The organism is Actinomadura meyerae (assembly GCF_900188445.1).
Classification (GTDB): Bacteria; Actinomycetota; Actinomycetes; order Streptosporangiales; family Streptosporangiaceae; genus Spirillospora; species Spirillospora meyerae.
In genome coordinates this window covers 1-57,671 of record NZ_FZOR01000029.1, presented here as the reverse complement: position 1 = coordinate 57,671, position 57,671 = coordinate 1, and the positions used below count along the sequence as shown (strand labels likewise).

43 protein-coding genes, 2 tRNA genes, 1 pseudogene and 1 riboswitch (1 of these 47 running past the window's edge) are annotated in these 57,671 nt (G+C 73.4%); of the genes and pseudogenes, 29 read left to right on the top strand and 17 right to left on the bottom strand.

Annotation, left to right across the window (positions count from 1 at the left end):
• Nucleotides 1–422: the final stretch of a transglycosylase domain-containing protein gene (locus CHF16_RS26255; protein WP_245869237.1), read on the top strand. 2,278 nt of this gene lie to the left of the window's left edge; 422 of the gene's 2,700 nt are visible here — the last part of the coding sequence; the start codon falls outside the window, past its left edge; its stop codon occupies nt 420–422.
• A gap of 4 nt (nt 423–426) precedes the next feature.
• Here CHF16_RS26255 and CHF16_RS26250 read toward each other — a convergent pair whose 3' ends face one another.
• A complete protein-coding gene (locus tag CHF16_RS26250) occupies nt 427–798 on the bottom strand; it encodes a hypothetical protein (RefSeq protein WP_089328811.1) in 372 nt (123 codons plus the stop codon).
• 52 nt (nt 799–850) lie between these two features.
• Nucleotides 851–967: riboswitch (SAM riboswitch) on the top strand.
• A 42-nt stretch (nt 968–1,009) separates the two neighbouring features.
• Here CHF16_RS26250 and CHF16_RS26245 point away from each other — a divergent pair.
• From CHF16_RS26245 to CHF16_RS26230, 4 genes are all read left to right on the top strand, one after another.
• On the top strand, nt 1,010–2,284 hold the full coding sequence (locus tag CHF16_RS26245) for an aminotransferase class V-fold PLP-dependent enzyme (protein ID WP_089328810.1): 1,275 nt from the start codon (nt 1,010–1,012) through the stop codon (nt 2,282–2,284).
• A 101-nt stretch (nt 2,285–2,385) separates the two neighbouring features.
• The gene (locus CHF16_RS26240) at nt 2,386–5,904 is read left to right on the top strand and encodes an SseB family protein (protein ID WP_089328809.1); all 3,519 of its coding nucleotides are present in this window, start codon (nt 2,386–2,388) and stop codon (nt 5,902–5,904) included.
• A complete protein-coding gene (locus CHF16_RS26235; protein ID WP_089328808.1) occupies nt 5,901–6,269 on the top strand; it encodes a hypothetical protein in 369 nt (122 codons plus the stop codon). The genes CHF16_RS26240 and CHF16_RS26235 overlap by 4 nt, the downstream gene beginning before the upstream one ends.
• Nucleotides 6,270–6,397: 128 nt before the next feature.
• The gene (locus CHF16_RS26230) at nt 6,398–7,417 is read left to right on the top strand and encodes a hypothetical protein (protein WP_143228123.1); all 1,020 of its coding nucleotides are present in this window, start codon (nt 6,398–6,400) and stop codon (nt 7,415–7,417) included.
• Nucleotides 7,418–7,709: 292 nt separating this feature from the next.
• On the opposite strand, the gene CHF16_RS26225 is transcribed toward CHF16_RS26230, so the two are convergent.
• Complete coding sequence (locus CHF16_RS26225; RefSeq protein ID WP_089328806.1) at nt 7,710–8,525, bottom strand: TrmH family RNA methyltransferase; 816 nt, start codon at nt 8,523–8,525, stop codon at nt 7,710–7,712.
• Nucleotides 8,526–8,756: 231 nt separating this feature from the next.
• Here CHF16_RS26225 and CHF16_RS26220 point away from each other — a divergent pair, with 231 nt between their 5' ends.
• The 3 genes from CHF16_RS26220 (at nt 8,757) to CHF16_RS26210 (ending at nt 14,636) form a co-directional block, all read left to right on the top strand.
• Nucleotides 8,757–11,123 carry a substrate-binding and VWA domain-containing protein gene (locus tag CHF16_RS26220; protein ID WP_089328805.1) on the top strand — a complete coding sequence of 789 codons (2,367 nt, stop codon included), beginning with the start codon at nt 8,757–8,759 and terminating at the stop codon, nt 11,121–11,123.
• 278 nt (nt 11,124–11,401) lie between these two features.
• On the top strand, nt 11,402–12,931 hold the full coding sequence (locus CHF16_RS26215; RefSeq protein WP_089328804.1) for an RNA polymerase sigma factor: 1,530 nt from the start codon (nt 11,402–11,404) through the stop codon (nt 12,929–12,931).
• 229 nt (nt 12,932–13,160) lie between these two features.
• Nucleotides 13,161–14,636 (top strand): RNA polymerase sigma factor, encoded by a 1,476-nt coding sequence (locus CHF16_RS26210; protein ID WP_089328803.1) that lies wholly within the window; start codon nt 13,161–13,163, stop codon nt 14,634–14,636.
• A gap of 70 nt (nt 14,637–14,706) precedes the next feature.
• On the opposite strand, the gene CHF16_RS26205 is transcribed toward CHF16_RS26210, so the two are convergent.
• Entirely contained in the window at nt 14,707–15,828 is a 1,122-nt protein-coding gene (locus CHF16_RS26205; RefSeq protein ID WP_089328802.1) for a phosphotransferase family protein, read from the bottom strand.
• Nucleotides 15,829–16,373: 545 nt separating this feature from the next.
• Between CHF16_RS26205 and CHF16_RS26200 the strand changes: the two genes are divergently transcribed.
• Entirely contained in the window at nt 16,374–16,970 is a 597-nt protein-coding gene (locus tag CHF16_RS26200; protein ID WP_179271702.1) for a hypothetical protein, read from the top strand.
• A 21-nt stretch (nt 16,971–16,991) separates the two neighbouring features.
• On the opposite strand, the gene pdxR is transcribed toward CHF16_RS26200, so the two are convergent.
• Nucleotides 16,992–18,398, bottom strand: a complete 1,407-nt coding sequence (gene pdxR / locus CHF16_RS26195) for a MocR-like pyridoxine biosynthesis transcription factor PdxR (RefSeq protein ID WP_342750127.1) — start codon at nt 18,396–18,398, stop codon at nt 16,992–16,994.
• 69 nt (nt 18,399–18,467) lie between these two features.
• On the opposite strand from pdxR, the gene CHF16_RS26190 reads away from it, so the two are divergent.
• The 5 genes from CHF16_RS26190 (at nt 18,468) to CHF16_RS26170 (ending at nt 20,786) form a co-directional block, all read left to right on the top strand.
• Complete coding sequence (locus CHF16_RS26190) at nt 18,468–19,118, top strand: pyridoxamine 5'-phosphate oxidase family protein (RefSeq protein ID WP_089328800.1); 651 nt, start codon at nt 18,468–18,470, stop codon at nt 19,116–19,118.
• Nucleotides 19,119–19,170: 52 nt separating this feature from the next.
• Nucleotides 19,171–19,767, top strand: coding sequence for an oligoribonuclease (gene orn, locus CHF16_RS26185; protein ID WP_089328799.1), 597 nt, complete (start codon nt 19,171–19,173; stop codon nt 19,765–19,767).
• A gap of 54 nt (nt 19,768–19,821) precedes the next feature.
• Nucleotides 19,822–19,897, top strand: a tRNA-His gene (locus CHF16_RS26180).
• 166 nt (nt 19,898–20,063) lie between these two features.
• Nucleotides 20,064–20,630 carry a response regulator transcription factor gene (locus CHF16_RS26175; protein WP_089328798.1) on the top strand — a complete coding sequence of 189 codons (567 nt, stop codon included), beginning with the start codon at nt 20,064–20,066 and terminating at the stop codon, nt 20,628–20,630.
• 83 nt (nt 20,631–20,713) lie between these two features.
• Nucleotides 20,714–20,786 (top strand) — tRNA-Lys (locus CHF16_RS26170).
• Nucleotides 20,787–20,921: 135 nt separating this feature from the next.
• On the opposite strand, the gene CHF16_RS26165 is transcribed toward CHF16_RS26170, so the two are convergent.
• Nucleotides 20,922–21,917, bottom strand: coding sequence for an aldo/keto reductase (locus CHF16_RS26165; protein WP_089328797.1), 996 nt, complete (start codon nt 21,915–21,917; stop codon nt 20,922–20,924).
• Nucleotides 21,918–22,053: 136 nt separating this feature from the next.
• Between CHF16_RS26165 and CHF16_RS26160 the strand changes: the two genes are divergently transcribed.
• Entirely contained in the window at nt 22,054–22,914 is an 861-nt protein-coding gene (locus CHF16_RS26160) for a helix-turn-helix transcriptional regulator (RefSeq protein WP_089328796.1), read from the top strand.
• Between the two features lie 40 nt (nt 22,915–22,954).
• Here CHF16_RS26160 and CHF16_RS26155 read toward each other — a convergent pair whose 3' ends face one another.
• Together CHF16_RS26155 and CHF16_RS26150 are read right to left on the bottom strand one after the other, a co-directional pair.
• Nucleotides 22,955–23,671 (bottom strand): sigma-70 family RNA polymerase sigma factor, encoded by a 717-nt coding sequence (locus tag CHF16_RS26155; RefSeq protein WP_089328795.1) that lies wholly within the window; start codon nt 23,669–23,671, stop codon nt 22,955–22,957.
• 148 nt (nt 23,672–23,819) lie between these two features.
• Nucleotides 23,820–26,621 (bottom strand): helix-turn-helix transcriptional regulator, encoded by a 2,802-nt coding sequence (locus CHF16_RS26150; RefSeq protein ID WP_089328794.1) that lies wholly within the window; start codon nt 26,619–26,621, stop codon nt 23,820–23,822.
• A gap of 627 nt (nt 26,622–27,248) precedes the next feature.
• Here CHF16_RS26150 and CHF16_RS26145 point away from each other — a divergent pair.
• Nucleotides 27,249–28,979 carry an FAD-binding protein gene (locus CHF16_RS26145; protein ID WP_089328793.1) on the top strand — a complete coding sequence of 577 codons (1,731 nt, stop codon included), beginning with the start codon at nt 27,249–27,251 and terminating at the stop codon, nt 28,977–28,979.
• Between the two features lie 134 nt (nt 28,980–29,113).
• Complete coding sequence (locus CHF16_RS26140; RefSeq protein ID WP_179271701.1) at nt 29,114–29,560, top strand: MarR family winged helix-turn-helix transcriptional regulator; 447 nt, start codon at nt 29,114–29,116, stop codon at nt 29,558–29,560.
• Nucleotides 29,561–29,584: 24 nt separating this feature from the next.
• Here the strand turns inward: CHF16_RS26140 and CHF16_RS26135 are convergent, their stop codons facing one another.
• The gene (locus CHF16_RS26135) at nt 29,585–30,448 is read right to left on the bottom strand and encodes an LLM class flavin-dependent oxidoreductase (RefSeq protein WP_089328791.1); all 864 of its coding nucleotides are present in this window, start codon (nt 30,446–30,448) and stop codon (nt 29,585–29,587) included.
• A 251-nt stretch (nt 30,449–30,699) separates the two neighbouring features.
• Between CHF16_RS26135 and CHF16_RS26130 the strand changes: the two genes are divergently transcribed.
• The 3 genes from CHF16_RS26130 (at nt 30,700) to CHF16_RS26120 (ending at nt 34,054) form a co-directional block, all read left to right on the top strand.
• The gene (locus CHF16_RS26130) at nt 30,700–32,196 is read left to right on the top strand and encodes an SAM-dependent methyltransferase (protein ID WP_143228122.1); all 1,497 of its coding nucleotides are present in this window, start codon (nt 30,700–30,702) and stop codon (nt 32,194–32,196) included.
• Nucleotides 32,197–32,306: 110 nt separating this feature from the next.
• Nucleotides 32,307–33,368, top strand: a complete 1,062-nt coding sequence (locus CHF16_RS26125) for an LLM class flavin-dependent oxidoreductase (RefSeq protein WP_089328789.1) — start codon at nt 32,307–32,309, stop codon at nt 33,366–33,368.
• Nucleotides 33,365–34,054 carry an NAD(P)H-dependent oxidoreductase gene (locus CHF16_RS26120; RefSeq protein WP_089328788.1) on the top strand — a complete coding sequence of 230 codons (690 nt, stop codon included), beginning with the start codon at nt 33,365–33,367 and terminating at the stop codon, nt 34,052–34,054. Before CHF16_RS26125 ends, CHF16_RS26120 begins: the two co-directional genes overlap by 4 nt.
• Nucleotides 34,055–34,095: 41 nt before the next feature.
• Here the strand turns inward: CHF16_RS26120 and CHF16_RS26115 are convergent, their stop codons facing one another.
• The 5 genes from CHF16_RS26115 to CHF16_RS26095 all read right to left on the bottom strand — a co-directional run bounded on the left by CHF16_RS26115 (nt 34,096) and on the right by CHF16_RS26095 (nt 38,884).
• On the bottom strand, nt 34,096–35,307 hold the full coding sequence (locus CHF16_RS26115) for a hypothetical protein (protein WP_089328787.1): 1,212 nt from the start codon (nt 35,305–35,307) through the stop codon (nt 34,096–34,098).
• Nucleotides 35,304–36,146: a phosphate/phosphite/phosphonate ABC transporter substrate-binding protein gene (locus CHF16_RS26110; RefSeq protein ID WP_089328786.1), complete on the bottom strand. Its 843-nt coding sequence runs from the start codon at nt 36,144–36,146 to the stop codon at nt 35,304–35,306. Before CHF16_RS26110 ends, CHF16_RS26115 begins: the two co-directional genes overlap by 4 nt.
• Complete coding sequence (locus tag CHF16_RS26105; RefSeq protein ID WP_245869234.1) at nt 36,143–37,243, bottom strand: acyl-CoA dehydrogenase family protein; 1,101 nt, start codon at nt 37,241–37,243, stop codon at nt 36,143–36,145. Before CHF16_RS26105 ends, CHF16_RS26110 begins: the two co-directional genes overlap by 4 nt.
• A gap of 269 nt (nt 37,244–37,512) precedes the next feature.
• A complete protein-coding gene (locus CHF16_RS26100) occupies nt 37,513–38,358 on the bottom strand; it encodes a M23 family metallopeptidase (protein ID WP_089328784.1) in 846 nt (281 codons plus the stop codon).
• Nucleotides 38,359–38,374: 16 nt separating this feature from the next.
• Nucleotides 38,375–38,884, bottom strand: coding sequence for an ArsR/SmtB family transcription factor (locus CHF16_RS26095; protein WP_089328783.1), 510 nt, complete (start codon nt 38,882–38,884; stop codon nt 38,375–38,377).
• Between the two features lie 258 nt (nt 38,885–39,142).
• Here CHF16_RS26095 and CHF16_RS26090 point away from each other — a divergent pair, with 258 nt between their 5' ends.
• From CHF16_RS26090 to CHF16_RS26070, 6 genes are all read left to right on the top strand, one after another.
• The gene (locus CHF16_RS26090; protein ID WP_089328782.1) at nt 39,143–42,358 is read left to right on the top strand and encodes a glycosyl hydrolase 115 family protein; all 3,216 of its coding nucleotides are present in this window, start codon (nt 39,143–39,145) and stop codon (nt 42,356–42,358) included.
• Nucleotides 42,355–43,746 (top strand): glycoside hydrolase family 10 protein, encoded by a 1,392-nt coding sequence (locus tag CHF16_RS26085; protein ID WP_089328781.1) that lies wholly within the window; start codon nt 42,355–42,357, stop codon nt 43,744–43,746. Before CHF16_RS26090 ends, CHF16_RS26085 begins: the two co-directional genes overlap by 4 nt.
• 258 nt (nt 43,747–44,004) lie before the next feature.
• Entirely contained in the window at nt 44,005–45,789 is a 1,785-nt protein-coding gene (locus tag CHF16_RS26080) for a glycoside hydrolase family 15 protein (RefSeq protein ID WP_089328780.1), read from the top strand.
• A 52-nt stretch (nt 45,790–45,841) separates the two neighbouring features.
• Nucleotides 45,842–46,258, top strand: coding sequence for an alcohol dehydrogenase catalytic domain-containing protein (locus CHF16_RS42080; RefSeq protein ID WP_342750126.1), 417 nt, complete (start codon nt 45,842–45,844; stop codon nt 46,256–46,258).
• The gene (locus tag CHF16_RS26075) at nt 46,159–46,893 is read left to right on the top strand and encodes an MDR/zinc-dependent alcohol dehydrogenase-like family protein (protein WP_342750125.1); all 735 of its coding nucleotides are present in this window, start codon (nt 46,159–46,161) and stop codon (nt 46,891–46,893) included. The genes CHF16_RS42080 and CHF16_RS26075 overlap by 100 nt, the downstream gene beginning before the upstream one ends.
• 117 nt (nt 46,894–47,010) lie before the next feature.
• Nucleotides 47,011–47,967 carry a DUF5954 family protein gene (locus tag CHF16_RS26070; RefSeq protein ID WP_143228121.1) on the top strand — a complete coding sequence of 319 codons (957 nt, stop codon included), beginning with the start codon at nt 47,011–47,013 and terminating at the stop codon, nt 47,965–47,967.
• A 42-nt stretch (nt 47,968–48,009) separates the two neighbouring features.
• Here CHF16_RS26070 and CHF16_RS26065 read toward each other — a convergent pair whose 3' ends face one another.
• Nucleotides 48,010–48,387, bottom strand: a complete 378-nt coding sequence (locus CHF16_RS26065) for a hypothetical protein (protein WP_143228120.1) — start codon at nt 48,385–48,387, stop codon at nt 48,010–48,012.
• Between the two features lie 177 nt (nt 48,388–48,564).
• On the opposite strand from CHF16_RS26065, the gene CHF16_RS26060 reads away from it, so the two are divergent.
• The gene (locus CHF16_RS26060; protein ID WP_089328777.1) at nt 48,565–50,700 is read left to right on the top strand and encodes an ATP-binding protein; all 2,136 of its coding nucleotides are present in this window, start codon (nt 48,565–48,567) and stop codon (nt 50,698–50,700) included.
• Here CHF16_RS26060 and CHF16_RS26055 read toward each other — a convergent pair.
• Genes CHF16_RS26055 through CHF16_RS26045 form a run of 3 tightly spaced genes read right to left on the bottom strand, consistent with a single transcriptional unit; the run spans nt 50,651 to nt 53,519 of the window.
• Nucleotides 50,651–51,148, bottom strand: a complete 498-nt coding sequence (locus CHF16_RS26055) for a hypothetical protein (protein ID WP_089328776.1) — start codon at nt 51,146–51,148, stop codon at nt 50,651–50,653. The genes CHF16_RS26060 and CHF16_RS26055 overlap by 50 nt on opposite strands.
• On the bottom strand, nt 51,148–52,383 hold the full coding sequence (locus CHF16_RS26050) for a hypothetical protein (protein WP_089328775.1): 1,236 nt from the start codon (nt 52,381–52,383) through the stop codon (nt 51,148–51,150). The genes CHF16_RS26055 and CHF16_RS26050 overlap by 1 nt, the downstream gene beginning before the upstream one ends.
• On the bottom strand, nt 52,380–53,519 hold the full coding sequence (locus tag CHF16_RS26045) for a hypothetical protein (protein ID WP_143228119.1): 1,140 nt from the start codon (nt 53,517–53,519) through the stop codon (nt 52,380–52,382). The genes CHF16_RS26050 and CHF16_RS26045 overlap by 4 nt, the downstream gene beginning before the upstream one ends.
• A 230-nt stretch (nt 53,520–53,749) precedes the next feature.
• On the opposite strand from CHF16_RS26045, the gene CHF16_RS26040 reads away from it, so the two are divergent.
• Nucleotides 53,750–56,878, top strand: a complete 3,129-nt coding sequence (locus CHF16_RS26040; protein ID WP_089328773.1) for an AfsR/SARP family transcriptional regulator — start codon at nt 53,750–53,752, stop codon at nt 56,876–56,878.
• 548 nt (nt 56,879–57,426) lie between these two features.
• Nucleotides 57,427–57,671: pseudogene (locus tag CHF16_RS26035) on the top strand (IS1380 family transposase); the annotation flags it as partial.

The following is a 57,671-nucleotide window of genomic DNA, read 5'->3' as shown; positions in this document are numbered from 1 at the left end:
GCAAGCCGCTGAACATCCCCGGCTACGGGGCGTACGGCGGGCAACTGCCCGCGCAGATCTGGCGCACGTACATGACCGACGCCGTCGACATCAAGGACTACGAGCCCGAGTCGTTCGGGTCGCCGTCAATGCGGCCCGGCACCGGCGGCGGCCTGCCGTCGCGGCCGACCGGACCGGGCGAGGGGCGGCCGCCCCGCACCTCCGGTCCGTCCGACTCGAGGCCGCCGACGGAAGAGCCCGAGCGCCCGACGCCGCCGACCGGTCTGCCGACCATCATCCAGCCCCCGGACGGCGGGGGCGGCGGAGACGGCGGCGGTCCCGGCGACGGCGACGGAGGTGACGGAGGCGGCGACGGCGGCGGCGGGAACGACGGAGGCGGCGGCGGTCCCGGCGACGGCGGCGGAGGCGGCGGGCGCGGCTGAGCCGTCAGTCGCAGGCTTTGCCGATCCTGGCGGGCGTCTCCCGCATCACGGCGTCGAGCCGGGAGACGTCGCCGGTGCCGACGGCGGGGGCCGCGGCGCGCAACTCGCCCGCCTCCGCCTTCAGCGCCTTGCGCAGCGCGTCGTCGTCGGCCTGCTTCGCCAGGCCGTCCACGCGTCCGGCGAGCTGCTCGGTCGCCTGCCGCCAGCGCGCGGGCTCGGCGGCCGGAACGCTCCGCACCTGGGTGATGTACTGCTGGAACGCCTTCTTCGTCTCGGCGCACACCTGGTCGGAGTTGCCGCCCAGCATCCCGCACCCGCCCAGGGTGCCGAGCACCATCACGCCCCCGGCCAGCGCCCGCGCCACCCCGTACCGCATCGCATCCCCTCCCGCTTGATCCCCGAACGGACCCGCATATAATTCCGCATTAGGTCATGAGCGCCAGCGTCAAGCCCCGGCTTGCTGGCCGGCAACCCTTCGTCCGCGATGGGGTGCCCCGGGTGAGGACCTGGCCGGACGCACTACCGCGTTCCGGCAAGCGCGGATCCCGACCTTTGTACCGGGGTCCCTGACTCCGGAAGGTCCCGGCATGCCCACGCTGCTCTCCCGCTCCCCCATCACGCACGCCCCCATCACGCACGATGAGACGCCCGCGGAAGGTGTCCGGGTTCGCCGGATCCCGCGCGTGATCGGGGCGGACGTCCCGGTGCCGCTGCGCGACGGCCGGCGCGTCCCCTACGCCAACCTCGACTACGCCGCCAGCGCGCCCTGCCTGGAGGCGGTGCAGGACGCGGTCACCCGCGCGCTGCCGTACTACAGCAGCGTGCACCGCGGCGCGGGCTACGCGTCCCAGGTCACGACGGGCGCGTACGAGGAGGCGCGCGAGACCGTCCGCTCGTTCCTCGGCGCGTGGCGCCGCTCCGCCGTCGTGTTCACCCGCAACACCACCGACTCCATGAACCTGCTGGCGCACGCCGTCCCCACCGGGACGAGCGTCGTGGTCTTCGAGTCCGAGCACCACGCCTCGCTACTGCCGTGGCGGCGCGCCGTGCGGCTCCCCGCGCCCGCGACCCCGGCCGAGGCCATCACCGCCGCCGACCGCGCGCTGCGGTCGTGCCCGGTCGGGCCGCGGCTGCTCGTCGTCACCGCCGCGTCCAACGTCACCGGCGAGCTGTGGCCGGTCGAGGAGCTGGCGCGGGTCGCGCACCGCAACGGCGCCCGCATCGCGGTGGACGCGGCGCAGCTCGTCCCGCACCGGCCGCTCGACATGACCGCGCTCGGCCTGGACTACGCCGCGTTCTCCGGCCACAAGCTGTACGCGCCGTTCGGCGCCGGCGTGCTCGCCGGGCGCGCCGACTGGCTGCGCGCCGCCGACCCCTACCTGAAGGGCGGCGGCGCGAGCGCGTCGGTCGGCGCGACGACCCGGTGGGCGCCGTCGGCCGAGCAGCGGCACGAGGCGGGGTCGCCGAACGTCCTCGGCGCGATCGCGCTGGCCGCCGCGTGCGAGGCGCTCACCGCGTCCTTCCCCGACCTCGCCGCGCGGGAGGAGGCCCTCGTCGGACGGCTCCGGGCGGGGCTCGCGGCGATCCCGTCCGTCCGGGAGCTGAGCCTGTGGGGCGGCCGGGCGCCGCGCGTCGGGATCGTGTCGTTCACCGTGGACGGCTGGAACGCGCGCGACGTGGCGCTTACGCTGTCGGAGGAGCACGGCATCGGCGTCCGGGACGGGAAGTTCTGCGCCCACCCCTTCGTCCGGCACCTCGCCGGCGGGGACGCCGCGGCCGTGCGCGCCAGTATCGGCATCGGGACGAGCGAGGAGCACATCGACCGGCTCCTCGGCGCCCTCGCCGCGCTGGCGGTGCGCTGACCTGCACGGACCCGCGGACGGTCAGGCGAATATGCTCTTACGTCCTGTTCGCCCATGTAGCGTAGGCAGTCGCGCGGGGACGAGCACGGAGGAAACAGGGGGTGGCGACCGTGGCCGACGCGTGGCGACCCACGTCGGAGCTTGAACACCGGCTTCAGGAGACCGTCCGGGCCGGAGACCAGGAGGGCTACTTCCGCCTCCTCGCGGACAGCGAGCTCGTCGTCCCCGTCCCGCCCGAGCTGGTGGACGGCGTCCTCGCCAACGAGACGCAGCCCTCGTGGCCGACCCAGGAGGAGGACGGCCGCGTCCACGTGCTGGCCTACACCTCGGCGTCGGCGATGCGCGCCTGCCTCGGGCCGTCCTACCGGCACTTCATGACGGTCCGGTTCGGCGACATCGCCGAGACCTGGCCGGACGCGCGCTGGTGGCTCGCCATCGACGCGCCCGCCCACGGCGTCGGCACCGCGCTGCCGATCGAGGCGCGGATGCCGGCCTGGTTCGTGCGCCAGGTCGCCGAGGGCGACGGGCGCCCGCCGCGGGTCGGCCGCGCGCCCGCCGCCTGGGAGGAGCTGCGCGACCAGCACCGCGAGCTGCCCCGGCAGTCCCCGCGGCCCGAGTTCCAGCCCGCGAACGACGTCGAGCGCGAGCTGCTGCGCGCCGCCGCGAACAACGACCACGACCTGTTCCTGCAGACCCTCGCGGCCACCGACGTCCTGCTGCCCGTCCCGCCCGACCTCGACTTCGCGCTGCGCCCGGGGCGGCCCGGCTTCCCCTGGCAGACCCGCGAGGTGGACGGCTCCACGGTGGTGCCCGTGTTCACCTCGCCCGAGCGCCTCACGGAGGCGTCGCCGCCGGGCACCGAGTACATCACGCTGCCGTTCACCGTCGTGCTGCGCTACTGGCCGAACCACGACTGGCTCCTCGCCATCAACTCCGGCTCCCCCGCCGGCGGCACCGTCCTCGCGCAGCAGCTCCCCGGCCTCGCCACCTGGGCCGACCAGCGCGCCGCGCAGCGCATGACCGACCGCTTCGAGCCGCAGAACGACATCGAGCAGCGCCTGTTCGACACCGCCCGGCGCCGCGACACCGAGTCCTTCTACAAGATCCTGCTGGGCGCGCAGGTGCTGGTGCCGGCCGACGCGGACACCCCGTGGGGCATCGTCCCCGGCGACCCCGAGTTCCCGTGGCGGCCGATCCCCGTCCACGGCCGGACGTCCATCCAGGTGTTCACGTCGCTGAAGTGGATGAACGAGGCCATCGGGTCGTCCCGCTTCATCATGCCGAGCCTGCACGAGATGGTCGCCGCCTGGCCCGACACCGAGTGGACGCTCGTCCTCAACCCGGGGACGCCCATCGACGCGTCGATGCCGGGTGAGCAGCTCCGCACCCTGCGCCTCCCGGCGTCCCCGCCCTCGGCCCCGTCGGCGGCCCCGCCCTCGTCCCCGCCGTCCTCTCCGCCGTCCTCTCCGCCATCGGCTTCGACGCCCCCGCCGCCGGACGCCCCGGCGGTGCCGGTAGCGCCCGCCGTCCCGCCGGACGCGGCCGCCGACCGCGGCCGCCACGCCGGCCCCGCGCACGAGGACGCCCCCGCCCCCGAACCGGTCACCCCTCCGGAGCCGGTCGCCCCTCCGGAACCGGTCGCCCCTCCGGAGCCGGTCGCAGCCTCCGAGCCCGTCTCAGCGCCCGAACCGGCCTCCGCTCCGGAACCGGTCCCGGCCCCCGAACCGGCGCGCGCTCCCGAACCGGCCCGAGCCGCGGACGCCGGTCACCACGCGGGCTCCCCGCCCCAGGCGGTTCCCGGTGGCCCGACGCCCGCACCCGCCCCCGCGCCAGCCCCTGAGCAGGCGGGCGCGCCCGGCACGGACCTTCCCCGCCGGAGGCCCAGGCGGTCCGAGAGCCCTCTGAGCCTGCCCGGCGGCACCGCGCCGTCGCAGCCTCTGGCCGGCCAGGCCGATGCGCCCGTCCCGCCCGGCGGAGAGGGCGGCGGCCTCGCGTCCCCGCCTCCCGGCTCGCCCGCCCCGCCTCCCGCCGAAGCCGCGCGGCCGGCGCCCGCGCCGCACGACGTTCCGGGCCGTCCGGCCGACGCGCCCGGCCTGCCCTTCGCCGACACCGGCGGTCACGTCGCCCCGCCGCCGGAGGCTCCTCCGGCCGGTCCGGCCGACGCGCCCGGCCTGCCCTTCGCCGGGGGCCCCGGCACGACCGACCACGACGTTCCTCCTCCGCCGCCGGAGCAGCCGCCGGCCGTCCCGCCCGCGCCTCCCGCCGCGGACGCGCCCGGCATGGCGGTGCCGCCCGCAGCCGCTCCGAGCGGGTTCGGAGAGCCCGCCCCGAGCGAGGCGGGCGCCCACCGCGCGGTCGCCGGTGCGGCACTCGGCGGCGTTCCGGCACCGGCCGAGCCGTCCACCGGACGCGACGCGGGCGCCGAATCCCCGTACGGCGACTTCGGCTCGCACGACGCGCCCGGCGCGCGACCCGCCGAGCCCGTGCCGCCTGTTGAGCCCGTACCACCCGCCGAGCCCGTACCGCCCGCTGTGCCCCATGCGGGCGAGGCGGCCCCGCCGGCGGCGCGCGGCCTGCGTGCCGTCGCCGAACCCGAGCCGCCCTTCGAGCCCGGCAACCGCATCGACCAGGAGCTCTACGAGGCCGCGTCCAGCGGCGACTCGGACGCCTTCCTGCGGGTGCTGCTGAACGCCAACGTTCTCGTCCCCATCCCGGACGATGCGCCGCTGGAGGTGACGCCCGTCCAGCGCGAGTTCCGGTGGGACGCGGCGCTGCGCGACGCGTCGTCCGTGCGGGTGTTCACGTCGCTGGTGCGGCTGCGCGAGGTGCTGCCGGAGTCCCGGTTCGTGTACGCCGACTTCCGCGAGCTGATCGGCGCGTGGCCCCGCGAGGACTGGGCGATGCTGCTCAACCCGGGGACGCGCATCGGGGCGTCGCTGCAAGGCGACCAGGTGCGGTCGCTCAGCGAGTGGGCGCTGCGGGTCGGGCTCGTCACGGCGCGGCCCGAGGTTCCGCTGCCGCCGCCGCGCCCGGAACCCGAACCCGAACCCCGACCGGAGCCGGCGCGGACACCGTCCGACCTGGACGACCGCGTCTCGTCCCCCACCATCATGCAGAAGGTCGTCCCGCACGGGCTCGTGTCCTGGTACCTCGACCAGGGCTACGACCGGGTCGGCGGGTACGTGCACTCGGTCGGCGACGTCGCCGAGCTCCAGACGCCCGGCCAGCTGTACGAGACGCTGGGGCTGCTGTACGACGGGTCGCCGTTCTCCCCCGCCGACGAGGGCGTGTACGTCATCCGGTGGCCCGCCTACTGCCCCAACCTGTACCGGGTCCCCTTCGGCGGGCGCGACGAGGCGGAGGTGTCCGCGTGGGGCGAGTCCGGCTGGGTCATCGAGCGGCCGCCGTTCGTCGGCAACGGCTTCGCCCCGGGCAGCGCCGGATCCATCCGCGAGTACAAGGTGGACAGCGCCCGGCTCCCGTACGGCGCGGAGATGTACTACCTCGGCCGCGACCGGACCGAGCGGTTCGTGGCGATGTACGACCCCGACCGGCTCGCCTGGCTGCGACCGGAGGGCGGCCCCGAGAACGGCGACGGACGGACGGAGGCGGCGCAGTGATCCGGGACGGGTACGTCGCGCGCTGGCTCGGCCGCGACTTCGAGGCCGCGCCGGGCGCCGACGGGGAGGTCAGGCTGTACGCGCCCGGCCCGACCGACGGCTTCGAGGAGCTGCGGCCCGGCCGGTTCCGCCGGATCGTCCCCGCGTCCGAGATCGAGGACCTGCGGTACGTCCGGACGACCTGCCGCTGGCGCGGCGAGCGGTTCGCCATCGTCGGCGAGCACGAGAGCTGGCTGCGCGTCGAGTACACCGGGGGGCGCGCGCCCGTCGCCGAGAGCCTGGGCCTCGACCGCATCGACCAGGGCGTCTGGCAGGCGTGGGCGCCCGGCACCGAGGTCGAGGACGTCCGAGAAGAGATGATCTGACCCCCGACGGGGTTGATTTGGCCCGCCGATGCGTGTTCGCTTGACTGTCGAGGCGACCCCTCGGGCTGTGCGAACCGGACACGGCGGACATTGGCGTTCAACGGCGACGCGACGGAGGTGCTGCGGCAGTGCTCTGCCGATCGGCGATCAAACCGGTGTTCATCGGTCTCGGCGCGGCGGCCGTCCTCGCCGCCGGCGGCGCGTCCGCCATCGCCGCCGAAGCCGCGTCCCCCGAACTCACCATCACCGTCGACGCCCAGAAGCAGTCGGAGCCGGGCAAGCCGATCTCCGTTACCGCGACGGTCGCCACCAGCGAGGACACCGCCTCCGCGGTGCACATCAGCGAGGTCAAGCTGACCTCGGGTACCACCGGTGTGGACCCGAAGGTCATCCAGGGGTGCGACTTCGAGAAGACGCTGTGCGACTTCGGCGAGGTGAACACGACGAACGAGACGGCCACCTCCGTGGTGGACGTCAGCGGTAAGTTCGATGCCCCTGTCACCGTGACCGTCACGATGACGGTCACGGGTAACTTCGGGGAGGAACCGTCGGAGGCGACCAGCGAGCCCGTCGCGCTGACCTTCAACCCCGTCAAGGCCGATCCGCCGACCGAGACGCCCACGGACCCGCCGACGACCACCCCGCCGCCGACCTCCAAGCCTACGAAGAAGCCCACGAAGAAGCCGACGTCGCGGACGCCGTCCAAGCCGTCGCCCACGCCGACGAAGTCGGCGGCGGCGAGCGGGAGCGGCGGGGGCGGGTCGTCCTCTTCCGGGAGCGGGTCGTCGTCGAGCGGGTCGGGCGGAGGGTACGTGCCGCCGTCGCCGAACTCGTCGTTCGACCCGAGGAACCCGCAGGTGGCGCTGCCGCCCATCCAGGCGCCCAACCCCTCGGTCGCGCCGAGCCCGGTGCCCGGGTCGGGGACGCCGCAGAGCCGGCTGCAGGGCAACAAGGCGCCCGTCGCGCAGGACGTCACGTTCGAGCGGATGGCGAGCACGCAGATCGCCTGGCTGGCCGCGCTGCTGGTCGCGTTCTCGCTGCTGCTGACGCAGCTGCGGCTCGGACGCCGGCGGGTGCCCGCCGGGGCCGCCGCCAAGCGCCCGAAGGGAACGCACCGGCGCCCGCGCCGCGGCATGTTCGGCAAGTGATCGGCAGGTCGCAGGGCCTTTCCGCCGCCGATCTCATCGATCATCTAGCGATGCCGGTAACGCGCGCCCCGATGCGGCCGGTCGGCCATTCGGCGTCACGGGCGACGCTCATAACGGAATGGCCGAATTACCAGAATTCCCGTCAGGGCCATCCGGTCACAAGTCGGGTGCGGTAGCGCGAACTATGCCGCGCTAAAGGGGCTGTGCGGCCGCCGCGGCGCCGCGGTGACGCCCTTCCCGCCGTTGTCCGGAAATGAATTCCGGCCCATCCGGCCGTCAATTAGCGCACTTGTCAGGATCTGGTCAGGGCGTAGCAGGCTATTGCGGCGGCGGCCACCACGTTGAGCGAGTCGACGCCGCGTTCCCGGGCCGTTTCGTCCATCGGGATGCGGACGCGGTGGTCGGCCTGGTCGAGCCAGCGGGACGACAGGCCGTCCCCTTCGGAGCCGAGGAGGAGCGCCCGGCGGTCGGCCGGCTTCACGTCGTCGATCGGTTCCGCGTCGGATGCCGGGGTCAGCGCCAGGAGCTGGAAGCCCGCGTCGCGGATCATCGGCAGGTCGTTGTGCCAGTCGGTCATGCGGGCGTACGGCAGCGCGAACACGGCGCCCATGGAGACCTTCACCGAGCGCCGGTACAGGGGGTCGGCGCAGCGCGGGGCGAGGACGGCGGCGTCCACGCCGAGGGCCGCCGCGCACCGGAAGATCGCCCCGATGTTGGTGTGGTCGACGATGTCCTCGCAGATGATCACGCGGCGGGCGGTGGCGAGAACGTCCGCGACCGGGGGCAGCGGGAGGCGTTCGAGGGAGGCGAGGGCGCCGCGGTGCACCGGGAAGCCGGTCACCGACTCCATGGCCGCGTCGTCCACCACGTAGACGGGGGCGTCCAGGCCGGACAGGACGTCGGCGAGCGGGCCGGCCCAGCGGCGCGCCATCAGCAGGGACCGGACGGGGTGGCCGGCGGCGATCGCGCGGCGGATCACCTTCTCGCCCTCGGCGATGAACAGGCCGTGCGCGGCCTCCAGGCTCCTGCGCAGGTTCACGTCGCGGAGCCGGACGTAGTCGGCGAGGCGCGGATCGGCGGGATCCGGGACGGGGATGAGGTCGGCCATGGCCCCAGTCTGCCGTCCCCGGCGGCCGGATCCGGTCGCCGCGGCCCGCCGTTCGCACCTGTTCGTACCGCCGCCGTCGCGGTCCGTGACGGTCGGGGGCGATGCCAGGCTCGTCGGGACATACGGTGATGACCTGCGTCATTATCAGTTTTGAGTTCTTTGTAACCTCTCGTTCGTACTACTACAGTGCCGGGGAACATCGGCGGGTTTCTGGTGAATCGAGGGCAGGCCATGAGCGGACGTCATCGCAATGACTTCCCTGAGGGGACGGACGGCGGATACGACCCGTCCAGGCCAGTCTTCGGCCCTGCGAACGACGGGTCGTCCGATTGGTTCGGCGCGCGGGACGGGCAGGGCGCCCCGCTCTCCCAGCCTCCTGCCGGGCCGCAGGGCGCGCCGCCCGGCGCGTCCGGCGAGACGCCCGAGTGGTTCACGCCCCGGCAGTCGTCCGAGCAGCCGGTCTACGGGTCCGGAGGGTCGGGCGCGTTCGGCACGGCGTCCGACACGGGCGGCTACCGGCTCGGACGGTCCGGCGGCTACCCGCAGGGCGAGGCGTCCGGCGGATACCCGCGCCGGGAACCGTCCGGCGGCTACCCGCAGGGTGAGCCGCGGTCGTCGTCCCCGCAGGGGCCGCCGCGCGAGTCCTCCCCGCTGGCGGGTACCGGGTACAGCGAGTACGACTCGATCCGCAGTTCGGACGGCGGCTCGTCCGGGTACTTCGGCGGCTCCGGTTCGTCGGGCGGGTCCGGCGGCTACGGCGGCGGGTCGGGTGGATCCGGTGGATCGGGCGGCTCCGGCGGTTACGGCGGCGGGTCGGGCGGCTATGACAGCGGGTCCGGCGGCTACGAGTACGGGCGCCGCAAGCGCAAGCGCAGTGCGACCGCGCTCATCGGCCCGATGGCCGGGGCCGTGGGCCTCGCACTGCTGCTCGGCGTCGGCGTCTACGCGTTCGCCGAGAGCGGCGGCGGCTGCTCCGGCGACGACGCGATGAACCTGTCGGTCGCGGCGGCGCCGGACATCGCGCCCGTCGTGGAGAAGGCGGCCGGACGCTTCAACGACGGCAAGCACAAGGTCGACGGCACCTGCGTCAAGGCGACGGTGAAGAAGGTCGATCCGTCCACGGTGACGCCGCTGCTGTCCGGGCAGGCCGTGACGAGCGGGTCCAACGAGCGGCCGGACGTGTGGATCCCCGACTCGTCCCTGTGGGTCTCGCTGGCCCAGGCGAACGCCGAAGGGGACGACAAGGGCAGCGTGGTCTCCACCAAGACGTCGCTGGCGAAGAGCCCGATCGTCATCGGGCTGCCGCAGTCGCTCGCCCTCCAGCTGAAGAAGGAGGGCATCACCGCCAGCCCGTCCTGGGACAACCTGCTGAAGGCCGCGGGCGGCGTCGCCGGCGGCGCGGTGACCAAGAACCAGATGATCCCGGCGGGCACGGTCCGGCTGGTCGTGCCGGACCCGATGAAGAACTCGGCGGGCATGGGCTCGCTCATGGTCACCAGCATGCTGCTGGCCAACGACCCGAACCGCGACTCGATCTTCACCGGCATCGTCCGGACCGTCCGGGAGAGCACCGTCCCCTCGGTGGAGGCGGAGTTCGCCGCGTTCCGCAAGGACAAGGGCGGCAAGAAGCCGATCTCGCTGTCGTCCGAGCAGGCCCTGTACCAGTACAACCGGACGAAGCCCGGGGAGCCGGCGGTGGCGCTGTACCCGATCGAGGGCACGCTGTCGAACGACTACCCGTTCACCGTCACCAGCAAGGACGCCGCCAAGCAGAAGGGCGCCCGGCTGCTGGAGCAGGCGATGAGCACCGAGGCGACCCGCAAGGACGTCCACGACCTCGGCTTCCGCACCACCGACGCCAAGGCGCCGGCGGGCTTCACCGAGTCGGCCGGGGTGAGCCCGGCCAAGCCGCGGCAGCTGCCCACGCCGAAGAGCGCGGACGTCGCGAAGGTCATGCAGGCGTGGTCGAAGCTGTCGCTCGGGCTGCGGATGCTGACGCTGATCGACGTGTCCGGCTCGATGGCGGAGAAGGTCGGCCCCGGCACCAACCGGCTCCAGGCCATCGCGCAGGTGTCGCAGGGCGGCCTCGCGATGATGTCGAACGACACCGAGCTCGGCCAGTGGCTGTTCTCCACCAACATGGGCAGCGGCGGCGTCCCGTACCGGGTCACGGTGCCGATCGGCCCGCTCGGCGAGCGGATCGGGTCCAGCACCCGGCGCGGGCGCGTCCTCGCCGTGCTGAACCAGATGAAGCCGAAGCCGAACGGCGACACCGGCCTGTACCGGACGATGCTGGCCGCCTACAAGCAGATGAACGACACCTACAAGCCGGAGTTCGGCAACTCGATCCTGCTGCTGACGGACGGCAAGAACGACGACGACGGCGGCCCCACGCTGGCGGACACGCTCAAGCAGCTGAAGGCCATGCAGGACCCGAACAAGCCGATCCAGGTCAACATGATCGGGTTCGGCAAGGGCGTGGACCGCAACGAGCTGGAGCAGATCGCCGCGGTCACGCACGGCAACGTCCAGGTGGCGCAGACCCCGCAGGAGATCCAGAAGATCTTCCTGAAGATGCTGTCCCGCCGGATCCAGTGATCACGCTCCGGTGATCTTACCGACGCGTCAGGTAGTTCCCGATTTTTTCCGGTCCCCGGTGTCAACCGGGGGCCGGAGCCGATCGTCAAACAGTCGGAGGCCCGACGGGGAGCGGGGCCGTCGGGCCTCCAACTCGCCTTCCCCCGACCCGGTGTCCGGGAGGCGCCCGCCGGACCGTACCGGCGGCGGGAGAGCCCACCGCTCCCTCTTGGATCTTCTTCCAGCCCGTCCCCCACGATGCGGACGAGGAATCCGAAAGCAGCCCGCAGGAGGACCTTGTGTCCGGTTGGCCCAGTTTCGAACGCGCGGACGACGAACGTCTGGCGCAGGCGCTGGCCGCGGGAGATCCCAGCGCGCTCATCCAGGTCATGGACCGCTACGCGGCCCGCCTGTACGACTACTGCCACGCGCTGCTGCGCGACCAGGAGCAGGCGGCCGGGGCGCTGCACGACGCGCTCATCGCCGCCTACGCCCACGTTTCGGTCCTGCGGGAACCCGACCGCTTCCGCGCCTGGCTGTACGCCCTCGTCCGCAACGAGTGCATGCGGCGCCTGCGCGACCCGAACCGGCCCGCCGAGCGGCACGGCGCTCCCGAGGTCGAGGAGGGCTTCCTGGACGAGGCAGAGCTCGCCCGGCGCCAGGAGGCGCGGCGGCTCGTCCACAGCGCCCTGGGGACTCTGCGCGGCCGCGAGCGCGAGTCGATCGACCTCATGCTGCGGCACGGCCTGGACACCTTCGAGGTCGGCTGCGTGCTCGGCCTGGACGGGCAGGAGTCCGCGGACCTGACCGGCGTGGCGCAGGCCCGCCTGGACGAGGCCCTCGCCGCCGTCCACCTCGCCCGCACCGGCCGCAGCGGCTGCCCCGAGCTCGCCGGGATCGCCCAGGAGGGCGGCGTCGGCGGCACCCGCCCGCTGCAGCCTCCGGCGGTCCGCGCGCTGGTCCAGCACGTCGCGTCGTGCCCGGTGTGCGGGTCCCGGAACGAGCGGACCGCCCCGGCGGCGCGGCTCCTCCAGGTGCTGCCGGTCGCGATGATGCCGACCGACCTGCGCGGGCACGTCATGGCCACGGCCACCGACGCCGCGCTGGCCGGCGACCTCAGCTACATCGCGCACCGCGCCGAGCCGCTCGACGAGTGGGGTTGGCCCCTCGTCGTCGACCGCGCGCCCAAGCCGGACGGCGGTGGTGAGCGGCGCGGCCCGCGCGCGCTCTGGCCGGCGCTGGCGGCCGCCGCGGCGGTCATCGTGATCGTGGCCGGCGCGTTCTTCGTCATGTCCGGCCGCGGGGGGACGAGCGCGCAGGGGCCCGCGGGAGGGGCGACGGAGTCGGTGCTCGACCCGTCCACGCCGCCCGACTCCGAGGAGCCGTCCGACTCGCCGACGCCCACTCAGAGCGAGACGCCGACGCCTACTCCCACCACGACGACGCCCACCCCGACTCCCACCAGGACCCGCAAGCCGTCCAGCGAGGCCACCACACCACGCCCCACCTTCACGACGCCCAGGACGGGCCGTCTCAGCGTGGGTTCCTGCACGATCCAGGGCCCGGGCCCGGGCTCCTGCACGATCGGGGTCCGCGCGGTCGGCGGAACGGTGACCTGGGGTGTCGCGGGCGCGACGGGCGGGATCAGCGCCAGCGGCGGCGGCACGCTCCGCGCCGGGCAGTCGGGCTCGATCCGCGTCACCGGGAACTGCACCCCGCCGGGCGGCCGGGGCACCGTGATCCTGACCACGGGCAACACCGGCGGGGTGACGCTGGTCTGCCCGGTCGACGACGACCCTCCGGGGGACGGCGACCCGCAGGGCGGCTGACGAGCGGCGACCACCGGGTCATGTGACTCAGATCACCTTATGCGGCGCGTGTGCCGTCCGACTAGGACAGATGGCCACGGCGCGTACCGGTTTCGTCACTTAAATCCACCCATACGGGAGAAATCTCAGCTACTTGGTGGCAAGATCAGGCAACCAGAGTCGGCCGACACACGTCGGGGCTCGCCGGGGGCAAGATCCACAACACCATCGAATTCGCTGGGAGGGTTCCGTGGCCGGTGAGCCAGGGCCCGGGCGAAGCGACGAATCCAGGCTGGCGGACTCGCTGCGAGCCGGGGACGTCATCGCCCTGACCGAGGTCTACGACACCTACGCGCCGTTCCTCTTCGACTACTGCCACGGTCTGCTGCGCGACCGGGTCGAGGCGGCGGGCGCGCTCCGCAACGTCATCATCGCGGCCCGCGAGCACGTCGGCCGGCTCACCGAGCCGGAGCGGCTGCGCGGCTGGCTGTACGCGATCGCCCGCAAGGAGTGCATGCGGCGCCGCGACAGCCCGAACCGCCACATCGGGCAGGAGGCGCCCGAGGCCGAGGACGACCTGACGCCCGAGCAGCTCGCCCGCCGCGAGGAGCGGCGGCTGCTCGCGCACAGCGCGCTCGCCGCGCTGAACGGCCGGCAGCGCGAGGCGATCGACCTGTCGGTCCGGCACGAGCTGGACGAGGTCGACCTGTGCGGCGTCTTCGGCATCCCGCTGGAGGAGACGCTCGCGCTCGTCGAGAAGGCCCGCGAGGACCTCGGCACGGCGCTGCACGCGGCCCTCGTCGCGCAGAACCACTGGAAGAGCTGCCCCAGCCTCGCGGCGCTGACCGAGTCGTGGCCGCTCACCCCGCAGTCGGCCGGGTCGCTCGTCCGGCATGTGGGGAGCTGCCCGGTGTGCGGGGAGCAGGAGACGCCGCCGCTGCCGCCGGACCGGCTGCTGTCGGTGCTGCCGATCGCGGCGATCCCCGCCGACCTGCGGCTGGACGTGCTGACCGCCGCGACCGCCGCGGACCGCGCCGACAACCGCCGCGCCATCGCCGCGTGGACCGAGCCGTTCGACGAGTACGGCTGGCCGCTCCCCTACCAGCCGGCCGCGCCGCGCGCCCGCGACCGGTCGCCCCGGCGGCGCGGCCCGGCGCTCGCCGCCGTCGCCGTCGCCGTGGGGCTGGTGGTGATGTGCGTCGGCGCCTGGTCGTGGCTGCACGACGGGGAGGGCTCGACGAACGCGTCCGCGAACGGCCCGTCCGTGCCCGGCGACAGCTCCTCGCCGAGCGACTCCCAGGTGCCGGAGCCGACGCCGACCGACCCGTCCCCGACCTCCGCCTCGCCGTCCCCGAGCAAGTCCAAGACGCCGTCGAAGTCGCCGTCGCCGTCCGAGACGCCGTCCAGGACGCCGACGACGATGGCTCCCGCGCCGCCGACGAGCCGCGCGCCGGAGCCGCCCAAGCCGGGCCGCCTGTCGGTGGCCGGATGCAGCATGCAGGGCGGCGGCGACACCTGCACGGTGCGGGTCACCGCGGTCGGCGGCGCCGTCGACTGGAGCGTGACAGGGACGTCCGGCGACATCAGCGCCGGCGGCGGCGGGCACCTGTCGGCGGGCGAGTCCGCGAACGTCACCGTGAAGCGGACGGCCGTCATCTGCTGGGGCCGCAAGACCGGGTCGGTGTCGTTCTCGGGCGGCGCCTCGGCGTCCGTCCGGTACTGCTGAGCCCTTCGGTCACCCCCTGCACGGTCTCCCCCTGCGCGATGCGCGCGGGGGGAGACCGCGGCTAGGGGCGCTAGGAGGAGATGGAGCGGGTGTCCAGGGTGCGATGGGCGCGCTCCAGCAGGATCGGGACGCCCCCGCCGATCTCGTCGAAGCCCTCGCCGACCGTCGCCTTCTGCAAGAACCTGGCGTGGATCCCCTCCAGGATCACCGCGAGCTTGAAGCAGGCGAACGCGACGTAGAAGTCGAGGTCGCCCAGGTCGAAACCGGTCAGCGCGGCGTACCGGTCGGTGAACTCGCGGCGGGTGTGGAAGCCCGGCGCCGAGGTGATCGTCGCGCCGACGGGCAGCTCCTCGGCGTCGGCCGCCTCGGCCCAGTAGACGAGCGTCAGCCCGAGGTCGGACAGCGGGTCGCCGAGCGTCGACATCTCCCAGTCGACGACGGCCGCGATCTCGGGGCGCGGCTCCAGCCGGGCGAGCGCGTTGTCGAGCCGGAAGTCGCCGTGCACGAGCCGGGCCCATCCGCCGCCGGACGACCCCCCGGAACCGGCCGGGCCGTCCGCCGGGAGCCGCTCGGCGAGCCGCGCGACGAGCCGGTCGTATTCGGGCAGGTCGCGGACGGTCCCGGTGGCCCGGATCGCCTCCTGCGAGCTGTCCCACTGCTTGCCCCAGCGCCTGAGCTGGCGCTCCATGTAGCCGTTCGGGCGCCCGAAGTCGCCGAGCCCGACGGCCTCGACGTCGACGGTGTGGATCGCCGCGAGGGCCTCCACGAGCGCGTCGGACAGGCCGCGCGCCTGCTCGGGGGTGATCTGCTCGGCGTCCTCGCGGGTGCGCAGGACGCGGCCCTCGACGAAGTCCATCAGGTAGAAGCGCGCGCCGATGACGTCCTCGTCGTCGCAGAACGCCAGGGCATTCGGCACCGGCACGTCCGTCCCGGTGCCGAGCGCGGACAGCACCCGGTACTCGCGCCCCATGTCGTGGGCCGTGGGGAGGACGTGGCCGAGCGGCGGCCGGCGCAGCACGACGCGGCGGCCGCCGTCCAGGGTGATCCCGTAGGTGAGGTTCGAACGCCCGCCCGCGATCAGGTCGATCGCGGTGATCCGCCCGGACCCGGGCAGCTCGCGCGCCAGCCAGGCCGCGAGGCGGGGGACGTCGATGCCGGGGACCCCGGCCGGCAGTTCTGCGTCAACGGTCATGCTGCCCTATTAGAACGCGGCTCGGTCCGGTCTGGGAACCCCACCCCCGTACCCCGGACCAGGGACGCTTATACGCCGCGTAAGTTGTCGGCCACATCCGGCCGCTTTGCAGGAAGGCTTCAGAATGCCTTCAGCATCCATGCTGACCTGCGCAAACGGCGATCCGGGAAAGCGGGGGCGTGTGTATCCCCGAAACTCCCAGGAGAAAAACCAGCCTCAAGGTGGAATCTTTGGACACCTGGGGTACTCCTCAGCGACGACACCCGAACACGCTGGGTCGCCACCCGGCACGGAGGTCGACAGCCGTCACACCGGCCCATGAGACGGCAGGCTGGACTACAGGTCCCGCTTGGGCTAAAGAGAAGAGGACTAGACCATTCGGGACTAGACCGCCCGATTGGGGGGGACGCACCGTGGCAGACGCATGGCTGCCAGGAGCCGGCCGCGTGCCGGCACGACACGATGGCGGAGCGTTGCGAGGGGGTGCTCCACGGGTCGTATGGTGCGTCGGCGAGCACGATCCGCGCAGCGTCTCCGCGCGCTCGGTGGCCGCCGACCTCGCCAAGGAGGACCGGCCCGCGCACCTGGTGTGGCATCCCGGCACCGGCGAGATCGTCCAGCTCCTCCCGATCACCCGCGCGGCCCGGCTGCTCGGCGGCGTCGGCCGGGAGGGCCGCGTCTGCGCGCAGATCATGGTCGTCGGCCAGGCCCGGACGCCGTTCACCGGCTCGCCGCTGAGCGGGCTCGACGCGATCGTCCAGTGGCTGGACGCGTGGGGCGTCGCGCGCCGCTGGCCCGCCGGGCCGCCGCTGCCGTCCCCGCAGTCCTACCACTCGCTGCGCGCCCGCAAGGACTGGTCGCGCGGCGGGCACTACGGGGCGTCCCAGGTGCCGACGCTCGACCGGCCCGACCCCGGCGGCATCGACATCCGGCGCATCACCGGGCCGGACACCCCCGTGGCGCCGATCCCCAAGCCCCGCGCTCCGAGCGCGCCCGGCGGCGCCCGGCTGCTGCCGCGCCCGCGCACCCCGGACCCGGTCCGCACGCCCGAGCCCGTCCGTGCGGCCGCCCCGGCGACCGACTCGCCCCTGCGTCCCCCCTCCGAACCGGTCCCGGTCGGGCAGTCCGCCATGTCCAACTGACGTCACCCGCGGTGGGCCCGCCTATCCCGTGAGGGCCCGGCCTATCCCGTGAGGGCCCCGGCCTATCGCGAGAGTCCGGACGATCTCGCAGCCCCTGCGCAGTTCCGTCGTTGTCGCCGCCGAGCCGTACCCGATCACCAGGCCGGACGCGCGGCTCGGGCCCATGTGGTGGCGCTCCAGGGTGTCCACCAGCACGCCCCGCTCGGCGGCCGCCGCCGCGACGCGCCGCGCCTCGGGCTCCGGAGCCTCCACGACCAGGTGGAGGCCGGCGGTGTCGCCGCGCAGCGGGAGGCCGTCCAGCGCCCGCACCACCACCTCCCGGCGCCGCGCGTACTCGGCGCGCATCCGCCGGACGTACCTGTCCAGATCGCCTCGTTCGAGGAGGAGGCGCAGCGCGTCCTGCGGGACGACGGCCGTGCGGTCGTTCAGCAGCTCCCGGCGCAGCGCGATCTCCGCCACCAGGTCCGGGCGCCCCGCCAGCCAGCCGACGCCCATGTCCGTCGTGAGGATCTTCGCCGTGGTGCCGAGGTAGACGACCACGTCCGGGTCGAGACCGTACAGGGCGGGCAGCGGCGCGACATCGAACCGGAACTCGCCGTCGTAGTCGTCCTCGGCGATGAGGGCCCCGTTGCGCCGCGCCCACGCCAGCAGGCCCTGCCTGCGCGGGATCGGCAGGACGCCGCCCATCGGGTACTGGTGGGACGGGGTCGTGTAGACGATGCGCAGATCGTCCGGCAGGCCGTCGACGATGAGGCCGTGCTCGTCGACAGGGCACGGCACCAGTTGCGCCCCACGTCCCTCTAGGACCACGCGGGCCCGCCCATAGCCGGGCTCCTCCACCCCTACGCGGTCGCCAGGGCGAAGCACGGTCGCGGCAAGCAGATCGAGCCCGTTCGTCGCTCCTCGCGTCACCAGGAGCCCGTCCAGGGGGCACGCTACGCCTCGGCTGCGCCTGATGTAGTCGATGAGCGCCGCACGCAGGCCCGGCAGGCCGTAGGAGTGCTGCCGCTGCTGCGGGGGCATTCCAGCAGCCAGCCGCCACGCACGCCGCCACTCCGGTGTGTCGAGGGCCCCGATCCAGGCGACGCCCGGCCGCAGATCGATCTCATCTGGGGCCGCCACCTTCCGCACCCGGCTCGGCGCAGGCTTCTCCTGCCTCGGCACGGGCTCGGCGGCGACGCCCTCGGTCACATACGTCCCGGACCCGTGCCGCCCTTCGAGCCACCCCTCCGCGTAGAGCTGCTCGTACGCCTCGGTGACGACCGTCCGGCTGACGCCCAGCAGCTTCCCCAGCGCCCTGCTGGACGGAAGCCGCTCCCCCGCCGCGAGCCGTCCCTCCGTCATCGCCTCCCGCAACTGGACGACGAGCTGGGCGCTCATCGGCTCCCGGGCGTCCCGGTCGACGACGAGGGGCAGATCGATCGACAAAGTGGTCTCCGGCTGTACGCGCCAAGTGGCCATACCGACCAGGCCACTTTCCTCCTAGCGTAAACGGCCATGACTCCACTCTCCTCGACCGCCCGCACACGCGTGAGAAGGGTCCCCGAGCGCGGCCAGACCGACCGCTCCGCCCTCTACGACGTCCTTGACGCCGGCCTGGTCTGCCACCTCGGCATCGTCGTGGACGGCACCCCGCGCGTCCTGCCCACCGGATACGGCCGCATCGACGACACCCTTTACATCCACGGCTCCACGGGTGCGAGCAGCCTCATGGCGGGCCCGTCCCAAGAGGTGTGCATCACCGTGACCCACGTGGACGGCATCGTCCTGGCCCGGTCGGCTTTCCACCACTCGATCAACTACCGGAGCGCGGTCATCTACGGCACCCCGCGACCGGTGACCGACACGGACGCCAAGCTCGCCGCACTCGGCGCCATCACCGAACAACTCGCCCCCGGCCAGTGGGACAGGGTCCGCCGGCCCACCAAGAAGGAACTCGCGGCCACCTCCGTCCTGGCGGTTCCCCTGACCGAGGCTTCGGTCAAGGTCCGGCAGGGCCCGCCCGGCGACGACGAGCCCGACTACGCGCTCGACCTGTGGGCCGGTGTGCTGCCCGTCCAGCAGGTCTTCGGTACGCCGGCCCCCGACCCGCTGCTGCGCCCCGGTATCCCCATTCCTGGACATATCGCCCAACGTGCGGCGCGCTAAATCGACCGGACTCGGTGCCCCGCGCAGTCGTCCATGGCCGTAGGGTGAACCCATGAACGAGCGGCTGGTCTGGATCGACTGCGAGATGACAGGACTCGACCTGCGCAACGACGCGCTCATCGAGATAGCCGCACTGGTCACCGACAGCGAGCTCAACATCCTCGACGAGGGCGTCGACGTCGTCATCAAGCCTCCCCCCGAGACGGTGACCAGGATGACCAAGGTCGTCCGGGACATGCACACCACGTCCGGGCTGCTGGAGGCCCTGCCCACCGGCGTCACCCTCGCCGAGGCCGAGGACACCGTCCTCACCTACGTCCGCGGCCACGTGAAGGACGCCAACAAGGCGCCCCTGTGCGGCAACTCCATCGCCACCGACCGGTCCTTCCTGGCCCGCGACATGCCCGCCCTCGACGCCCACCTCCACTACCGCATGGTGGACGTCTCGTCCATCAAGGAGCTGGCGCGCCGCTGGTACCCGCGCGTGTACTTCGCCAGCCCGGAGAAGAAGGGCGGCCACCGAGCGCTGGCCGACATCACCGAGAGCATCCAGGAGCTGCGCTACTACCGCGCCGCCGTCTTCGTCGCGCAGCCCGGCCCCGACTCCGACACCGCCCGCCGCATCGCGGGCATGGTGTCCTCCGGCTGACCCACCCCCCGGGAGCCGCTACACTACTTGGAGCCGGGCACGTTCCCGGCCACGGTGGGTGTAGCTCAGCTGGCAGAGCACTTGGTTGTGGTCCAAGATGTCGGGGGTTCAAGTCCCCTCACTCACCCCAGGTGAAGAGCCTGGCCACCGCGAGTGGCCGGGCTCTTTTCTCGTCCGCGGGCGGCCCCGGCCCCGCCGGAGGCATGCCTGGTCAATGCGTCGCGGTCATCGACTCCCGCAGATCGTCCCGTTATGCTCCGTCCCTATAAATGTCAACGACACGCCAAAGGCAACGGATGAGTGTCGATGAGACGGCCCCCCTGCGCGTCCTCGTGGTGGACGCCGACCCCCGGGCCCGCACGGACGTGATCTCCCTCCTGGACGCCAGCGACGAACTCCTGGTCGTGGCCGACGCCCCCGATCCCCAGACCGCCCTCGCCCTCGCCCGGCGCCTGCGCCCGGACATCGTCCTCCTGGACGCGGCCTCCGCCGCCCACGCCCACCCCCTCAGCGGCGCGTCCCGCGTGTTCCTGCTCTCCGACGACCCGGCCGCCATCGAGGCCGCCCTGCGCGCCGGCGCCTGCGGCCACCTCACCCCCGGCTCCTTCACCGTCCGCGACCTCATCCGCGGCGTCCGCGACGCCTCCCGCACCACCCTCGGCCTGTCCGCCCGCGAGTCCGAGGTCATGGACCTCATCGCCACCGGCCGCTCCAACGGCGAGATCGCGCGCCAGCTCTTCCTCAGCGAGAAGACGGTGAAGAACCACGTCAACCGCATCTACGCCAAGCTCGGCGTGAGCTCCCGCGCCACCGCCATCGCCCTCTGGCGCGGCATGGTCAGCGTCCTGCCCGCCCGGGACTAAACCGATTCGCACTGCTCCGCAGCCCCTGGTACTGTTCTTCCTGTCGCAAGGGCCCCGGCCACGGCCAAGGCCCCACACGACGGGCGCCGTTAGCTCAATTGGCAGAGCAGCGGACTCTTAATCCGCGGGTTCGGGGTTCAAGTCCCTGACGGCGCACCCGCTATGACCAGGGCAAACGCTATCGCGTTTGCCCTCAGTGGTTTTCGGGGTAATTGCATTCCCCGTTGCTTCTCTTGGCCGCTTGCCGGCACCGGTCCCGGTGCCGGCAAGGCGATTAGTGAAGGGCCGGGCTCAGTTGCCCACGCCGAGGCCGGACATGAACGCGGACGGGTAGCGGTCACCGCGGGCGGCGCCGCGCGGTACCGCCTTCTCGATCTCGGCCAGGTCTTCGGCGGTGAGGTCCAGCTCCGCCGCGGGCAGGGCCTCGGCCAGCCGCTCGCGGGTGCGGGCACCGACCAGCGGCACGATGTCGGCGTCCTGTGCGGCCACCCAGGCGATCGCCAGCTGGGCGACCGTGCATCCCTTGGCCTCGGCCACCCGGCGCAGCGCGTCCACCAGGGCGAGGTTGTGCTCCACGTTCTCGCCGGCGAACCGCGGGCTGAAGCCGCGGCTGTCGCCGGGGCCGGCGGAGTGGCCGGCCTTCCAGTGCCCGGAGATGAGACCGCGGCCGAGGACGCCGTACGCGGTCAGGCCGATGCCGAGTTCCCGCAGCGCCGGCAGGACGTCCTCCTCCACCGCGCGGGAGATCAGCGAGTACTCGATCTGCAGGTCGGCGACCGGGTGGACGGCGTGCGCCCGGCGGATCACGGCCGCGTCGACCTCCGACAGGCCGAGGTGCCGGACGTATCCGGCGTCGATCATCTCCTTGATCGCTCCGACGGTGTCCTCGATCGGCACGGCCGGGTCCAGCCGCGCGGGGCGGTAGATGTCGATGTGGTCGAGGCCCAGCCGGGTCAGGGTGTGGCCGAGGAAGTTCTTCACCGCCTCGGGACGGCCGTCCACCCCGCCGAACTCCGAGCTCGGTCCGCGCAGCATCCCGAACTTGACGCTCAGCACGTAGTCGTCGCGGTTCCGGCCGCGCAGCGCCTCGGCCAGCAGGAGCTCGTTGTGGCCCATGCCGTAGAAGTCGCCGGTGTCGATCAGCGTGACGCCGCCTTCGAGTGCCGCGTGGACGGTGGCGATGCTCTCCGCGCGGTCGGCCGCTCCGTAGGCGCCCGACATGCCCATCGCGCCCAGCCCCAGTGCGGAGACGACCGGTCCGGTACGGCCCAGGGTCCGTGTGTGCATCGTGTTCTCCCGTTCTCGATGTCTCGTCAATGCCGTCTCCGAGACTGCTCCCCCGCAGAGGCGGGTGAAAGCGGAGCGCTCATCGTGGGATGGGCGCTCCCTGGCAAGGCTCGCGGCGGCGAGGAAACATGGGGGCATGGAACGTGAGCAGCTCGCCGACTTCCTGCGCCGCCGCCGCGAGGCGATCCGCCCGGCGGAGGTGGGCCTCGCCGACGGTCCGCGCCGCCGCACCGCGGGCCTGCGCCGGGAAGAGGTCGCGATGCTCGCGGGCATGTCGGTGGACTATGTCGTCCGGCTGGAGCAGGGCCGCAGCAGCCAGCCCTCGGTTCAGTTGCTCGGTGCGCTGGCCAGGGCCCTGCGCCTGTCCGACGACGAGCGCGATCACCTGTTCCATCTGGCCGGCCACCGTCCGCCGCCCGCGGAGGGGGTGGCCCGCCTCGCCCGCGCGGGCCTGATCCGCATGCTCGACCTGCTCGGTCCCACACCGGCGCTGGTGCTGTCGGACCTCGGTGAGGTCCTGGCGCAGAACCGGGCGGCCGTCCTGCTGATGGGCGACTTCACCGGTTTCTCCGGCGACCGGCGCTACGTCGTGTACCGGTGGTTCACCGATCCGGCCGCCCGGGCGGGCAGCCCGCCCGAGGAGCGGGAGCACCAGGCCCGGCAGCTCGTGGCCGACCTGCGCGCGACCGCCGGCCGCCGGTCCGACGACCCCGTGGTCACCGGGCTCATCGAGCGGTTGCGGTCGTCCAGCGCCGACTTCCGCCGCCTCTGGGCCGAGCACGAGGTCGCGGTACGGCGCGCGGACCGCAAGACGTTCCTCCACCCGCGGGTGGGACGGATGCTGATGGACTGCGAGACCCTGGTCACCCCTGACCAGCGGCAGCAACTGCTGGTGCTCACCCCGGCCGACGCCGAGACCCGTGAACGGCTGGAGCTGCTGCGGGTCCTCGGCACCGAGGAGTTTCCCAAGGGGACGGCGGGCACGTCCGCGCAGTGACGTGCGTCGATGGCGGCGGTGACCGGGCCTTGCCTCTCGGTCAGGCGGCGGCCTGGGCCGGGCGGGGCGAGCGGGGCGTCGCCGACAGCAGGCGGTGGACGTGGCCCTCGGGGGCGAGCAGCCGGGCGAGTCCGTCGAGGTCGCCGGTGCCCACCGCGGCCTGGAAGGCGGCGACGAGGCGGCGGTGCGACTCCGCCGGGACCGTCCGCTCCCGGTCGCCTTCGAGGCGCGCCTGCCCGCGGCGGACGAGCTGCCGCGCGTTGGAGACGCTCGTCCCCAGCAGCTCGGCCAGGTCGGCGTAGGCGTAGTCGAAGCCCTTCCGCAGGACGTAGGCGGCCAGCTCGTCCGGGGTGAGCCTCGCCATGAGCAGGGCCAGGGCCTCCCCGACGGCCATGGTCTGCTCGACGCGCTGGACGGGGTCCTGGGCCCGGTCGGCGAGGTTCACCAGCCGGGACTCGGTCGGCGTCTCGTGGCGGTGGCGCGCGGACTGGACGACGTTGATCGCCAGCCGGTTCACCGCCGTGGTCAGGAACGCGGCCGGGTTCTCGATCCGGGTGCGGGGGGTGCACTGCCAGCGCAGCCACAGCTCCTGGAGCACGTCCTCCGCGCCGAGGACGTCGCCGAGGACGCGGTAGGCGATGCGGAACAGGCGGGTCCGGTGGGCCAGGAAGACGTCGAGGGCGGCGTCCAGGTCGTCTCCGGCCGGGCGGGCGGCCGGGGATCCGGCCGGCGTCGTCTCCAGGCTGAGCACTGACATCGAGGACTCCTCTGCGTGGGCATCTGAACGATGGCTCCACTCTCGGTCCGCGGTGGCCTCCACCGCGCCCTCGAAGTCCGTGGTCGAGTCCGTGGGGCACCCCGGGGGCACCCCCGGGGCCGCCGCCTGGGGGCCCACGCACCGTGCATCAGGCGGGTGCGGCCGAGCCCCCAGTGTCCGTGGCCGGGGTGGTCCCGAGGACGTTCGGCAGCTCCCGCCGCGAGCTGATGCCGAGCTTGGCGAACACCTTCCGCAGGTGCCACTCCACGGTGTGCGGGCTGATGAACAGCTCCGCGCCGATCTTCGGGTTCGTCATGCCGCCGGCGGCGAGGGTCGCGATCTGCGACTCCTGCGGGGTCAGGGTGCTCACCGGCTCGGCCTCCCGGACCCGGACGTGCTCGCCGCTGACCAGCAGCTCGCGGCGGGCCCGCTCGGCGAACGCGTGCGCCCGCATCCCGTCGAACATGTCGTAGGCCGTGCGGAGGTGCTCGCGGGCCTGCGAGCGGCGGCGGCTCCGGCGCAGCCACTCGCCGTAGAGGAGGTGGCTGCGCGCCACCTCCACCGCCACGCGGTCGCGGGCGAGCTCCTCGATCGCCGTCCGGTACAGGCCGTCGGCCTCGTCGCCGTCGGTGAGCAGGGCGCGGCTGCGGGCGCTGACGCCGCGGGCCCAGCCGGAGTCGGCGGCGCCGGTGAGCTCGACCAGCCGGGCGAGGGAGGCGCGGGCCAGGTCGAGCTCGCCGCAGCGGGTCGCGGCCTCGACGTGCTCGACCAGGGAGAGGCCGGTGAAGTTGAACCCGTCGTGGTCGATGCCCGAGCGGGCGGCGGCGAGGGCCTCGTCGTAGCGGGCCAGGCCGTTGAACAGGACGCCTTGAACGTAGCCGCTGACGCCGAGGAGGGACACCTCGCCGCGCGCGGCGCTCGCCCTGGCGTCCTCGATGTAGCCGATCGCGCTGTCCTCGTCGCCGCGCCACGCGGACAGGACGAGCGCCGCGTACTGGTGCGGGGCGTGCCCGGTCGCGGCGGCGATCGCGTCGGCCTCGTCGATCATCCGGGCGGCCTCGGCGAAGTCGCCGTAGTGGATGTGCACGCCGCCGGCGTAGATCAGCGCGGGCGGCAGCACGCCGAGCGCGCCGATGTCGCGGGCCAGGCGCACCGCGCGGGTCGCGATCAGGTCCCAGGCGGGCAGGTCCCAGGCGTAGTGGATGAACGACTCCAGCGCGACCGGGGCCAGCAGGAGCCAGCGCATCGTCGCCTCGCGGGTGGGGAGTTCCTCGTGGACGAGGGGCTCCAGCGCGCGGCGCAGCGCCGGGCCGCTGGTCTCGGGGCCGTCGGCGAGGAGCGCGGCCACGCCGTCCAGGAGGAGGTCGGCGGCCTTGGAGCCGGACGGGGGCGCGCCGGACTCGCGGGCCGCGATCGCCGCGGCGCGGGCGCCCGTCGGCCCGTGCACCCGGCCCGCGAAGATGGTCGCGCTGATCGCCTCCAGGTAGGTCTCGCGCGCGAGCGGCGAGTCGGCGGCCGCGAACCGACCGGCGGCGTCGAGGAGCAGCGGCGCGGCCTCGTCGCTGCGGTTGCGGGCGAACAGGATCGTGGCGCGCAGGCGGGCCAGGCGGGCGCGGTCCAGGGGGCTGAGGGGGCACAGCTCGGCCAGTGTCGCCAGCTCCGTGGCGCGGTCGGGCGAGGCGGCCGAGAAGTGCGCCTCGGCGGCGGCGAGGGCGCGGCGGCCCCGCGCCCAGCGGTCCGGCGTCACCTCCGCGGCGCGCTCCAGCAGCACCGCCTCGGCGGCCATGCCGCCGCGCTGCCGCGCCCGGCCGGCGGCCCGCTCCAGCTCGGCGGCGACCTCCTCGTCCGGCCCCTCGGCGGCCTGCGCGGCGTGCCAGGCGCGGCGGTCGGGGTCCAGGACGGGGTCGGTGGCCGCGGCCAGCGCCCGGTGCACCGCCCGGCGCTCGGCGGGGTCGGCCTGGTCGTAGACCGCCGAGCGGACCAGCGGGTGCCGGAACCGGACGGACTCCCCGAACTCGATCAGCCCGGCCGCCTTGGCCGGCGCGGCGTCCGGCGTGATCTCCAGGGCGGCGGCCGCGCGGGCCAGCACGCGGGCGTCGCCGACCGGTTCGGCGGCGGCGATCAGCAGCAGCGTCCGGGTGGGCGCCGGCAGCGCGCCGAGCCGCCGCGCGAAGTCGCGCTCGACGCGGCCGGCCACCGTCCCCTGGGCGCGCGGGTGGCCCGCGTCCAGGCCGTAGGCCAGCTCGGCGGCGCTGCGGCCGCGGGAGAACTCCAGGAGGGCGAGCGGGTTGCCGTGCGTCTCGGCCACGAACCGCTCCCGGACGCGCTTCTCCAGCCGCCCGCCGACGGCGGTCTCCAGCAGCTCGCCGGCCGCGGCGGCGTCGAGGCCGGAGATCGCCATCGCGGGCAGCCCGGCGAGCGCGGCCTCCCCCTCGGGGTCGCGCACGGCGAACACCATCGCGACCGCCTCGGCGAGCAGCCGCCGGGCGACGAACTCCAGCGTCTGCAGGGACACCCGGTCCAGCCACTGGGCGTCGTCGACCACGACCAGCACCGGCCGGGTCTCGGACGCGCGGGTGAGCAGCGACAGGACGGCGAGGCCGACCAGGAAGCGGTCGGGCGGGTCGCCTGCGGCCATCCCGAACGCGACGTGCAGGGCGTCGCGCTGCGGGTCCGGCAGTTCCGCGATCTCCGCCAGGAACGGCGCGCACAGCTGGTGGAGGCTCGCGTAGGGCAGTTCCATGTCGGCCTCGATGCCCCGCGAGCGGGTGACCGTGACCCCGGACGCCCGCGCGTCCGCGTACTCCAGCAGGACCGACTTGCCGATGCCCGCCTCGCCGCGGATCACCCAGACCCGGGCCCCGCCGCCGCGCAGCCCGGAGAGCAGGTCGTCGAGCGCCGCGCATTCGCGTTCCCGGCCGACCAGGGCAGGAGGCGGGCTCGCGGTCATGGAAGCGGCTCCCTGAAGGACTCCCGGGGACGACCCAGGACACTTGTCGGCAAGAACATTGAAACGATACATGAATCCACCGCATTTTCACCCCTCTCCTTCGGAAATAGGGAAATTCATTCATCTAATGCAAGAGTGCGGCGGACACGGCGGCGGCACCGTGCGCCCGGCGCGATCGGGCCGCCTCGGCGACGCGACGTGACGGCCGAGTGACGGACGAGTAGATCGCCCGCAGCGCCCAGACCTGCGGACGGAGCGCCGCACCCCGGTTCACGGCAGGCCGCACAGGGGATTTCCACCCACTCCGACGACCGGCGAACCGGATGCCGAACATGCAATTGGGAGGCGTTTCGCACGGCCGAGGCGGCGCACTCCGAACAGCACCGCCGAATACCCTTTTTGAAGCCCGGCACCATTCAACGAATCACGCCATTCCGAGCCCTCGGCGACGCAAAAGGCGACCAGTACCGAATCCGGGCCTCCTAGCCGATTCCAGGTGACTCCCGCGATGGCCCCACGAGGCGCGTGTGATGCACGTCACACTAGGCTCCGGTTCAGGGTTGTCACAAACGACGGGGCCGTCCGGTCGAGCACTGTCTACGTTCGTCCGCCCTCGCAGGAGGTCCCTTGTCATCGCTCGAACACCAGCTCTCCACCTCCGTCCTGGTGGTGGGGACCGGTGGGGCAGGGCTTCGAGCGGCCATCGAAGTCGCCGAGGCCGGTGTCGCCGTCATCGCGGTGGGCAGGCGCGCCGCCGGCGACGCCCACACCGTCTTGGCGACGGGCGGGATCAGCGCGGCGCTGGCCACGGCCGACCCGGCCGACACGTGGGAGCAGCATGCGGCGGACACGTTGCAGGAGGCCCGGCTTCTGGCCGACCCGCGCACGGTCCTCGCCATGGCCAGGAACGCCGCGCAGGGCATCAACGACCTGCTGCGCTTCGGCATGCGGTTCGACCGGCAGGAGGACGGGCGGATCGCGCAGCGGTACTCCGGCGCCCACTCCCACCCGCGCACCGCCTACGCGGGCGAGCGGACCGGGCTGGAGATGCAGCGGGTGCTCCGGGCCCGCGCGAGCCGGCTCGCCGTCCCGGTCCTGTCGAGCCTGTACGTCACCCGGCTGCTGGTCGACGACGGGACGGTGTTCGGCGCCTACGGGTTCGACCTCGACGACGGCTCGCGCTACCTCGTGCACGCCGACGCCGTCATCCTCGCGACGGGCGGGCACACCCGCATCTGGCGGCACTCGTCCTCGCGCCGGGACGAGAACACCGGCGACTCCCTGCGGCTGGCCGCCGAGGCCGGTGCCCGGCTGCGCGACGCCGAGCTGGTCCAGTTCCACCCGCTGGGGCTGGTCGAACCGGACGGCTCGCCCGGCGCGCTGGTCGGCGAGGCGGCGCGCGGTGAGGGCGGTGTCCTGCTCAACAACCTCGGTGAGCGGTTCATGGCCCGCTACGACCCCGAGCGGATGGAGCTGTCCGACCGGGACACGGTCGCGCTGGCGTGCTACACGGAGATCAGGCAGGGACGCGGCAGCCAGTCGGGCGGCGTCTGGCTCGACCTGTCCCACCTGCCGGCCGACACCGTCCTGTCCCGGCTGCCGCGGGTCCATGAGACCCTGCTGGACCTGCGGAAGCTCGACGTCACCCGCGATCCGTTCGAGGTCGCGCCGACCGCCCACTTCTCCATGGGCGGCGTCCGGGTGCGGCCCGAGGACGGCGGCACGGACGTCGCCGGGCTGTTCGCGATCGGGGAGGCGGCGAGCGGGCTGCACGGCGCGAACCGGCTGGGCGGCAACGCGCTGACCGAGCTGCTCGTGTCCGGCCGGATCGCCGGACGGGCCGCGGTGGAGTACTCGTCCCGGCTCTCCGGGCAGCGGCGGTCGCGCGGCGCGACCCGTGCCGCGGAGGCCGACGTGAACCGGCTGCTGACCGCCGACGGCGACCACAACGTGCGCGGCCTCCAGCGGTCCGTGCGCCGTCTGATGACCGAGCACGCCGGCGTGGTGCGGGACGGGCCGGGGCTCGCCGCGGGCCTCGCCGGGCTGGACGAGGTCGAGGCGCGGGCGGCGGACGCCGGGGTCCACGTCGACATCGGCGGCTTCCGGGACCTCGCGCACGCCTTCGACCTCAAATCCACCGTCCTCGCCGCCCGCGCGACGCTCGAGTGCGCGCTGGAGCGGCGCGAGACGCGGGGCTCGCACCACCGGTCCGACTACCCCGATCCCGATCCGGAACTGCGCGTCAACTTGGTGTGGTCGCCGAAGGCAGGAGTACGCCGTGAACCCGTTCCCCCGATCCCCACCGACATCGCCGCGTTGATGCACGACGTTTCCGCGGACGGCAAGCTTCTCGAATAGCACCGAATTAGGACGACGCCCTCCAGGGCATTCGCGGATTGGCGGGAATGCCCCCTTCATGCTGCCCGCGTCGTGCCCGTTCGGCGCCGCCCGCGTCATCGGCCGCGAAGGCGGGGGCCGGTACGGTGCCCTTCATGGCGACGGAGAGGCTGCGGCCCCTGGAGGACGAGGCGTGGCGCGGGTTCCTGCTCACCCACGACCGGATCTGGCGTTCGATCCAGGAGGGGCTCGCGCCGCTGAACGTGAGCATGGCCGAGTACAGCGTGCTGGCGCTGCTCGGCGAGGCCGCGCCGGAGCCGATGCGGATGTCGGAGCTGGCCGAGCGGCGGCTGATGTCCACCGGGGGGTTCACCCGGCTCGCCGACCGGCTGGAGAAGCGGGGGCTCATCGAGCGGCGGCGGTCGGCCGCCGACGGCCGCGGCTTCGAGGTGACGCTGACGGACGAGGGGCGCGACCTGCTGCGCAAGGCGTGGCGGCAGCAGTACGGCGACATCCGCAGGCTGTTCCTCGACCGGCTCGGCGAGGACGACCTGCGCGTCCTCGCCGACATCTGGAAGCGGCTCGCCGCCGACCCCGAGTGACCCGGCCCGGGTGACCTCGTCGCGTCAGCGGTCGCGGGCGACGATCTCGCGGACGGCCGGCGCCACCTCCCGGCCGAAGGCCCGGATCTCCGCCGGGTCGTCGCCGGCCAGGATGAAGGTGCCGAACCCGTGCCGCAGGGCCAGCTCGGCGAGCCGCTCGGCCCAGCGGGCGTCGTCGGCGTCCAGCCGCCCGACGTTCAGCAGGCGCCGGATGTCGCGCGGGTCGCGGCCCGCCTCGCGGGCGGCCTCGTCGATGACCGCGTTGCCCTCCGGGATCGCGGCCTCGTCCGGCAGGTAGGCCAGGGTGGGCAGCCAGCCGTCGGCCTTCGCGCCGGTGAGGCGGAGCATCTTCGGCTTGTAGGCGCCGAGCCAGATGCCGATGTCGTGCGCGGGGGCGGGGCCGCGCTTGGCGCCGTCCACCTGGTAGTAGGTCCCGTCGACCTTGAAGCGCGTCCGGTCGCCGGCGTCCCAGACGCCGCGGATGATGTCGATCGCCTCGCTCAGCGCGTCCACGGCCTGGCCCGGTGACAGCCGGCGGCCGCCCATGGCCTCGATGGCGTCCCAGAAGCCGCCGGCGCCGAGGCCCAGCTCGAACCGCCCGCCGGACAGCAGGTCCAGGCTCGCCGCCGCGCGCGCCAGCACCGCCGGCGGGCGCAGCGGCAGGTTCAGCACGTTGCCCGACAGGCGGATGCGGTCGGTCCGCGCGGCCGCGTAGGAGAGCAGCGTCCAGGTGTCGAGGAAGCGCGACTGGTAGGGGTGGTCCTGGAAGGTGGCGAGGTCGAGCCCCGCGTCCTCGGCGGCGCGCACCAGCTCCACCGCCTGCTGCGGCTCGGCGTTGGACGGCGTGATGAACGCCCCGAACTCCAGCTCGTGCCCGTAGTCCGTCATGTTCCGCTCCCCCCGGTCGCCCGATCAAGGTTCTGTCGGCCGCGTCAACGCCCCGGGCCGTTACCGCATTCCGGGACGTGACCGGAGACGGCCACCGCCGGGTCAACTGCCCGGTCACCTCAATTAACGTGCTGAGTCATCCCGAACTCGGACAGCACGGAGGGGTCGTCCCGGTGGAGTTCCGCATCCTTGGCAGTCGGGTCAGAGTCCGGGGCGCGAGAGGCGAGTCCATCGGTGTCTTCCGGCCGCGGGTGCGGCGGCTGCTGGCGGTGCTGCTGGCCGAGGAGGGCCGGCCGGTCCCGGCGCGCGCGCTCGCCGACCGGCTGTGGGACCCGTCCGCCGACATCGACCCGGCCGCCGAGCTGGAGCAGGTCGTCGCCAACGCGCGGCGCGCGCTGCCGGACGGCCTGCTGGCCGCCGAGCGCGGCGGGCTGAAGCTCCGGCTGGACGAGGGCGACCGCCTCGACCTGCGCGAGTTCCGCGGCCTGGCCGCGGACGCGCGGCGCCTGCGCGGCTCCGACCCCGCCGCGGCCGCCGCGAGCTGCCGGCGGGCGCTCGGGCTGTGGTCGGACCAGCCGCTCGGCGACCTTCCGGACACCGCCGCGATGGAGCCGGTCCGCCGGTCGCTGCTCGGCGAGCGCAGCCGGGTCCGCGAGGAGCTGGCCGAGATCCTGCTCGCCGAGGGGGCGCACCGCGAGTTCATCGTCCAGGGACGGTCGTGGGCGGCGCAGGAACCGGTGAACGAGCACCTGATCGGCCTGCTGATGCTCGCGCTCCACCGGGACGGGCGCTCGGCCGAGGCGCTGCGCCTCCACGAGCGGACCGCCGCGCTGCTCGACCCGGCCGGGCCCGGCCCCGGGCTGCGGCGGACGGCCGCGCTGATCGAACGCCGCGACCCGCGGCTGGACTTCCGGCCCCGCACGCCCCGGGCACCGCTGACGCCCGACCGGGCGGCCGGCCTGCACATCGATCCCGGGACGGCCTCGCCCGCCCGGATCTACGACTACTACCTGGGCGGCAAGGACAACTACGAGGTCGACCGGGCGGCCGCCGACGCGATCATGAAGACGGTGCCGGAGGCGCCGGCCGCGGCGCGCGCCAACCGGGACTTCCTCGGCCGGGCGGTCCGGTACCTGGCGGCGCGGGCCGGGATCCGGCAGTTCATCGACGTCGGCGCGGGGCTGCCCACGCAGGGCAACGTGCACGAGATCGTCCACGGCATCGCGCCGGACGGGCACGTGGTCTACGTCGACAACGACCCGGTCGTCCTCATCCACGGCAGGGCCCTGCTGGAGGGGAGCCCGAGCGTCGCGGTCGTCCCCGGAGACCTGCGGCGCCCCGAGGAGTTCATGGCCGACCCCCGGCTCACCGAGCTGATCGACTTCACCGAGCCGGTGGGCCTGCTGCTGGTGGCGGTCCTGCACTTCATCCCGGACGACGACGACCCGGCGGGCCTCGTCGCGCGCCTCGTCGAGCGGCTGCCGTCCGGCAGCCTCGTGGTCGTCTCCCACGGCTACGAGGGCGGGATGGACCCCGGCGACGTCGAGCACGCGCTCGGCGTCCGCCGCACGACGGCCGCGCCGATCTGCTCGCGCGGCCCCGGGGAGGTGGCGGCCCTCCTCCCCGGGCTGGACGTCCTGGACCCCGGCATCGTGTGGATCCCCGAATGGGACCTGCCGCACCCGCCCGCCCCCGGCGCCGACCCTCGGATGAGCCACTTCGTCGGCGGTGTCGCCCGCAAGCCCTGAGCCGCGCCGCGACTCCCACCGGGAGGCCGGGCGACCCGGGAATATCTGCCTGCGCAGATAACTTTCTACCGGACGTGCCGGGACGGCCCCGGTGGAGAGGAGACCGGACGATGGCTTTCGAAATCGGGATCATGACCTTCGGCGAGGTGACGGAGGATCCCGTCACCGGGGCGCTGCCGTCCCCGCGCGAGCGGGTGCGCGAGACGATCGAGCAGGCGCGGGTCGCCGACGAGGCGGGCCTGGACGTGTTCGGCGTCGGCGAGCACCACCGCTCCGACTTCGTCGGGTCGGCGCCGACGATCCTGCTGGCGGCGGCCGCCGAGGCGACCGAGCGCATCCGGCTGACCAGCTCGGTCACCGTGCTCGGCTCGGAGGACCCGGTGCGCGTCTGGGAGCAGTTCGCGACGATCGACCTGCTCTCGGCCGGCCGCGCCGAGATCATCGCGGGCCGCGGCTCGTACACCGAGTCCTTCCCGCTGTTCGGCTACGACCTGCGGGACTACGGCGAGCTGTTCCGCGAGAAGCTCGACCTGCTGCTGCGAATCCGCGAGCAGAACCCGCTCACCTGGTCGGGACGCTTCCGCCCCGCGCTGGTCGACGCCGACATCGCGCCGCGCGCGGACGGCGAGACCATCCCCGTCTGGGTGGGGGTCGGCGGCTCTCCGGCGTCCGCGATCAGCACCGGGCGGCTCGGGCTGCCGATGGCGCTCGCCCTGCTGCTCGGGCCGATGACCTTCCACGAGGAGACCGTCGAGCTGTACCGCGCGTCCGCCGCCGAGGCGGGGCACGACGCCGCCGCGCTCCCGGTCAGCATCAACGTCCACGGCTACGTCGGGCGGACGAGCCAGGAGGCCAGGGACACCATGTACCCCTACTTCGCGAAGGGGATGCTGGAGAACAACCACCAGCGCGGCCGGGGCATGCTGCTGCCGCGGGTGGCGTTCGACGCGCAGGCGTCGCCGCGGGCCGGCCTGCTGGTCGGCAGCCCGCAGGAGGTCATCGACAAGCTGCTCGGCTACCACGAGCTGTACGGCCTGGACCGGGCGATCATCCAGATGGGCTTCGGCGGCATGCCGCAGAAGGAGCACCTGGCGGCGATCGAGCGGCTCGGCACCGAGGTCGCTCCCGTCGTGCGGCGCGAGATCGCCGCCCGGCGGAAGGACGCGGCATGACGACCCAGGCCATCGACGCGCGCACGGAAACGCGGACCGACCTCCGACCCGACGCGCGACCCGACACCCGACCCGACGCGCTGAAGGACACGCGCACGGACGAGCCGGTGGAGGGCAGTGCCGCGCTGCGGGTCGTCGTCGTCAACGGGAGCCCGAGCCGGCCGTCGAAGACGATGGGCCTGGTCGACGCGATCCTCGGCACGCTGCGCGGGATGCTCCCCGTCGAGGTGTCCCGGATCGATGTGTACCGGCTCGGCCCCGGGTTCACCGGGGCCGTCGAGCGGGACGGCGTACCGCCCGACGTCGAGGCCGCGCTCCGGCTCGCCGAGGACGCCGACTTCCTGATCGCGGCGGTGCCGGTGTACCGGGGCTCCTACCCCGGCATGTTCAAGCACTTCTTCGACCTCGTCGACCAGTACGCGCTCGCCGGCAAGCCCGTCCTGCTGGCGGCGACCGGCGGGGGCGACCACCACGCGCTCGTCCTGGAGCACGCGCTGCGGCCGCTGTTCGCGTTCTTCCAGGCGCTGACGGTGCCGGTCGCGGTCTTCGCGTCCGGCGGGGACTTCGACGGCACCACGCTGCTCACGCCCCGCGTCTACGGCCGCATCGAGACGGGCCTCGCCGACGTCGCCGACCTGCTCCGGTCCCGCGCCACCGGAGCGCCGGCGGCGGCCCCACCCGGCTGACCACGCGCCCGGGTCCTCCCGCGATTGACCCGCTCCCAAGGTCACATGAAGTTGCGGGTGTGCAGGCGCGACAGCTCGGCGGCCTCGTCGGCGGGGAAGCCGAGATGGACGAGGCGGCGCCGGCGGCCCTCGTCCATCTCGGCCTTGAGCCGCTGGACCTCGTCGTGACCGCGGCCGATGTCCTCCGGAGCCCAGCCCCCGGCGGCGAGCAGGACCAGGGCGTCGAACACGTCCTGGTTCAGCCCGGAAGTCCGGGCGAGCGCGTCGTGCCGGCGCTCCACGGCGGCGCGGAGCCGGGACCGGAAGGCCGGGTCCAACCCCGACCGGTGGTGCAGGTGCGCCACCCCGAAGGCGACGTGCCGGGCCTCGTCCTGCCGGGCGAGACGTGCGACCTGGCGGGTCACCGGGTCGGGGGCGTGCCGGTCGAGGAACGCCAGCAGGTTCAGGAAGCTGCCCTCCCCCAGCACCGACAGCAGGAACGACGCCAGGGAGAAGTCGGGCTCGGTGAGCAGCGTCGCGAGCGACGCGCGGCCGCTCACCGAGGAGGTGCCCATCTCGCCGCCGCGCAGCAGCGCGCGCCTGGTGAAGACCTCCATGTGCCGGGCTTCGTCCGCCGCCTGCACCGCGAGGAGCTGGACGACCTCGCGGAAGTGCGGGTGGACGCGGCCGAGGAGCCGCGCCGGGACGACCAGCGCCGCCTGCTCGTTCTCCACCAGGAACGTCATGATCTGGACGACCGCGCGCTCGATGCCGGCGGGCAGCTCGAACCGGGCGTCCCAGTCGACGGCGTCGGCCGGGTCCCACTGCGCGGACGCGGCGTGCGCGTAGAGGGACGGCGCCAGGTCGGCCCAGAGCACGTCGCGGTCGGCCAGGTCGAACCCGGGTTCGGGGCCGCCCGGCTCCACCAGGGCGCCGCGCGCCGCGAGCCCCCAGTGGGCCTCCGGCTCCTTCCGCACGCCGCCGGGGCGGGGGTCGCCGGCCCGTTCGGCGCCCGCCCAGCGGTCGAGGTCCGTCCGGCCCCGGACGACGTAGGCGCGGACGGGGCCGTCGGGGTCGTCCGGCCGCCGGACGCGGTGGCCCCGCGACCGGCACCAGCTCTCCAGGTGGAGGGCCAGCGCCGGGTCGTGCCCGATGACGGCGAGTTCCGCGCCCGGCGGCAGGTCGTGCAGGGCGCGCTGCACGAGCAGGTGCGCGCCCCGGTCGAAGCCGAGCCCGCCGAGCCGGACCGCGGGCGTTCCGGCGGACGGGTTCACGGCCGGTAGCCGGCGGCCGTGACCGCGCCCTCCGCGTCGTAGAAGCCGGCCTCGTCGACCGCCCGTTCGAGCGGCGGGTACCCGGTCGTCCGGCCCGGCCGCCAGGCGGTCAGCCCCTCCAGATCGAACAGGGGCCTGACCTCCGGGTCGGCGTAGGACATCGAGAGCAGCAGTTCGCCGAACCGGTCGGCGTCCGGGGCGTCGGCGACCGTGAGGTTGCAGTGGTCGAACGGCGGTGTCCGCGCGATGACGCGGGTGCCGCCGGGCGGCAGCGTGCCCTCCCGCGCGAACAGCAGGTGGTTGCCGTCGATCATGCAGGCCGCCGCGACGCGCCCGGCCATCAGCGCGCGGGCGGCGTCGCGCTCGCCGCCGATGTGGTCGCCGTGCAGGCCGACGCCGGTGTCGAACCGGGTGACGTCCACGTCCTCGCCCGGCCGGACGCCGGAGTCGCGCAGGAACGACGCCGGGATGAGCGTGGCCTGCGGCGAGTCGACCGCGCCGAACGCGACGGACTCGCCCTTGAGGTCGGCGATGTCCCGGTAGGGCGAGTCAGCGCGGACGACGACCACCGAGGTGAGGTCCTGGTCGGTGTCGCGCATGACGAGGGGACGCACGCGGCGGCCCCGCGCGGCCGCCAGCCGGACGGCGCGGACCCACGCGAGCGGCGAGTTCCACGCGCCGTCGATGCGCCCGGCGACGAGATCCTCCACCTGCCGCTCGTAATGGGCGTAGAGGACGAAATCGAAATCGAAATCGCGGCCCCTGAACCAGGAGCGGAAACCGTGCCAGATCGAGACCACTTTGGGGTCGTAGGCGACGGCCCCCAATACGAACGTCATAGCAGGGCCATTCCGAGCGCCGCGCGGCCCACGAAATCGTGGAGTGCCTCGGTGGTGGGCGCCATGACGCGGGCGGCCAGCGAATCGCGGAAAAGGCGTTCGACGCCGAAGTCCCTGCGGAACGCCGATCCGCCGCACAGCCGCATGACGCCGTCGGCGACGTCCGAGGCGGCCTCCGCCGCCACCGCCTTCACCTGCAGGACGCGGAGCGTCGCGTCCTCCCGGCCGGTCTCGACGGCGGTGAGGGTGTCGTCGAGGAAGGCCCGCACCTGGTCGGCGCGGGTGCGCAGGCCCGCGTACCGGGCGCGGTGCGCGGGCTGCTCGGCGAGCGTCCCGCCGAGGTGGTCGAGGCGGGTGCGGCCGAGGTGGTCGGCGGCCCGTGCGACCAGCGCGTCCATGAGGCCGAGCGAGAACGCGGCGTTGAGCACCAGGAAGGTCGGCAGGCCCGTCTGGAGCGCGATGTCGAGGCCGGCGCCGTCCGGGCCGAGCATGGCCTCGCGCGGGACGGGCACCGACTCGGCGGTCACCGGGTTGGAGCCGTTGCCGCGCAGCCCGAGCCCGTCGAACGGGCCGGCGACCTCGACGCCCGGCGCGCCCGCGGGCACCAGCCAGAGGGTCATCGGGCCGTCCGCCTCCAGCGGGCGGCTCGACCAGACGTAGACGTCGGCCTCGCCGGAGGAGGTCACCCAGCTCTTGCGCGCGTCCAGCCGGACCGTGCCGCCGCCGTCCGCGCGGGCGGTGCTCGTCGGCGCCCAGAAATGGCTGCGGGACCCGGCCTCGGAGAAGGCGAGCGTGCAGAGGTGCTCGTCGCGGGCGATGGCGCGGCGCACCTCCGCGGGCCCGTGCGCCTCGATGATCGCCGTGGCCGCGTAGTGCATGAGCAGGACCATCGCGGTCGAGCCGCAGGCGCCGCCGAGCCGCTCGACGACGTGCGCGGCGGCGCGCAGCCCGGCGCCCCGGCCGCCGGCCTCGGCCGCGCTGACCAGCCCGAGCAGGCCCGCCTTCGCGAGCGCGTCGACGCTCGCGCGCGGGAACGCCCCGGTGCGGTCGACCTCGGCCGCCTGCGGGGCGACGGTGGACTCGATGGCTTCCCGCACGGCGTTCGCGTGATCGTAGGGCCCTGCTTCGTCACAGGGCACCGCTCGGTCGTAGGGCATCGACCCCGTCCTCCCCGTTCGCGGCGATTCGCGCCGGCCACCGGAAGGCCGCCGAATTCCCGCGCCATATCCCCGCGGAAATGCTACACGGCCCACGGAAATGCTACACGGCGGGCCGCCGCCATCAAGGTGACACTTTTGGCCCGGCAAAGAGCGGCTATTCTCGCGAAACCTGCTTATTGTCGCGATTGATGGCCGATGCCGAAGGGTCAGCGCGCGGGCTCGGGTTCCGGTGCGGGCACGGTGAAGGGCGCGCGGCCGCCGGGGGCGCCGGTCTCGGTCCGGCCTCCGCTCTCGTACCGGAACGCGAACGGGACGCCCGCGGCGACGAGGGGCCGGGGACGGTCCATCAGGTGGAAGTGCAGGTGCGGCTCGGACGAGTTGCCGGAGTTGCCGACCTCGCCGAGGACGTCGCCGGCTCGGACCCGGTCGCCCTTGGCGACGCGCACGGACCCGCGGCGCAGGTGCGCGAACACCGCGTACACCCCGCCGCCGAGGTCGAGGGTGACGGAGTTGCCGACGATGAACCGTCCGCCCGACAGGGTCAGCAGGGAGAGCACCTGCCGGAACAGCATGCCCTCGACCAGCAGGTAGAGGAGGCCGGGCCAGGAGTTGCGGCTCCAGTGGTCGCGCTGCCGCCCGCTCGCCTGGACGACGACGCCGTCCGCCGGGGCGAGAACCTCCTGGCCGAACGCCGGGAACGTCTCCGGATGGGCCGCGAGCGGCCGGCGGCGCAGCGGGCGCCACGGCTCCGCCGGATCGGGGACGTGCACGAGGTCGATCGCGTACGTCTGGCCCAGCTCGTGCGTGCCGTGGCTCGGCACCTTGTCGGCCGGGCTGTTGACCGGTACCCAGCGGCCGCGGACCGGGGCGTCCACGACGACCGGCTCGCGGTCCGCGCGCCCGCCCGGCACGAAGATCAGCACGAGCCCGGCCGCGATCAGGACGTAGCCCGCGACGGCGAGCCGGCGGTCGCCGTGCAGGAACTCGGTCAGGCTGAGCAGCAGCCCGAGCAGGACCAGCAGGGTGCGGAAGCGGGCGATCGTCCTGAGCATCTTCTTCTCCGATCGGTCAGCGGCGCGCGGCGGCGAGCACGGCGAGCAGCGGCACCACCCGCTCGCCCGGGACGCTGTACTGCCCGCGCGCGGTGGTGCGCAGCCAGCCTGCGGCGGTCAGCCGCCGCAGGTGGTGGTAGAGCTGGCCGGTCGTGCCGAGGCCCTCGTGGGCGGCCAGCTCGGCGGTGGTGCGGGCGCCGTGCAGGATCTCCCGGACCAGCAGCAGCCGCACCGGGTGCGCGAGCGCACCCAGCGCGTCGGCGGCCTGCGCCCAGTCGTCGGCGAGCAGGTCGCCCGCCGAATGCCCCTGCTGCCACTCGTAGTGCTCGCCGGGCGGCAGCGTCACCGAGCCGGTGAACAGCACGGCGCCGGGCTCTTCGGCGCGCTCCTTCAGGCCGCGCAGCGCCCAGAAGGCGTCGCCGGAGTCTGGCTGCGGCTCGGCGGTCCGCGCGGGGCGGCCCTCCATCCGGGCCACGCGCTCCTCCAAGCGGGCGACGCGGTCCGCCAGGCTCTCCTCCTCGGACATGCCCCCAATATTACGTATCTACGTAATTTCTCCAAATCCGTACCTTTCACAGGCCCGGCACAACGCACGCCGGGAGGGGGCGGCAGCGCTTCCGAAAGATTTCGGAAGCATGATCACAATGCCCGGCCGACGCTCGGCCATTCAGGCCATGGAAAGCGTGCGCAAGTGGTTGACGCCTGGTGCCCTTGGGGTTATTTTCCTGTCTGATCTCGAAAAGCTATCGAAAAGTTTCGAGAGCGCTCCCCTAGGAGACCGCCGATGGGCAGATCCCCGCGGACGTGGAAAGTCCTCCTGACCCTGATCCCCGCCGTCGTCGCCTTCACCGCGGTACCCGCCGCCGCGGGCCCGGCCGCCGCCGCCCCGGCGGGCCACAGCCGGACCGGCCCCGCCGACCCGGCGTCCTACATCTCCTTCGGCGACGGGCACGGGCACTTCCCGCTCGTCGAGCACGGCAGGGCCGCCCCACTGCTGGTCAGCGGCGCCGACTTCCCCGGCGTGGTGCGGGTCGCCGGCGACCTCGGGTCGGACATCGAGCGGGTGACCGGCGTGAAGCCGCGGGTAACCACGGTCACCGGAGCGGCTCCGTCCGGGCGGGACGCCGTCATCGTCGGCACGATCGGCCGGAGCCCGCTCATCGACGGCCTCGTCTCGCGCGGGAAGCTCGACGTGCGCGGCATCGCGGGCAAGTGGGAGACCTCCCTCGAACAGGTCGTGGACCACCCGCTGCCGGGGATCCGCCGCGCGTTCGTGATCGCCGGCAGCGACCAGCGCGGGACGATCTACGGCGCCTACGACGTGTCGCGGAACATCGGCGTCTCACCCTGGTACTTCTGGGACGACGTCCCGTCTCCGCACTGCGGGGCGCTGTACGTGAAGCCGGGCCGGCACACGCAGGGCACGCCCGCGGTGAAGTACCGGGGCTTCTTCATCAACGACGAGAACCCGGCGCTGAACCGGTGGGCGCCGAAGTTCTTCGGGCCGGGCAAGGCCCCCGGCTTCCCCAACGGCTTCAACCACGCGTTCTACGCCAAGATCTTCGAGACCATGCTCCGGCTGAAGGCCAACTACCTGTGGCCTGCGGTGTGGGGCCGGGCGTTCGCCGAGGACGACCCGTTGAACCACGCGACCGCGAAGCGGTACGGCGTGGTCATGGGCACCTCGCACGAGGCGCCGATGATGCGCGGCATCGAGGAGTGGAACCGGCACGCGGTCCCGGCGCAGCGCGACGAGGACGGGAACATCGTCGAGCCGGGCCACGACCCGTACGGGGGCACCGGCGAATGGAGCTACCGCCGCAACGCCGGCGCGATCGAGAAGTACTGGAGGGACGGCGTCCGGCGCATGGTCGACGAGGACTTCGAGGGCGTCGTCACCCTCGGCATGCGGGGGAACGGCGACGTCGGCCTCCCGGACGGCGACGGCATCGAGCTGATGCGCGACATCATCGCCAGGGAGCGCGAGATCCTCGGCGAGGTCACCGGCAAGGACCCCACCGCCACCCCGCAGGTGTGGACGCTCTACAAGGAGGTCCAGCGCTACTGGGACCGGGGCCTGCGCGTGCCCGACGACGTCACGGTCGTCTTCACCGACGACAACTGGGGCAACATGCGCAAGATGCCCGACCGGAGCCTGCCGGAGCGCGCGGGCGGGTACGGGCTCTACTACCACTTCGACTACGTGGGCGGCGGCCGCAACTACAAGTGGGTCGACACCGCGCAGCTCGGGAACACGTGGGAGCAGCTCCACCAGTCGTACCAGTACGGCATCCGCGACCTGTGGGTGGCGAACGTCGGCGACATGAAGAGCAACGAGCTGCCGCTCCAGTTCTTCCTGGACTACGCCTGGAACCCCCAGAAGTGGCCAATGGAGAACCTCGGGGAATGGGAGCGGCAGTACGCCGCGCAGAACTTCGGACCGGAGCACGCGGGCGAGATCGCCGAGGTCCTCGACGCGTACGGGAACCTCCAGGCGCTGCGGAAGCCGGAACTGCTCAACCGCCGCATCACCCTCGACCCGGGCAAGGACCTGCCCACCGATTCCGGCGCCGTGGTCTATGACGACCAGCAGACGCCGTTCTACCTGAACCAGTACCGGGAGATGGCGACGCTGACCGAGCGCTGGAAGCAGCTCGCGGCGAAGGCGGAACGGATACGCGAACGCCTGCCGAAGGCGTACCAGGACGCCTACTACCAGCTCGTCCACTACCAGGTGAAGGCCACCGCGAACCTGTACGAGCTGCGGGAGGCGGAATTCACCAACATCCTGTACGCGAGGCAGGGGCGGGCGGCCACCAACGACTACGCCGACCTCGCCGAGGCCCGCTTCGCCGACGACCTGGCGATGGCGAACCACTACAACACCGGGATCGCCGGCGGGAAATGGGACGGCTTCCAGAGCCAGCCGCACATCGGCTACGGCGACGTCGAGCGGTACGGCCCGAACGCGCCCTGGCAGCAGCCGGAACTCGACAATGTGGCGCTGCCGGACGAGATCTTCCCCAAGCTGAAGCGGATCGACGTCCCGGACGGCGCCGACATGGGCGTGGCGATCGACGGCTCCGACGAATGGTGGCCGGACGCGAAGTCCGCAGCCGTCCTGCCGGAGTTCAGCCCCTACCAGAGCGGCCCCGCGCAGTACATCGAGGTGTTCAACCGCGGTTCCGACCCCTTCCAGTACAAGATCACGCCCCGTGAGCCGTGGGTACGCGTCACGCACGACCGCGGGCGGGTCGGCAAGCAGGTCCGCGCCACCGTGTCGGTCGACTGGGCACGCGCACCGAAGGGGACCAGCCGCGTGCCCATCGAGGTCTCCGGGCCGGACGGGCGGACGGTGACCGTCCAGGCCGTCGTGAAGAAGCCGGCGTCGTACCGCGCGCACGGTTTCGTCGAGGCGGGCGGCTACGTCTCGATGAACGCCGACCACTACACCCGCGCGACCGGCACGGCGGCGGCCCGGTGGAAGCGCGTTCCTGGAATCGGCCGGACGGACGCGGGAATGGAACCGTTCCCCGTCACCGCGCCCAGCCAGGAACCCGGCAAGGGCCCGCGCCTCGAATACGACATGACGCTGACGAAGACCGGCCCGGTGAAGGTCTGGGCGTACCTGTCGCCGCGCAACAGCGTCCTTTCCACCGAGGGCCTGAAATCCACCGAGGGCCTGAAATACGCGGTCTCGATCGATGACGGGCGACCGCAGGTCGTGAACGTCACGGCGGAGACCGGCGCCAACGACACCACCATGAACAGGCAGTGGGAGCGGAACACGTCCGACAACGTGAACCGCACCGTCACCACCCACGCCATCACCGGATCGGGGACGCACACCCTGAAGTTCTGGATGGTCGACCCGACCGTGGTCCTGCAGAAGATCGTGGTCGACACCGGAGGACTCAGGACCTCTTATCTCGGGCCCCCGGAAAGCCGGCGGGCCGGGTTTCGCTCAACCCCCGTCCTTCAAGGAGGAACGAAACCATGAGAAAGGCACTCACCGCGGTGCTGGGAGCGGTGCCACTGCTCCTCGCGATGCTGGTGGCCGTCGCGCTCCCCGCGTCGGCGGCCCCGGGCACGCTCGGCGAGGCGGCCGCCGCCAAGGGCCGCGTCTTCGGTACCGCCACCGCCCAGAGCCACATGGGCGAATCCGCCTACGCGACCACCCTCGACCGTGAGTTCAACCAGCTCACCCCCGAGAACGAGATGAAGTGGGACACCACCGAGCCGTCCCGCGACTCGTTCAACTTCAGCGCGGCCGACCAGCTCGTCAGCCACGCCCAGGCGCGGGGCATGGCGATCCGCGGGCACACGCTCGTGTGGCACAACCAGCTTCCGGGCTGGGTCAGCGGCATCTCCAGCCGCGACGACCTGCTGAGCGTCATGCGCAACCACATCGCGCGGGAGGCCGGCCACTTCGCCGGGAAGATCGACTACTGGGACGTGGTGAACGAGGCGTTCGAGGACGGCTCCGGCGCCCGCCGCGACTCGGTGTTCCAGCGGGTCATCGGGGACGGCTACATCGAGGAGGCGTTCCGGGCGGCACGGCAGGCCGACCCGAACGCCAAGCTCTGCTACAACGACTACAACATCGACGGCCAGAACGCCAAGAGCAATGCCGTCTACACCATGGTGCAGGACTTCAAGGCGCGCGGCGTCCCGATCGACTGCGTCGGGCTCCAGGCGCACCTGACGCTGGGCAACGTCCCGTCCGACATGCAGGCCAACATGCAGCGGTTCGCGGCCCTGGGCGTGGACGTCCACATCACCGAGCTGGACATCCGCATGAACACCCCGGCGGACAGCTCCAAGCTCGCCACCCAGGCCAACGACTACAGGAAGGTCGTCTCGGCCTGCCTCGCCGTGTCGCGGTGCAACGTCCTCACGGTGTGGGGCATCACCGACAAGTACTCGTGGGTGCCCGACACGTTCCCCGGTGAGGGCGCGGCCCTGCTCTTCGACGACAACTACAACAAGAAGCCCGCCTACAACGCCGTCCTCGAAGCCCTCGGCGGCAGCTCGGACGGCGACGGCGACGGCGACGGGGATGGAGACGGCGACGGGGACGACGACGGCACCGTCAGCTGCGCCTACACCCGCACCACGCAGTGGAACAACGGCTTCAACGGCCAGGTCACCATCACCGCCGGCAGCGGCTCCGTCAGCTCCTGGACGGTCGTCATGACGCTGAACTCCGGCCAGTCGATCGTCGCCCTGTGGAACGGCACCCCGACCACGAACGGCAACGTCGTCACCGTCAAGCCCGTGGACTGGAACTCCGCCCTCGCCGCGGGCCAGTCGGCGTCGTTCGGCTTCACCGCGAACGCGCCGAGCGGGAACGTCGAGAACCCGTCCATCACGTGCAGCTCCCCCTGATACGGCGCCCCTGATACGGCGCCCTGATACAGCCCCCTGAAATCCCTCCGACTCCGGCACGGCGGCAGCTCCCATGCCGCCGTGCCGGCCCGTTTCCGGACGGTGCGAACCCGTTTCCGGACGGTGCGAACCCGTTTCCGGACGGTGCCAGCCCGTTTCCGGACGAAGGTCTAACCCCGGAACCTCTGACGGCCGGGACATACATCCACTATCACGGGGAAGGCGGAGTGGGCGGCGAGGCGAAGCGGGGTATGCGCAGTGGCATTGAAGATCGAGGACTACGGGCTGCTGGGCGACACCGAGACCGCGGCGCTGGTCGGCAAGGACGGCTCGATCGACTGGCTGTGCCTGCCCCGGTTCGACTCCCCGGCGTGCTTCGCCGCCCTGCTCGGCGACGAGCACGCCGGGTTCTGGCGGGTCGCGCCCGCGTCCGGCGGCCTGTGCGCGCGGCGCCGCTACCGGGGCGACTCGCTGATCCTGGAGAGCGAGTGGGACACCCCGGACGGCACCGTCCGGGTCATCGACTTCATGCCGCCGCGCGGCGAGGCCGCCGACATCGTCCGGATCGTGGAGGGCGTGAGCGGGCGCGTCCCGATGCGCGCTGAGCTGCGGCTGCGGTTCGACTACGGGCGGATCGTCCCGTGGGTGCGGCACCGCGAGGGCGAGCGCAACGCGATCGCGGGCCCGGACGCGGCGTGGCTGAACACGCCGGTCCCGATGGAGGGCCACAACCTCACGACCTACGCCGAGTTCGCCGTGGCGGCTGGCGAGCGGGTGCCGTTCGTGCTGACCTACCAGCTGTCGCACCTGCCGCGCCCGAAGGCGGTGGAGGCCGAGCGGGCGCTTACCGAGACCGAGGTCTTCTGGTCGGACTGGATGGCCGAGTACTCCTACGACGGGGACTGGGACGCGGCGGTCCGCCGCTCGCTGATCACGCTGAAGGCGCTCACCTACGCGCCCACCGGCGGCATCGTCGCCGCCGCGACCACGTCCCTGCCGGAGCGGCTCGGCGGGCCGCGCAACTGGGACTACCGGTTCTGCTGGCTGCGGGACGCGACGTTCACGCTGCAGGCGCTGCTCGGCACCGGGTTCGTCGCGGAGGCCAGGGCGTGGCGGGAGTGGCTGCTGCGCGCGGTCGCCGGCGACCCCGCCGACCTGCAGATCATGTACGGCATCGACGGGACGCGGCGGCTCACCGAGTTCGAGCTGGACTGGCTGGCCGGGTACGAGGGGTCGAAGCCGGTCCGGGTCGGCAACGCGGCGTCCGACCAGTTCCAGCTCGACACGTGGGGCGAGGTGCTGGAGGGCCTGCACCTCGCGCGCACCAGCCGCATCGAGACGGACGAGAGCGCCTGGGACATGCAGCTCGCCCTGATGGACTTCCTCGAAGGGCACTGGAGCGACCCCGACAACAGCCTGTGGGAGGTCCGCGGGGAGCGGCGCCACTTCGTCCACTCCAAGGTGCTCGCGTGGGCGGGCGTCGACCGCATGGTGGAGGGCGTCGAACGGTACGGCCTGGAAGGGCCGGTCGAGAAGTGGAAGGCGCTGCGCGAGGAGATCCACGCCGACGTGTGCGCCAACGGCTTCGACGCCGACCGCGGCACGTTCACCCAGTTCTACGGCTCGCAGGGGCTGGACGCGGCGCTGCTGCTGATCCCGCAGGTCGGGTTCCTGCCGTGGCACGACCCGCGGGTGGTCGGCACGGTCGACGCGGTCCGGCGCGAGCTGTACCGGGACGGTTTCGTGCTGCGCTACGACACGGAGGCCGACGGCGGCGGCGTGGACGGGCTGGCCGGCGAGGAGGGCGCCTTCCTGGCCTGCACGTTCTGGCTGGCGGACGCGCTGCACGGCACCGGCCGCACCGGGGAGGCGACGGAGCTGTTCGAGCGGCTGCTCGCGCTGCGCAACGACCTCGGGCTGCTGAGCGAGGAGTACGACACCCGCGCCGGCCGGCAGATCGGCAACACCCCGCAGGCGTACTCGCACGTCGGGCTCGTCAACACGGCGCGGCGGCTGAGCGGCGCCGGCGGGCGCCGGTCCTGACCCCGCCCCGCAAGACCCGAAGGAATAGCGACTTCCACGGAGGGAGAGCACCATGCGCGCCCTGACCGTCCTGCCGGGCAAGCCCGGCTCGCTGGCCGTCACCGACGTCCCCGACCCGGAACCCGGGGAGGGGGACCTGCTGGTCGACGGGATCGCGGTCGGGGTGTGCGGCACCGACCGGGAGATCGCCGGCGGCGAGTACGGCACGCCGCCGCCCGGCCGCGACCGGCTGGTGATCGGGCACGAGTCGCTCGGCCGGGTGCGGGAGGCCCCGTCCGGCAGTGGCTTCTCCCCGGCGACCTGGTCGTCGGGGTGGTGCGGCGGCCCGACCCGGAGCCGTGCGGGGCGTGCGCGCACGGCGAGTTCGACATGTGCCGCAACGGCCGGTACACCGAGCGCGGCATCAAGGAGCTCGACGGGTTCGCGAGCCGGGCGTGGCGGGTCGAGTCCGACTACGCGGTGCGGCTGAACCCGGAGCTTGTCGAGGTGGGCGTGCTGATGGAGCCGGCCTCGATCGTCGCGAAGGCGTGGGAGCAGATCGAGAGGGTCGGCGGGCGGTCCTGGTTCGAGCCGCGCCGGGTACTGGTGACGGGCGCCGGGCCGATCGGGCTGCTGGCCGCGCTGCTGGGCGTGCAGCGCGGGCTGGACGTGCACGTCCTCGACCAGGTCGCGGACGGGCCGAAGCCGCGGCTCGTCGCCGAACTCGGCGCGACGTACCACCACGACGGCGTGGCGGAGGCGGTCCGCGGCGGCGCGCCAGACGTGGTGATCGAGGCGACCGGCGCGTCCCGGCTGGTGCTGGACGCGGTCGCGTGCAACGCCGCGTACGGGGTCGTGTGCCTGACCGGGGTGTCGTCGTCCGGGCGCACGCTGGAGGTGGACGCGGGCGCGCTCAACCGCGACATCGTGCTGGAGAACGACGCCATCATCGGGTCGGTGAACGCGAACCTCCGCCACTACGCGGCGGCGGCGCGCGCGCTGGCCGAGGCCGACCGCGGCTGGCTCGGCCGGCTGATCTCCCGCCGGGTCCCGCTGGAGCGGTACGAGGCGGCCTTCACCCCGCGACCGGACGATGTGAAGGTGGTCATCGACCTGGAGGGCTGACCGCCGAAAAAAGTGCGGGCAGAAAGGCGTTCAATTGCGAGCAAGAAGGACGCCTTCCGTCCGGCAATGCGGGAAAAGCCGTGCGGGCGCGGCGGCCGTCCGGCCAGGATGCGGGGCATGGCCTTCGCGTTGCTGCGCGGGTACGACCACATCAACGTGGTGGCCCGCCTCGATCCGGTCGCGGCGGTCCGCGACCGGGAACTCGGCGAGCGGATTCTGCGCTATCCGAAGATCTTTCCCGCCGGCGCCCCCGACTTCGGGCACGCGGTGCAGCGCGGGGACGCCTGGCGCATCGGCGCGCTCGGCTGCGACGACCCGGCGGCGGCCCGCTACGGCCTCGCCATGGACCTGCGGACGGAGGCCGCCGCCGAGCCGGACGGCCCGACCGCCGCGGCGATGCGGGCGGCGGCCGGCCGGCTCGACCCGGAGGAGGGCGAGCAGCTCGCCAAGGACGAGTGGGAGATCGGCGACCGCCGCTACCGGATCATCCGGGTCGAGAAGTTCATCCAGTTCGGTGACCGGGTACTGGAGCCGCCCCGGTCCACCGACGCCGACCTCGCCGGGGACGGCCTGCTGCGCGACCACCCGATCGAGCCGGCGGCGCCGTGCGGGCAGTGGGAGGCGCAGCTGCGGCTGAACCTCGTCGCGTTCATGCCGGTCGCCGGGACGGTCCCGGACATCGTCCGGACGGAGGCGCGGCACGCGATCCAGGCGTATCCGGGGGTGGTGGTGCTGCCGCCGACGTTCATCGTGGTGGAGCTCGACGGCGACTCCTGGGCGCCGCTCACCGGCGGCGACGACCCCGACGCGGCGCGCGAGCGGCTGGCCGGGCACTTCACCGGCCTGCTGCCGCGGCTCCGGGAGTTCGGCGGCGACCCGCCGACGGCGGCGGAGCTCGCCGAGTGGGAGGAGATGGCGGCCGCCATCCGGGCCACGTCCGGCCACACGTTCCACGTCCGCGAGCGGGAGTTCCGCACGGTCCGGGTCTCCCGGATGCTCCGCCTCGGCCGCGACGGGCCCGAGTCGCCGCGCCCGTCCGACCAGGAGCGCTACGGCCTCACCACCGACGCCTGACTCCGTCCGCGACCGCCGCCGCCCCGGGCCCCGGCGCCCTCCTCAGCCGATGTTGATGTCTCCGTGCACGTCGCGGAGCTGGACCATCCTGCCCGCCTGGCCGTTGAGGACGTTGACCACGCCGTCGCCCGTCGCGGCGGCGTTCGTCTGCGCCCGGTTCCACAGGCCGCGCGCCTCCGCCTCGAACGCGGCGTCGCCGGCCAGCAGGGCGGCGACGGCGGAGGCGAGGCCGCCGACCCGCTCCGGCGTCGGGTCCTCGGTGGCCCGTGCGAGGGCCTCCTCGTCGGACGGGCGGCCCCGGAAGCGCTCGCGGACCCGGCGGGACAGCTCGGCGACGGCGGCCCGGACCGGCTCGCCCGCCACCTCGACGGCCTTGCCGGCCATGGCGGTGGCGATGGCGACGGTCATCGGATCTGTCATTCCCCCAGTTCACCACGCCGGCCCGGCATCGACAATCGCCATTCTGACCGGCTTCCGGCAGAAGGTCTGACCAAAAAAGCAAATACCGCCCGCCGGAACCGACATTCCGGCATTCGGTTATCTTTGCCATAAAGCGGGGCGATCAACGCACCACTGAGGCAATGGGATGGATGGAACGTGCAGTCTCCCGACGAACGGGACCGGTGGACCAACGAACTGACGGGGAGGATTGCGGGTTCCAGCGTCCAGGCCGGGTCCATCGCGGGCGGTGTGCACATCACCGCGCCCGGTGCGGCGTCCCCGCCCGGCCCGCCCCTGCCCGCTCCGGCCCAGCTGCCGCCGCCGGGCCTGTTCGCGAACCGGCGGGCCGAGCTGCGCCGGCTGGCGGCGCTCGCGGAGGAGCCGGGTCCAGGGCCCGTGGTCCTCACCGGCCCCGGCGGCGTCGGCAAGACCACGCTGGCGCTGCACTGGCTGCACGAAATCAAGGACGGTTACGACGGGCAGCTCTTCATCGACCTGCGCGGCTTCTCCGGCGGCGAGCCGCTGCCGCCGGACGAGCCGCTGGAGCGGTTCCTGCGCGCGCTCGGCGCGGCGCCCGAGCACATCCCGGTGGGCGCCGACGAGCAGTCCGCGCTGTTCCGCTCGATGACCGCGGGCCGCCGCCTGGTCATCATGCTCGACAACGCCGTCTCGGCGGCGCAGGTCCGCCCGCTGCTGCCCGGGGACGGGCCCGCGCTCGTCGTCGTCACCTCCCGCCACCGGCTGACCGGCCTCGTAGTGGACGGCGCGCGGTTCCTGGACGTCGACCCGCTCGGCGAGCCGGGGGCGCTGGAACTGCTGGAGCGGCTGATCGGCGCGGACAGGATCGGCGCGGAGCGCGACCACGCCCGCGACCTGGTCGCGCTCTGCGGCACGCTGCCGCTGGCGGTCTGCGCGTCCGGCGCCCGGCTCGCGGCCCGGCGGCGCTGGCCGATCGCCCGCGCCGTGGCCGAACTCGGCGACGAGGCGAGGCGGCTCGCCGCGCTGCGCACCCGGGAAGGGGACATCTCGGTGGGGGCCGTCTTCAACACCTCCTACCAGGCACTCGACGAGGAGCAGGCGGCCGCCTACCGGCTGCTCGGCGTCCATCCGGGCCCCGATCTCTGCGCCGCCGCCGCGGCCGCCCTCATCGGCACGGACGAGGACGACGCGGCCCGGCTCATGGACGGCCTGGTCGACGCCAGCCTGCTCCAAGAGCGCCCGGAAGACCGGTACGGCTTCCACGACCTCGTCCGCCTGCACGCGCGGGACCAGTCCCTCGCTCCGGCGGCGGACCGCGCGGCGGCGTTCGAGCGCCTCGCCGACTGGTACCTGGCGACCGCCGTCGCCGCCGACCGCACCCTCATGCCGGGGCGCTGGCACCTCGGCGAGCGGTACGCGGAGCCACGGGACGACCGGTTCGCGTCCCGCGGGCAGGCCCTCGATTGGCTCGCCCTGGAACGCCCGAACCTGGCGGCGGTCGCGCAGGAGGCGCACGACACCGGCCTGCACGCCGTCGCCTGGCAGCTCGCCGAGGCGATGTGGCCGCTGTTCCTGCAGCGCAGGCACTACCCGTCCTGGATCCGGATGTACGAGCTGGGACGCGCCGCCGCCGAGTCGTGCGGCGACGCCAAGGCCCAGGCGCGGATGCTGGAGGGCCTCGGTGTCGCCCGCCTCAACCTCCAGGAATTCGGCACGGCGACGGTCCACTACGAGGCCGCCCTCGGCCTGGAGCGGCAGGCCGGGCACCGGCTCGGCGAGGCGTCGGCGCTCGAAGGGCTCGGCGTCGCGGCACTCGCCACCCGCGACGCGTCCCGCGCGATCGAACTGTTCTCCGAGGCGCGGGACGTGCACGTCGACCTGGGGCGCTCGCGCGGGATCGCGCTGATGGACCGCCACATCGGCGAGGCGCTCAGCGTCGCCGGCCGCCACGACGAGGCGGAGGCGACGCTGACCCGCGTCCTGGAGCGGTTCGACCGGCGCGACGAGCCGTACCACCACGCGCGGACGCTCACCTGCCTCGGCCAGGCCCGGCTGCGCGCCGGACGCCCGGCCGAGGCAGCCGCCGCGCTCCGCGAGTCGCAGGAGGTCGCGCGGGAGGCGGACGCCCCGCACGTCGAGGCGGGCGCGCTCCGCGAGTTGGCCCGCATCGCGGAGCGGCTGGACGACCCGGCCGCCGAGCGCCTGCTGCTGGAACAGGCGCTCGCCATCTACACCGCGCTGGCCTCGCCGCAGGCGGCGGAGGTCAGCGAGCGGCTCGCCGAACTCCCGCCCGCGCCGTCCGGCGGCCCCTGACCGGCGTGACCCTGACCACCGTGACCGTGTTCTCGCGGACGAGGGTGAGCCGGGTGAGCGCGGCCGGCGAACCGCCCGTCACGAGCCAGGCGTGCAGGGCGGACGCGTAGGCGGCCGCGTCCTCCACCGTGCACGTCCCGCCCATGACCGGGTCGAGCCGCGCCTGCACGCCGCCCATCGCCAGCAGGCAGGCCCGCTCGGTGACGACCGCCGCGACCAGGCATCCGGGAGGAGCCGCGCAAGCGGGATCGCCACCCGTGCCGACCACCACGTCCGCGCATGCCAGCCAGGCCGGCGACGTCTCGTCCGGTCCGGCCACGAGATGCTCGTCGCACGGCGGCGGGACCGGGCCGTCCCCGGGCGGGCGCCGCAGCGTGAACGCCCGCCCGGCGATGAGCACCCGCTCGGGCCCCGGCAGGTCGTCCCAGACCCGCACGACCGTGGCCATCACGCGGCTCGCAGCCCGGGGGAGCCCGGTAACGGGACCGGCTCGACCGCCGGCGGCCGGGCCCGGTCGGGCAGCCGCAGCAGCCGGTACATCTCCCCGCGGATGAGGCGGGCCGCCTCCCCCGGCCGCGAGGTGATGTCGCCCCGGATCGCGGCGTGGACCCGTCCGGTGAAGGCGTGCGCCGCCTCGTCCACCTGCGGCGCCAGCGGGCGGCTCCAGTCGACGCGGGGCGCGAGCGCGCCCAGCCGGGCGACATGGGTCCCCGGCGCCACGGCGTCCTCCGGGAACGCGCCCAGCAGCACCGGCACCCCGATCGCGGCGCCGTAGCAGGTGACGGACCCGTGGTCGCCCACCACCACGTCGGCCGCGACCAGCCCGGCCCGCCACCCCTCCTCGGGCGGGAACAGCCGCACGCCGAGCCGGCGGCAGTCCGCGTGCCAGGCCAAGACCTGACGTCTCCCGTAGAAGGACCACACGTTCGGGTGAAGCGCGGCGACGACCTGGTACCTGTCGCGCGGCAGTTCGGCCGCGACGCGCAGCAGCAGATCGGGATCGTGGCCCAGCAGCGAGTCCTCGTGCCAGGTGGAGCTGACGAAGACGAGCCGCCGGCCGGGCCGCACCCCGAGCGCGCGGCGGTACTCCTTCCGGTACGGCAGGCTCGCGAGCAGCCGGTCCAGGCAGGGGTCGCCGCCGGCGAACGCCACCGGGCGCGCCTCGGGGCACTCGCGTTCGAGCATCTCCAGGTGCCGGTCGTGCGGCAGGACGATCGATGACGGCACGACCCGCCCGCCGACGACGAGCCGCTCCCTGATCAGACCGCTGATCGCACGCGCGGCCGCCGGCCCGGAACCGAGATTGCGCGGGTGGAGCTTGCCCGGCCCCGCGCCGTGCGGCACGGTCATGACGGGCCCGTGCAACTTCTCCAGCATCCCGTGGCCCGCCGCCACGACGAGGTCCCACTTGGTGCTGACCGCCTGCCGCCAGGGCAGCACCAGCCCGCCGAGGTCCCGCAGGTGCGTGTCCAGGCCACCGGTGTTGGCCGACGCCGGTGCGGCCGTGTAGGCGACCGCGACCCGCCGGTCGGTCTCCAGCAGCGGCATGACGTCGGCGAGCCGCGTCGCCGACGTCACGTGGTGCGCGACGGCGAGAACGGTCCTGAGCGCCCGCACCGTCGAGCCTTTCAGCGCGTCGAGGCCGAAGGGGCCCGGTACCCATCCGTCCACCGGGAGGTTCATCGCGCACCTCCGCAGCAGGCGTGGCCGGCCCGGGAGGAGATGCGGAAGGGCGGCGAGACCGGGTCCGCCACCGGGATCGTGGCGGGCTGCGGCAGCCGGAGCAGCCCGTACATCAGGCTGCGCATGTTGCGGTCGAACCGTCCCGGCTCGGAGGTGATCCGCCCGAGGACGGGCCGGACCCGCTCGGGCCGCCACCGCGCCGCCGCCTCGGCCAGCTGCGGGCGGACCGGCCGGTGCGCGGCGAGCCGGACGGCGAGCAGGCGCAGCGCGTCCCCCGGCGGCGGCCCGGTGATGAGCACCGGGACCCCGACGACCGTCCCGTACCGAGTGACGGGACCCGGCGGCCCGAGGATCCAGTCGGCGGCGACGAGCGCGGCCCGCCAGTCCGCCTCCGGCGGCATGAGGCTCAGCCCGGCCCGCAGGTGCGCGCCGAGGCCCGGCGGCCCGTCCGGGCACCGGTCGCCGCGCGGCTCCGGGACGCCGAGGACCTGGTACCGGTCGCGCGGCAGTTCGGCGAGCAGCCGGTGCAGGACGTCCGGCGACCTGCGGCACGGGCACCCGCCCCCGCCGCCGGTCGCGGGCAGCGCCACCACGACGAGGCCGCGCCCCCCGACACCGAGGGCGCGGCGGTAGAAGTCGCGCAGCGGCAGGCTCGCCACGAGCCGGTCGTGGTCGGAGTCCCCCACCACGGCCGCGCGGCCGGGCTCGGCGTCCGGGGGCCGGTCCAGGTGGTGGGCGTAGGTGTACACGGCCGGAGCGGTCCGGTGCGCGACCTCCGCCGGGACCGTTCCGGGCAGTGCGACGAGCGGCGCGTCCGGCAGTCGCACCGGGACCCGGTGCGCGGTGACGACCAGGCCGACGTCGCCGTCCGCGAGTCCGGACCAGGGCAGCGGTGCCGCGCCCGCGTCCTTGAGCATCACCTCCACGGCGGCCGAGGACGGCCCCGGGGCCGCCGCGAAGAGCACGCGCAGCCGCGGGTCGGTCCCCGCGAGCCGCGCCACGTCCAGTGCGGGCTGCCCCGGTTCGGGCGAGCCCACGACAACCAGCACGGTGCGCCGGTCCCCCAGCCGTCCCCACCAGCCGGGGTCGAACCCGGTCAGGGCCCGACGCCATTCGAAGCCGGTCATTGCGGTCAACGAACCCCCTTTGACCTTGGATGCGAACATCCGTCCCTCCGTCGCGGGCCGAAATGGCCCGCCTCCGGAACCGAGTGTCGTTCGGAGCGCTTGACGAAAACTTGCAATCGTCCTGACTCGGTGAGTAGTGGGGCCCCCGGGAAGTCACGGGGAACACGGCTCCGCTCTGGCCATTCGGTACACGCGGTGCCAAAATCGGCTCAGGAGGAGATTTCCACAAAGGGGAACCGGTGGAGTTCCGCATCATAGGGCCCGTCGAGCTGTGGGTGAACGGCCGGCGGCGCGACCTCGGAACGCCCAAGGAACGCTGCGTGCTCGCCGTCCTGCTCTACAGCGCCCGGCAGCCGGTGCCCACCGAGACCATCATCCGCCGGGTATGGGACCGCGACCCCCCGGCCAAGGCCCGGCAGGGCCTCCAGGTCTACATGACGCGTCTGCGGCACCGGCTGGAGGACGTGGAGGGCGCCGCGCTGATCTCCCGGCAGGGGTCTTATCTGCTCGACGTCGACGAGGAATCGGTCGACCTTCACCGGTTCCGCCGCCTGCGCGACCAGGCGCGCGCCATCGCCGAGAGCGGCGACGACGAATACGCCCTCGACCACCACCGGCAGGCCGCGGAGTTGTGCCGCGCCGAACCGCTCGCCGACCTGTCCGGCGACTGGGCCGAACGCACCCGGCACAATCTGGAGCAGGAACTGCTGTCCGCCGCGTTCGCGCGCATCGACCTGGAGTTGAAGCACGGCAACCACGCCGACGTCCTCCGCGAATTATCGGATCTCACCGAACGCCATCCGCTGGACGAGCGGCCCGTCGAACGGCTCATGAAGGCGCTCTACCGCTGCGGGCGGCAGGCCGAGGCGCTGGAGGTCTACCGGCGCACCCACGACCTTTACGCGGCGGAACTCGGCACCGACCCGGGCCCCGGACTCCAGCGGCTCCACCAGCAGATCCTGCGGGGCGACCCGGACCTGCTGCGCGTCCCCGGCACCCAGCTGAGCGTGGACCGGCGCCCGCACACCCTCCCGCACCGCGCGCGCGTGTTCGTCGGACGCGACGACGAGATGCGGCAGCTCATCGAAACGGTGCCGGGCATCGCCGGCCCGCCCACCGGATCCGCGATGCCCGTCATCGCGATCGACGGCATGGCCGGGGTCGGGAAGTCGGCGCTCGCCGTCCACCTGGCGCACCGGCTGGCCGAGCACTACCCGGACGGCACCATGTACCTGGAGCTGCACGCGCACGACCCGCGGCAGAAGCCCGTCGATCCGGCGGACGCGCTCGACACACTGCTCCGCATGATCGGCGTCCCGGTGACGCGGGTACCGCGCGCCCTGGACGAGCGCGCTGCGCTGTGGCGGTCCGAGCTGGCGGGCGGCCGCGCGATCCTGCTGCTGGACGACGCCGCCGGGCACGACCAGGTCAGGCCGCTGCTCCCGGCGTCCCCCGGCTGCCTGGTGATCGTGACGAGCCGCCGCCGGCTGACCGGCCTGCACGACGCCTGGCCGCTGTCCCTGGAGACCCTGCCCCTCCGGGACGCGATGGTGCTGTTCACCGGCATCGCGGGCCCCGGCCGAGCGGAGCCCGGCCCCGACGTCGCCGCGGTGGTCGACCGCTGCGGGCGGCTGCCGCTCGCGGTGAGCATGGCGGCGAGCAGGCTGCGCCACCGCCGCACCTGGGACACCCGCGACCTGCTGGCGCGCCTGTCGTCCGACGACCTGCGCCTGGACGAACTCCGCGACGAGGACCGCGAGATCACCACGGTCTTCGAGGTCTCCTACCGCGGCCTCCCGCCACCGCTGCGGGACGCGTTCCGCGCCTTCGGCCTGCACCCGGGCCCCGACCTGACGGCCGACGCGGCGGCCGCGGCCCTGGCCTGCCCGGTCCGCGAGGCCGAGCGGATCCTCGAGGACCTGCTCGACCGCCACCTGATCACCGAGCCCGCCCGGGGCCGCTACCGCTTCCACGACCTCGTCCACGACTACGCCCGCCGCGTGGCCCGCGAGACCGACACCGACGAGGACCGCCGCCGGACCGTCCACCGCATCCTGGACTTCTACCTGGCGACCGCCGAACACGCGAACCACCTCCTGGACCCGCACCACCGGGACACCACCCGGACCGACGGCCCGCGCCCCCTCACGACCGAGGCGGAAGCCGCCGAATGGTTCGCCGCCGAACACGCCTGCCTCCTGAACGCCGCCGCCGAAGCCGACCGCATCGGCTCGGCGGCGCACGTCGCCCGCTTCTCCCGCGTACTCGCCGGGCACCTGGAGTCGCGCGGCCACTGGGACGCCGCCGCACGCCTGCACACCAGGGCGGTCGAGGCGCTCCAGGGCCTGGACGACGCTCCGGGCACCGCCCGCGCCCTGGCCGACCTGAGCCACATCCGTTTCCGCGTCGGCGACTACGAAACCGCGATGGAAGACGCCGAAAAGGCACTGCAAATCCACCGTTCAACCGGCGACCGTCACGGAGAGGCCCACATCCTCGGCCGCATGAGCCTCATCCACTGGCACCAGTCTCGCCTGCCGGAGGCATTGGCCCACTGCGGTGCGGCGGTGGAAATCCACCGCGCCCTCGGCGACCGCCGCGGAGAGGCGGAGAACCTCGACCGCACCGCGATCATCCTGGAGTTCACCGGCGACTACCGCGAGGCCGAACGGCTCCGCCTCGAAGCACTCGCGATCCTCGGCGAGATCGACGCCCCGCGCCTGCGGACGATGGCGCTCAACAACATGGGCGACCTGATGATCCGCATGGGCGACGTCGATCGCGCCGCCGGCTACTACGCGCAGGTCGCCCACGCAGCCGAGCTGAGCCGCCAGCACGAGGCCATCGTCCTCATCAACAAGGCCAACGTCCACCGCCGCACCGGAGCGTACGAGACGGCTCTGACCGATTACCGCGCGGCTCTCGCGATAGCAATGGAATTGGGCGACCGAAGAACCCAGGTCGACACCCTCATCGGCATCGGCGCGACTTTCCATAACACCGGCCGATACGGTGAGGCGCTCATTCACCATGAACGCGCCCTTGCCATATCACGCTCGATCAGCGAGCGCTACGAAGAAACGGTGGCGCTCCGCCATCTAGGCGAGGTACTCACCTCATCAGGCCGCTATCCAGCCGCCGTCGAACACCTCCGCCAAGCTTACGATCTATCCACCGAGATAGACGTCCCCGACGAGCGGGCGCGGGCTCTGACGAGCCTTGGTACGGCCCTTCTCCACGTGAAGGGCAGCGAAGCCGCCCGCCACCCCTGGGAGAAGGCGCTTCAGCTAATGACCAGGCTGGGCCTGCCCGAGGCGGCGGACCTGCAAGCTCGACTCCAGTCCCTCGACCACGCCTCGGGCACCTGATTCGGGCTAGAATCAATTCCACTCTCGCCGGGCACACTCCCTCGAATACCGTGCCGCCCACCACCGAACATCATTCAAGAACGAGATTCCAATCCGCTGCGTCCACCAACACCCCGCCAAACCGGACACGTCACCCAAAGACCCACATATCTCACCGCATCTTGGCCTGCCAGGCAGCAAATTCTCAGATGTCGCCACGCGGGACCATCCAGACTTATACGATTCCTTACCAGTTGCCCGTTCACACCGGGTTGTTGTCGCCTAGTAGATAGGGTTTGCATGGCCCGCTTCCTGCACAGGGCTCTGCCCATCGCTCTGGCGCTCAACGTGGCGCCGATCGTCCTGGTTGTGTGCATACACATGACCGGGTGAGGTCGTGACACCGAGTCTGGCGGGCTAAGCCTCGATCCACCGGGTGATTGCTGTTCAGGTTGCGGAAACGACAAAAGGGATGCCCCGTGGCCTGCGATGATGGGCTTGTCTAAGGTCCAGCAGCGCAGAAGCAACGAGGCATCCCGTAAGTGCAATCCTCTCATGTCTCATCGGCGGTGGCTGCCGCGTTCGACGAGCCGAACTTGATCGCCGATGCCGGGCTGGTGCCGGTGGTGCGGCTGGCCGAGCGGGCGGGGCTGCCCGAGCTGGCGGCCGAGGTGCTGCGCATCGGCGGTGCGCGCAACAGCGCCGGCGCCGCCCCGGCGGCGAAGGTGATGTCGCTGGTGGCGGCGATGTGCGCCGGAGCCGACAGCATCGATGACACCGACCGGTTGCGGCATGGGGCGATGCCGACCGCGTT

Coding starts and splice junctions, on each gene's coding strand:
- CHF16_RS26050 (WP_089328775.1), bottom strand. CDS start 52,383: ATGAACCTCCCGGTGGACGGATGGGTACCGGGCCCCTTCGGCCTCGAC.
- CHF16_RS26095 (WP_089328783.1), bottom strand. CDS start 38,884: ATGTCCGAGGAGGAGAGCCTGGCGGACCGCGTCGCCCGCTTGGAGGAG.
- CHF16_RS26065 (WP_143228120.1), bottom strand. CDS start 48,387: ATGACAGATCCGATGACCGTCGCCATCGCCACCGCCATGGCCGGCAAG.
- CHF16_RS26135 (WP_089328791.1), bottom strand. CDS start 30,448: ATGACGGACTACGGGCACGAGCTGGAGTTCGGGGCGTTCATCACGCCG.
- orn (WP_089328799.1), top strand. CDS start 19,171: ATGAACGAGCGGCTGGTCTGGATCGACTGCGAGATGACAGGACTCGAC.
- CHF16_RS26175 (WP_089328798.1), top strand. CDS start 20,064: ATGAGTGTCGATGAGACGGCCCCCCTGCGCGTCCTCGTGGTGGACGCC.
- CHF16_RS26100 (WP_089328784.1), bottom strand. CDS start 38,358: ATGCTCAGGACGATCGCCCGCTTCCGCACCCTGCTGGTCCTGCTCGGG.
- CHF16_RS26205 (WP_089328802.1), bottom strand. CDS start 15,828: ATGACCGTTGACGCAGAACTGCCGGCCGGGGTCCCCGGCATCGACGTC.
- CHF16_RS26110 (WP_089328786.1), bottom strand. CDS start 36,146: ATGACGTTCGTATTGGGGGCCGTCGCCTACGACCCCAAAGTGGTCTCG.
- CHF16_RS26225 (WP_089328806.1), bottom strand. CDS start 8,525: ATGGCCGACCTCATCCCCGTCCCGGATCCCGCCGATCCGCGCCTCGCC.
- CHF16_RS26250 (WP_089328811.1), bottom strand. CDS start 798: ATGCGGTACGGGGTGGCGCGGGCGCTGGCCGGGGGCGTGATGGTGCTC.
- CHF16_RS26220 (WP_089328805.1), top strand. CDS start 8,757: ATGAGCGGACGTCATCGCAATGACTTCCCTGAGGGGACGGACGGCGGA.
- CHF16_RS26075 (WP_342750125.1), top strand. CDS start 46,159: ATGTGCCGCAACGGCCGGTACACCGAGCGCGGCATCAAGGAGCTCGAC.
- CHF16_RS26085 (WP_089328781.1), top strand. CDS start 42,355: ATGAGAAAGGCACTCACCGCGGTGCTGGGAGCGGTGCCACTGCTCCTC.
- CHF16_RS26160 (WP_089328796.1), top strand. CDS start 22,054: ATGGAACGTGAGCAGCTCGCCGACTTCCTGCGCCGCCGCCGCGAGGCG.
- CHF16_RS26120 (WP_089328788.1), top strand. CDS start 33,365: ATGACGACCCAGGCCATCGACGCGCGCACGGAAACGCGGACCGACCTC.
- CHF16_RS42080 (WP_342750126.1), top strand. CDS start 45,842: ATGCGCGCCCTGACCGTCCTGCCGGGCAAGCCCGGCTCGCTGGCCGTC.
- CHF16_RS26070 (WP_143228121.1), top strand. CDS start 47,011: ATGGCCTTCGCGTTGCTGCGCGGGTACGACCACATCAACGTGGTGGCC.
- CHF16_RS26245 (WP_089328810.1), top strand. CDS start 1,010: ATGCCCACGCTGCTCTCCCGCTCCCCCATCACGCACGCCCCCATCACG.
- CHF16_RS26150 (WP_089328794.1), bottom strand. CDS start 26,621: ATGACCGCGAGCCCGCCTCCTGCCCTGGTCGGCCGGGAACGCGAATGC.
- CHF16_RS26140 (WP_179271701.1), top strand. CDS start 29,114: ATGGCGACGGAGAGGCTGCGGCCCCTGGAGGACGAGGCGTGGCGCGGG.
- CHF16_RS26055 (WP_089328776.1), bottom strand. CDS start 51,148: ATGGCCACGGTCGTGCGGGTCTGGGACGACCTGCCGGGGCCCGAGCGG.
- CHF16_RS26125 (WP_089328789.1), top strand. CDS start 32,307: ATGGCTTTCGAAATCGGGATCATGACCTTCGGCGAGGTGACGGAGGAT.
- CHF16_RS26190 (WP_089328800.1), top strand. CDS start 18,468: ATGACTCCACTCTCCTCGACCGCCCGCACACGCGTGAGAAGGGTCCCC.
- CHF16_RS26165 (WP_089328797.1), bottom strand. CDS start 21,917: ATGCACACACGGACCCTGGGCCGTACCGGACCGGTCGTCTCCGCACTG.
- CHF16_RS26155 (WP_089328795.1), bottom strand. CDS start 23,671: ATGTCAGTGCTCAGCCTGGAGACGACGCCGGCCGGATCCCCGGCCGCC.
- CHF16_RS26090 (WP_089328782.1), top strand. CDS start 39,143: ATGGGCAGATCCCCGCGGACGTGGAAAGTCCTCCTGACCCTGATCCCC.